This window comes from Prodigiosinella aquatilis (genome assembly GCA_030388725.1).
In the GTDB taxonomy this organism is placed as follows: Bacteria; Pseudomonadota; Gammaproteobacteria; order Enterobacterales; family Enterobacteriaceae; genus Prodigiosinella; species Prodigiosinella aquatilis.
Genome location: CP128857.1, coordinates 2,650,151 through 2,707,821, shown reverse-complemented (window position 1 = coordinate 2,707,821; position 57,671 = coordinate 2,650,151). Strand labels below are relative to the sequence as shown.

The 57,671-nt window shown below is 47.8% G+C and carries 45 protein-coding genes, 1 other RNA gene and 1 pseudogene (2 of these 47 running past the window's edge); 34 read left to right on the top strand and 13 right to left on the bottom strand.

Annotated elements, in window-relative coordinates:
• The 13 genes from lolE to PCO85_12510 all read left to right on the top strand — a co-directional run.
• Positions 1–1,086, top strand: partial view of a lipoprotein-releasing ABC transporter permease subunit LolE gene (gene lolE / locus PCO85_12570; GenBank protein WJV52090.1) — the 3' portion only. It extends 162 nt beyond the left edge of the window; only the last 1,086 of its 1,248 coding nucleotides appear in the window; the start codon falls outside the window, past its left edge; the stop codon is at positions 1,084–1,086.
• A gap of 39 nt (positions 1,087–1,125) precedes the next feature.
• On the top strand, positions 1,126–2,040 hold the full coding sequence (gene nagK / locus PCO85_12565; GenBank protein ID WJV52089.1) for an N-acetylglucosamine kinase: 915 nt from the start codon (positions 1,126–1,128) through the stop codon (positions 2,038–2,040).
• A 13-nt stretch (positions 2,041–2,053) separates the two neighbouring features.
• A complete protein-coding gene (cobB, locus tag PCO85_12560) occupies positions 2,054–2,884 on the top strand; it encodes an NAD-dependent protein deacylase (protein WJV52088.1) in 831 nt (276 codons plus the stop codon).
• A 590-nt stretch (positions 2,885–3,474) separates the two neighbouring features.
• Positions 3,475–4,476, top strand: coding sequence for a vitamin B12 ABC transporter permease BtuC (gene btuC, locus PCO85_12555; protein ID WJV52087.1), 1,002 nt, complete (start codon positions 3,475–3,477; stop codon positions 4,474–4,476).
• Between the two features lie 88 nt (positions 4,477–4,564).
• Entirely contained in the window at positions 4,565–5,116 is a 552-nt protein-coding gene (locus tag PCO85_12550) for a glutathione peroxidase (GenBank protein ID WJV52086.1), read from the top strand.
• 2 nt (positions 5,117–5,118) lie between these two features.
• Entirely contained in the window at positions 5,119–5,889 is a 771-nt protein-coding gene (gene btuD, locus PCO85_12545) for a vitamin B12 ABC transporter ATP-binding protein BtuD (GenBank protein ID WJV52085.1), read from the top strand.
• Positions 5,890–6,054: 165 nt separating this feature from the next.
• Positions 6,055–6,528 carry an NlpC/P60 family protein gene (locus PCO85_12540; GenBank protein WJV52084.1) on the top strand — a complete coding sequence of 158 codons (474 nt, stop codon included), beginning with the start codon at positions 6,055–6,057 and terminating at the stop codon, positions 6,526–6,528.
• A 39-nt stretch (positions 6,529–6,567) separates the two neighbouring features.
• The gene (locus PCO85_12535) at positions 6,568–7,584 is read left to right on the top strand and encodes a lipoate--protein ligase (protein ID WJV52083.1); all 1,017 of its coding nucleotides are present in this window, start codon (positions 6,568–6,570) and stop codon (positions 7,582–7,584) included.
• Positions 7,585–7,843: 259 nt separating this feature from the next.
• On the top strand, positions 7,844–8,635 hold the full coding sequence (locus tag PCO85_12530; protein ID WJV52082.1) for an EAL domain-containing protein: 792 nt from the start codon (positions 7,844–7,846) through the stop codon (positions 8,633–8,635).
• A gap of 236 nt (positions 8,636–8,871) precedes the next feature.
• A complete protein-coding gene (locus tag PCO85_12525; GenBank protein WJV52081.1) occupies positions 8,872–10,323 on the top strand; it encodes a YdiU family protein in 1,452 nt (483 codons plus the stop codon).
• 436 nt (positions 10,324–10,759) lie between these two features.
• Entirely contained in the window at positions 10,760–12,460 is a 1,701-nt protein-coding gene (ldtD, locus tag PCO85_12520; protein ID WJV52080.1) for a L,D-transpeptidase, read from the top strand.
• A gap of 194 nt (positions 12,461–12,654) precedes the next feature.
• Positions 12,655–13,203, top strand: coding sequence for a YcbK family protein (locus PCO85_12515; GenBank protein ID WJV52079.1), 549 nt, complete (start codon positions 12,655–12,657; stop codon positions 13,201–13,203).
• 68 nt (positions 13,204–13,271) lie between these two features.
• Positions 13,272–13,919 (top strand): MBL fold metallo-hydrolase, encoded by a 648-nt coding sequence (locus PCO85_12510; GenBank protein WJV52078.1) that lies wholly within the window; start codon positions 13,272–13,274, stop codon positions 13,917–13,919.
• 202 nt (positions 13,920–14,121) lie between these two features.
• Here the strand turns inward: PCO85_12510 and PCO85_12505 are convergent, their stop codons facing one another.
• A complete protein-coding gene (locus tag PCO85_12505) occupies positions 14,122–15,312 on the bottom strand; it encodes an amino acid aminotransferase (protein WJV52077.1) in 1,191 nt (396 codons plus the stop codon).
• A 221-nt stretch (positions 15,313–15,533) separates the two neighbouring features.
• A complete protein-coding gene (locus PCO85_12500; protein WJV52076.1) occupies positions 15,534–16,613 on the bottom strand; it encodes a porin in 1,080 nt (359 codons plus the stop codon).
• Positions 16,614–17,031: 418 nt separating this feature from the next.
• On the opposite strand from PCO85_12500, the gene PCO85_12495 reads away from it, so the two are divergent.
• On the top strand, positions 17,032–17,472 hold the full coding sequence (locus PCO85_12495; protein WJV52075.1) for a hypothetical protein: 441 nt from the start codon (positions 17,032–17,034) through the stop codon (positions 17,470–17,472).
• A gap of 345 nt (positions 17,473–17,817) precedes the next feature.
• On the opposite strand, the gene PCO85_12490 is transcribed toward PCO85_12495, so the two are convergent.
• The 3 genes from PCO85_12490 to pncB all read right to left on the bottom strand — a co-directional run bounded on the left by PCO85_12490 (position 17,818) and on the right by pncB (position 21,983).
• A complete protein-coding gene (locus PCO85_12490; protein WJV52074.1) occupies positions 17,818–18,897 on the bottom strand; it encodes a porin in 1,080 nt (359 codons plus the stop codon).
• A gap of 296 nt (positions 18,898–19,193) precedes the next feature.
• Positions 19,194–20,594, bottom strand: a complete 1,401-nt coding sequence (asnS, locus tag PCO85_12485) for an asparagine--tRNA ligase (protein ID WJV52073.1) — start codon at positions 20,592–20,594, stop codon at positions 19,194–19,196.
• Positions 20,595–20,777: 183 nt separating this feature from the next.
• Positions 20,778–21,983 carry a nicotinate phosphoribosyltransferase gene (pncB, locus tag PCO85_12480; GenBank protein ID WJV52072.1) on the bottom strand — a complete coding sequence of 402 codons (1,206 nt, stop codon included), beginning with the start codon at positions 21,981–21,983 and terminating at the stop codon, positions 20,778–20,780.
• 588 nt (positions 21,984–22,571) lie between these two features.
• Here pncB and pepN point away from each other — a divergent pair.
• The 3 genes and pseudogenes from pepN to PCO85_12465 all read left to right on the top strand — a co-directional run bounded on the left by pepN (position 22,572) and on the right by PCO85_12465 (position 27,231).
• Positions 22,572–25,186: pseudogene (gene pepN, locus PCO85_12475) on the top strand (aminopeptidase N).
• A gap of 313 nt (positions 25,187–25,499) precedes the next feature.
• Positions 25,500–26,507: a quinone-dependent dihydroorotate dehydrogenase gene (gene pyrD, locus PCO85_12470; protein ID WJV52071.1), complete on the top strand. Its 1,008-nt coding sequence runs from the start codon at positions 25,500–25,502 to the stop codon at positions 26,505–26,507.
• A 160-nt stretch (positions 26,508–26,667) separates the two neighbouring features.
• Positions 26,668–27,231 (top strand): cell division protein ZapC, encoded by a 564-nt coding sequence (locus tag PCO85_12465; protein WJV52070.1) that lies wholly within the window; start codon positions 26,668–26,670, stop codon positions 27,229–27,231.
• On the opposite strand, the gene PCO85_12460 is transcribed toward PCO85_12465, so the two are convergent.
• Positions 27,228–28,337 carry a YcbX family protein gene (locus PCO85_12460; protein ID WJV52069.1) on the bottom strand — a complete coding sequence of 370 codons (1,110 nt, stop codon included), beginning with the start codon at positions 28,335–28,337 and terminating at the stop codon, positions 27,228–27,230. The genes PCO85_12465 and PCO85_12460 overlap by 4 nt on opposite strands.
• A gap of 96 nt (positions 28,338–28,433) precedes the next feature.
• On the opposite strand from PCO85_12460, the gene rlmKL reads away from it, so the two are divergent.
• The 6 genes from rlmKL to rmf all read left to right on the top strand — a co-directional run bounded on the left by rlmKL (position 28,434) and on the right by rmf (position 36,422).
• The gene (gene rlmKL, locus PCO85_12455) at positions 28,434–30,551 is read left to right on the top strand and encodes a bifunctional 23S rRNA (guanine(2069)-N(7))-methyltransferase RlmK/23S rRNA (guanine(2445)-N(2))-methyltransferase RlmL (GenBank protein WJV52068.1); all 2,118 of its coding nucleotides are present in this window, start codon (positions 28,434–28,436) and stop codon (positions 30,549–30,551) included.
• Between the two features lie 5 nt (positions 30,552–30,556).
• Positions 30,557–32,476, top strand: coding sequence for an ABC transporter ATP-binding protein (locus PCO85_12450; GenBank protein ID WJV52067.1), 1,920 nt, complete (start codon positions 30,557–30,559; stop codon positions 32,474–32,476).
• Between the two features lie 61 nt (positions 32,477–32,537).
• Positions 32,538–33,806, top strand: a complete 1,269-nt coding sequence (gene pqiA / locus PCO85_12445) for a membrane integrity-associated transporter subunit PqiA (GenBank protein ID WJV52066.1) — start codon at positions 32,538–32,540, stop codon at positions 33,804–33,806.
• Positions 33,793–35,439, top strand: coding sequence for an intermembrane transport protein PqiB (gene pqiB / locus PCO85_12440; GenBank protein ID WJV52065.1), 1,647 nt, complete (start codon positions 33,793–33,795; stop codon positions 35,437–35,439). The genes pqiA and pqiB overlap by 14 nt, the downstream gene beginning before the upstream one ends.
• Positions 35,436–35,999 (top strand): membrane integrity-associated transporter subunit PqiC, encoded by a 564-nt coding sequence (gene pqiC, locus PCO85_12435; GenBank protein WJV52064.1) that lies wholly within the window; start codon positions 35,436–35,438, stop codon positions 35,997–35,999. Before pqiB ends, pqiC begins: the two co-directional genes overlap by 4 nt.
• A gap of 255 nt (positions 36,000–36,254) precedes the next feature.
• A complete protein-coding gene (gene rmf / locus PCO85_12430; GenBank protein WJV52063.1) occupies positions 36,255–36,422 on the top strand; it encodes a ribosome modulation factor in 168 nt (55 codons plus the stop codon).
• A 95-nt stretch (positions 36,423–36,517) separates the two neighbouring features.
• On the opposite strand, the gene PCO85_12425 is transcribed toward rmf, so the two are convergent.
• Together PCO85_12425 and PCO85_12420 are read right to left on the bottom strand one after the other, a co-directional pair.
• Entirely contained in the window at positions 36,518–37,564 is a 1,047-nt protein-coding gene (locus PCO85_12425) for a 3-deoxy-7-phosphoheptulonate synthase (GenBank protein WJV52062.1), read from the bottom strand.
• 100 nt (positions 37,565–37,664) lie between these two features.
• Positions 37,665–38,486 carry a pyruvate, water dikinase regulatory protein gene (locus tag PCO85_12420; GenBank protein WJV52061.1) on the bottom strand — a complete coding sequence of 274 codons (822 nt, stop codon included), beginning with the start codon at positions 38,484–38,486 and terminating at the stop codon, positions 37,665–37,667.
• A gap of 300 nt (positions 38,487–38,786) precedes the next feature.
• Between PCO85_12420 and ppsA the strand changes: the two genes are divergently transcribed.
• Positions 38,787–41,165: a phosphoenolpyruvate synthase gene (gene ppsA, locus PCO85_12415; GenBank protein ID WJV52060.1), complete on the top strand. Its 2,379-nt coding sequence runs from the start codon at positions 38,787–38,789 to the stop codon at positions 41,163–41,165.
• A 127-nt stretch (positions 41,166–41,292) separates the two neighbouring features.
• Here the strand turns inward: ppsA and rprA are convergent.
• An RNA gene (rprA, locus tag PCO85_12410) (antisense sRNA RprA) lies at positions 41,293–41,401 on the bottom strand.
• 261 nt (positions 41,402–41,662) lie between these two features.
• Entirely contained in the window at positions 41,663–42,766 is a 1,104-nt protein-coding gene (ydiK, locus tag PCO85_12405) for an AI-2E family transporter YdiK (protein WJV52059.1), read from the bottom strand.
• Between the two features lie 289 nt (positions 42,767–43,055).
• Between ydiK and PCO85_12400 the strand changes: the two genes are divergently transcribed.
• Together PCO85_12400 and PCO85_12395 are read left to right on the top strand one after the other, a co-directional pair.
• On the top strand, positions 43,056–46,109 hold the full coding sequence (locus tag PCO85_12400) for an FAD-binding and (Fe-S)-binding domain-containing protein (GenBank protein WJV52058.1): 3,054 nt from the start codon (positions 43,056–43,058) through the stop codon (positions 46,107–46,109).
• The gene (locus PCO85_12395; GenBank protein ID WJV52057.1) at positions 46,109–46,531 is read left to right on the top strand and encodes a hotdog fold thioesterase; all 423 of its coding nucleotides are present in this window, start codon (positions 46,109–46,111) and stop codon (positions 46,529–46,531) included. Before PCO85_12400 ends, PCO85_12395 begins: the two co-directional genes overlap by 1 nt.
• Positions 46,532–46,618: 87 nt before the next feature.
• Here PCO85_12395 and PCO85_12390 read toward each other — a convergent pair whose 3' ends face one another.
• Positions 46,619–46,801 carry a hypothetical protein gene (locus PCO85_12390; protein WJV52056.1) on the bottom strand — a complete coding sequence of 61 codons (183 nt, stop codon included), beginning with the start codon at positions 46,799–46,801 and terminating at the stop codon, positions 46,619–46,621.
• A 469-nt stretch (positions 46,802–47,270) separates the two neighbouring features.
• On the opposite strand from PCO85_12390, the gene sufA reads away from it, so the two are divergent.
• The 7 genes from sufA to PCO85_12355 all read left to right on the top strand — a co-directional run bounded on the left by sufA (position 47,271) and on the right by PCO85_12355 (position 54,326).
• Positions 47,271–47,645, top strand: coding sequence for a Fe-S cluster assembly scaffold SufA (gene sufA, locus PCO85_12385; protein WJV56075.1), 375 nt, complete (start codon positions 47,271–47,273; stop codon positions 47,643–47,645).
• Between the two features lie 14 nt (positions 47,646–47,659).
• Entirely contained in the window at positions 47,660–49,174 is a 1,515-nt protein-coding gene (gene sufB / locus PCO85_12380; protein ID WJV52055.1) for a Fe-S cluster assembly protein SufB, read from the top strand.
• 92 nt (positions 49,175–49,266) lie between these two features.
• Complete coding sequence (gene sufC, locus PCO85_12375; protein WJV52054.1) at positions 49,267–50,013, top strand: Fe-S cluster assembly ATPase SufC; 747 nt, start codon at positions 49,267–49,269, stop codon at positions 50,011–50,013.
• Positions 49,988–51,286, top strand: a complete 1,299-nt coding sequence (gene sufD / locus PCO85_12370) for a Fe-S cluster assembly protein SufD (GenBank protein ID WJV52053.1) — start codon at positions 49,988–49,990, stop codon at positions 51,284–51,286. The genes sufC and sufD overlap by 26 nt, the downstream gene beginning before the upstream one ends.
• Complete coding sequence (gene sufS, locus PCO85_12365) at positions 51,283–52,506, top strand: cysteine desulfurase SufS (protein ID WJV52052.1); 1,224 nt, start codon at positions 51,283–51,285, stop codon at positions 52,504–52,506. The genes sufD and sufS overlap by 4 nt, the downstream gene beginning before the upstream one ends.
• 25 nt (positions 52,507–52,531) lie before the next feature.
• Positions 52,532–52,948: a cysteine desulfuration protein SufE gene (gene sufE, locus PCO85_12360; GenBank protein WJV52051.1), complete on the top strand. Its 417-nt coding sequence runs from the start codon at positions 52,532–52,534 to the stop codon at positions 52,946–52,948.
• A 379-nt stretch (positions 52,949–53,327) separates the two neighbouring features.
• Complete coding sequence (locus PCO85_12355) at positions 53,328–54,326, top strand: L,D-transpeptidase family protein (protein ID WJV52050.1); 999 nt, start codon at positions 53,328–53,330, stop codon at positions 54,324–54,326.
• 56 nt (positions 54,327–54,382) lie between these two features.
• On the opposite strand, the gene PCO85_12350 is transcribed toward PCO85_12355, so the two are convergent.
• Positions 54,383–54,619, bottom strand: coding sequence for a major outer membrane lipoprotein (locus PCO85_12350; GenBank protein ID WJV52049.1), 237 nt, complete (start codon positions 54,617–54,619; stop codon positions 54,383–54,385).
• Between the two features lie 318 nt (positions 54,620–54,937).
• Positions 54,938–56,350 (bottom strand): pyruvate kinase PykF, encoded by a 1,413-nt coding sequence (gene pykF / locus PCO85_12345; GenBank protein ID WJV52048.1) that lies wholly within the window; start codon positions 56,348–56,350, stop codon positions 54,938–54,940.
• 624 nt (positions 56,351–56,974) lie between these two features.
• On the opposite strand from pykF, the gene bglG reads away from it, so the two are divergent.
• Positions 56,975–57,671: the 5' portion of a transcriptional antiterminator BglG gene (gene bglG, locus PCO85_12340; protein ID WJV52047.1), read on the top strand. It continues 149 nt past the right edge of the window; only the first 697 of its 846 coding nucleotides appear in the window; its start codon is at positions 56,975–56,977; its stop codon lies off the right edge, out of view.

Below are 57,671 nucleotides of genomic sequence, written 5' to 3'. Positions count from 1 at the left end.
GAATTGAACAATCGTATTCTGGCAGTGGTGCCTCATGGGGAGATTGAACCAGTTAACCCACCTTTTATCGGGTGGCAGGCACTGTTGCCGAAAATTGAGCAAGTGCCGGGGATTGTAGCTGCGGCACCTTACATCAATTTTACCGGCTTGCTGGAAAATGGCGCTAATTTGCGGGCCATTCAGATGAAAGGTGTTGATCCCCAGCAGGAAAAACGTCTCAGTGCGTTGCCGAATTTTGTCTTGAATAATGCCTGGTCACGGTTTCATTCCGGTGAACAGCAGGTCATCCTGGGTAAAGGTGTAGCTGATTCGCTACATGTTAAAGCGGGCGATTGGGTGACGGTCATGATTCCTAATAGCGATCCACAGATGAAGCTGCTGCAACCTAAACGTATTCGTTTACACGTCAGTGGTATCCTGCAATTGAGTGGCCAGTTGGATCACAGTCTGGCGCTGGTGCCACTGGCAGATGCGCAACAGTATCTGGAGATGGGGGATAATGTTACTGGTATTGCGATTAAGGTCAAAGATGTGTTTGCCGCTGATAAGCTGGTGCGGGATGCTGGTAAAGCCACCAATGACTACGTCTATATTCGCAGTTGGATCGGTACCTATGGCTATATGTACCGTGATATTCAGATGATCCGCACTATTATGTATCTGGCGATGGTGCTGGTGATCGGTGTGGCCTGCTTTAACATCGTTTCAACGTTGATTATGGCCGTGAAGGATAAAAGTAGTGATATCGCGGTGTTGCGCACGTTGGGTGCCGGAGATGGACTGATTCGTGCCATTTTCGTCTGGTATGGTTTGCTGGCGGGATTGCTGGGCAGTGTTGTCGGTGCGGTTATCGGCGTTATCGTCACGTTGCGGCTAACCGCGATTGTCCGCGGTATTGAAGCATTGACCGGGCATCGTTTTTTATCTGGTGATATCTATTTTATTGACTTCTTGCCGTCTGAACTGCACATGACTGATGTGGTGAGTGTGCTGGTAACCGCGCTGCTTTTGAGTCTGATTGCCAGTTGGTATCCGGCTCGTCGGGCCAGCCGCATTGATCCTGCCCGGGTATTAAGCGGACAATAATCATCGCAGCAGCAGGCAACCGTGTTGGAGGAGGCAGTAATGTATTACGGTTTCGACATGGGTGGCACTAAAATAGAGATGGGCGTGTTTGATGCCAATTTACGACGTCTATGGCAACGACGGGTGCCAACCCCACGAGACAGTTATGAAGAGCTGTTGCAGACGGTTATCACGCTGACGAAAGAAGCTGATGCTGAGATAGGCAGCCCCGGCAAGGTCGGCATTGGTGTGCCCGGTATTCAGGCTGGCGGGAACGGCGCGTTATTTATTGCCAATCTACCTGCCGCCATGGGGCGCTCGTTACAGGCTGACTTGAGCCAACGACTGCAGCGTGATGTTAGAATCAGTAATGATGCCAACTGTTTTGTCCTCTCTGAAGCCTGGGATGAAGCGTTCCGGCGTTATCCGGTGGTGCTGGGTATTATTCTTGGCACGGGGATGGGGGGCGGACTGGTAATTAATGGCAGATTAGTTAATGGTTATAACGGTATCACGGGTGAGTTTGGTCATTTCCGCCTGCCGTGTGATGCGCTGGATGTTCTTGGCGTTGACATCCCGCGTCAGCCCTGCGGTTGCGGGCAGACCGGATGCATAGAGAATTATATCTCTGGCCGTGGTTTTGAGTGGCTATACGCGCATTTTTACCGGCAACCGCTGTCAGCTCCGGTGATTATCCAGAATTATCGCAACGGTGAGACCCAGGCGATATCGCATGTGGCGCGCTTCATGAGTCTACTGGCTGTTTGTCTGGGTAACTTATTGACTATCTTCGATCCACATTTGCTGGTGTTGGGTGGTGGATTATCCAATTTTGACGAGATTTACCGGCAATTGCCGGAGCAGCTTCCTTCCCACCTGATGCCGATAGCACGTTTGCCACGGATTGAAAAGGCGCGCTACGGCGATGCCGGTGGGGTTCGCGGAGCAGCCTTGCTACACATAGTGGGGGAATAATGAAGGAGCTTTTATGCATGCGCGTAAGCGATTAAACCGTTTTCATCAAGGGAAACGTATGCGCCAACAGCGTTTGCGTGCCCGTATTTTCCATATTGATTATCTGGCGAGTAATGATGTGAAAAAACCACGTGTTGTCGTGCTCACCGGCGCTGGGATCTCTGCTGAGTCAGGTATCCGCACTTTTCGCGCAGTGGATGGCCTATGGGAGAACCACCGGGTTGAGGATGTGGCGACACCGGAAGGTTTTCAGCGTGATCCGCAACAGGTTCAGGAGTTTTATAATGAACGCCGGCGTCAGTTACAACAGCCGGAGGTGATGCCTAATGCGGCTCATCTGGCGTTGGCTAATCTGGAAGCCATGCTGGGTGATAACTTCCTGTTGGTGACGCAGAATATTGATAACCTGCATGAACGCGCTGGTAGTAAGCGGGTGATCCATATGCATGGTGAACTGCTTAAGGTGCGTTGCAGTCAAAGTGGTCAGGTTTTCGACTGGCCGGGTGATTTATCCGTCGAGGAGCGTTGCCACTGTTGCCAATTTCCAGCACCACTACGCCCGCATGTGGTCTGGTTTGGCGAGATGCCGCTGGAAATGGACCATATCTATCACGCGTTGGCGAAGGCTGACTATTTCGTTGCTATTGGCACGTCCGGACATGTTTATCCGGCAGCTGGCTTTGTGCATGAAGCCCACTCTCACGGTGCTTATACCATTGAAATAAATCTGGAACCCAGTCAGGTAGAAAGTCAGTTTGATGAGAAGATTTATGGTCCGGCCAGTCAGATAGTGCCGGAATTTGTCGGTGCCTGGCTCAGCCGGCGTAAGCGTATTGTATTCTGAGCCATCTCTATCTGCTCAAAATGGAACCCGAGGTTTTATGCTGGTCAGTGATGGCCTGTCGATAACCCGGGTTCCTTGTTTATATCCCGGTCCAGTAACAGAAAACAACATCGCGAGCCTTAACATCTCAGTGTTCGCTTTTGTCCGGTTGCTCAGGTAACTGCCGACATTCACAGGTCTGGTCAAAAGGAAGGTTACCCGCGTGATTGTAGAAGCAGAATTCACATTCTCCACAGTCTGGCGTTTTCTTTACTATTGATGGCTTCGGCCGCATTTTTCCCCGCAGGCGGCGGAAAGTTTGAATCAGAAATGTCAGCATAATGCGGCCTCACTGACTTTAGTCATCATGCCCGAATAAGAGATCCACTGATGGAGTCTCTCCCATACCAATAAGGGTAGCCGATATTTCAGGATGTCTACTGCATCCGCTATCAAATCAGGACAACAAGCGCCATTTTGAGGGCTGAAAGGAAAAAACTCCGCCTAATTGATGATGCAATATAGATGAGTTGCATGCCATTATCTTGATTCATATGTAGATATACGCATGATTACGGTAATACTCCTAATTTTTAGGGCCATAATAAATTATGCACTCCGCTGGCAGGTGTTATACCCAACTGAAACAGCAGCAACAGATTCGTGCTCGCTGGCAGATAGCCGGGCTGTTGTTGTTCATGTTGGTTGTGTTGATGGTGAGTTTGTGTGCGGGTGACCGGTGGATCTGGCCATTGCACTGGCTTGATGATGGGCAATCATTGTTTGTCTGGCAACTGCGGTTACCCCGCACGCTGGCCGTGATGCTCGTGGGCGCTAGTCTGGCGATGAGCGGTACGGTGATGCAGGCCATTTTTGACAATCCACTGGCGGAGCCCGGATTGCTGGGTGTTTCTAACGGTGCTGGCGTGGCGTTAGTGCTAGCTGTGTTACTGGGGCAAGGTCAGTTACCCGTCTGGATGCTTAGTCTGTGTGCGATAGCCGGCGCACTGCTGGTGACGTTTTTGTTGCTGAATTTTGCCAGAAAGCGGGTATCCAACGCTCGTTTGCTGTTGATCGGGGTGGCGCTGGGGATCATTTGCAGCGCCATCATGACCTGGGCGGTTTATTTCAGTACCAGCCTGGATTTGCGCCAGCTCATGTATTGGATGATGGGCGGGTTCAGCGGCATTGACTGGCGTTATGGCTGGTTGATGCTGGTGCTGGTACCGCCGATCATCTGGCTGGCGAGACGTGGTATGGTGTTGAATCAATTGGCATTGGGAGAGATTCAGGCCAGGCAGCTGGGTGTGTCTGTATATCGCTGGCGTAATGTTATGGTTCTGGTGATCGGTGCCCTGGTAGGACTCAGTGTCGCGTTGGCGGGGGTGATTGGGTTTATTGGTCTGGTGATTCCGCATATTTTGCGCTTGTGTGGTCTGACGGATCAGCGTTATTTATTGACCGGATGTGCATTGGCTGGCGGGAGTGTTCTGATGTTGTCGGACACGCTATCCCGGGTTGTGCTCATCTCCGCTGAACTGCCAGTTGGGGTTGTGACGGCAACGCTCGGCGCACCGTGGTTTATCTGGTTGTTATTACGCAACAAGGCGTGATGGTTTTCAGCCCGTCAGTTAGAAACATTGGTTTAATAATACACCGGTATTAGCAATACACCGGTTCAACAATAAACAGGAATAGACAATGAGCAACGATTTATATTCGATCCCCCTGCGAACTATTGATGGTCGTGAGACGACGCTGGCAGATTGGCAAAACAGCGTGATTCTGGTGGTGAATGTGGCTTCCCAGTGTGGGTTGACGAAACAGTATGAAGGACTGGAAGCGTTGTATGAAACCTATAAAGCCCGCGGATTTGCGGTGCTAGGTTTCCCTTCCAATGAATTCGCCGGGCAGGAGCCAGGCAACGACGAAGAGATTCAGACGTTCTGTCGTGGCACTTTCGGTGTGCAATTTCCGATGTTCAGCAAGATTGAAGTCAATGGTATGGGACGTCATCCGTTATACCGTTTACTGATTCAGGCTCAGCTACAGGCTCTCCGGCCAGATGGCAGTGAATTTTACGAACGACGTATAAGTCAGGGACAGGGGCCAGCGCATGCCGAGGATATTTTATGGAATTTCGAAAAATTTCTGATTAATCGACAAGGACAGGTCATTCAGCGTTTTTCTCCGGATATGACCCCGGACGATACCATGATCGTCGATGCCATCACTCGGGCACTGGCAGAGTAACCATGTCAGTCACACCGTTGTTGCGGCTGGAACAAGCCGGTGTCAGGCAACGTTTGTTGCCGGTGGATGCGGAATGCCACACAAGTGAATTGCTGCACATCATCGGTCCGAATGGCGCAGGGAAGAGTACCTTACTGGCGTTGATGGCCGGATTAATTGAAGGATGCGGCGAAGTGGTACTGGCAGACAAACCGCTGTCACACTGGTCTGGTCGCGATTTGGCACTGCTGCGTGCCTATTTGCCGCAACAGCATCCGCCAGTTGCGCTGATGCCGGTTTTTCAGTATCTCTGGCTGCATCAGCCGCCATTGAACAACATTGCCGAGATCGATGATGTGGTACAGATGCTGGCCGAACGATTGATGTTGGCAGATAAGCTACAGCGTTCACTAACACAGCTTTCCGGTGGTGAATGGCAGCGGGTGCGGCTGGCTGCGGTACTGTTGCAGGTTTGGCCGTCGGTTAATACCTCGGCGCGATTATTGCTGCTGGATGAACCAGACACCAGTCTGGATATCGCCCAGCGGGTGGTGTTGGATGAGCTTTTGTCTGAACTGTGTTGCGCCGGTATTGGTGTGGTGGTGTCTACCCATGATTTGAATCATAGCCTCCATCACGCTGATCGTATCTGGTTGATGGCTGATGGAAAGCTGGTCGCACAAGGGAAAACCGAAAAGGTCATGCAGCCGGAGACATTGTCACCGGTTTTTGGTGTCATCTTCCAGCAACATAGTGTTGACGGACATCACTGGATGATTACCCGCAGTGCCTGACTCAGGAAGTCTTATGCGTATAAAGGCGATAAAAAAACATCTGTTTCTTTGCCATTACGAACGCTAATAAATTGATATAGTTAACTATGGTTATAGCAGGCGATTTGTTCTGGCACCTAGTGCAGGCAAACCTTACGACTATTTGACAGACATGAGAGTAGACGCATGATCCTGATCCGCTGGAGATATTGTCTATTAGTGGCAAGTTTAGCGCTGGTGGGCTGTAGCAGCCATGTGTCGCAACAGAGCGCGCGTTTGAGTAATTCAGCGGAAGTCGTGATTCAACTGGATGATCAGTTGTCGCAATGGCAGGGAACGCCTTACCAGTATGGCGGTCTGGATCACCGAGGTATTGATTGCTCTGGTTTTGTTTATCTGACATTTCGTGATCGTTTTGGCCTGATATTACCGCGTTCCACCGAGGGGCAAACCGAGATCGGTACGCCAGTTGATCGTGATGATCTGCTTCCTGGCGATCTGATTTTTTTCAAAACCGGTAGTAGCGGTAGCGGGCTGCATGTAGGCATTTATGACACTGATGCTCAATTTATTCACGCTTCTACCAGCAGAGGCGTAATACGTTCTTCTCTCGATAATGTGTACTGGCAACGGGCTTACTGGCAGGCACGTCGTATTTGATTGTGGTTATGGTCGGTTATTTTTCTGCATGGAGTGGTTATGTCGTCGTTGCGTTTATTGCTTTCTACGTCGTTTGATCCCTGGTTTAACCTGGCGGTGGAAGAGTGTATTTTCAGGCAAATGCCATCAACGCAACGGGTCCTGTTTCTATGGCGTAATGCGGAAACGGTAGTGATTGGTCGGGCACAGAATCCGTGGAAAGAGTGCAATACCCGACGTATGGCAGAAGATGGGGTCAAACTGGCGCGGCGCAGCAGTGGTGGTGGGGCGGTTTTTCATGATTTAGGGAATACCTGTTTTACCTTTATGGCGGGCAAACCTGAATATGACAAGCGTGTGTCTACCCACATTATTTTGGATGCGCTGGTCATGCTGGGAATCGAAGCTACGGCATCCGGGCGCAATGACCTGGTGGTGCCAACGGCTGAGGGGATTCGGAAAATTTCTGGTTCGGCTTATCGTGAAACTCGTGATCGAGGTTTTCATCATGGGACGCTATTGTTAAATGCCAATCTTTCCCGTCTGGCCGATTATCTCAATCCCGACGTAAAGAAACTGCAAGCAAAAGGTATTGCTTCTGTTCGTTCTCGCATTGTTAATTTGGTGGAATTGTTACCAGATATCACTCACGAAAATGTTTGTCAGGCAATTACGGAAGCTTTTTTTCGTTACCATCAAGTTCGTTGTGAGCCGGAGTTGATCTCCCCGGCGGCATTACCCGATCTCCCAGGGTTGGAAGCGCAATTCATAAAGCAAAGTCGTTGGGAATGGAATTTCGGTCAAGCCCCGGATTTTACCCATTCGCTGGATACCCGTTTCCCGTGGGGCGGGGTGGAGCTGCATTTTGACATCGAGCGGGGTGTCATTAGCCGCTGTCAACTTTTTACCGACAGCCTTAATCCTGAACCACTGGAAACACTGGCCGATAGATTAAAGGGGAAGGCATATCGTCCTGATGAACTAACAAAAATCGGTAGACAAATGGAATTACAATACCCGCAGCATCAGAGTGAAGTTGTTCAGTTAATTGACTGGCTAAGTGAAAGTATTCGTTAAGAAATAGAAATGGTTATAGGCATTTTGTCAGATAATCGAAAAAAAAAATTGTGTTATTTTAAAATTGAACTATAAATTATTAGTGATTTTTTTTTTTTCGTAAAATGGGTATTCGCCGAAGAAGGAGCAAGGTTATTAATAATGTCTTTTCGCCTTTAATACGGCAGGCGATGGAACGATATCTTTTTCTAAAAGAATGATATGGTTAATAATCTTTAAATTTATATAGGAGTGGTTTTAGCGAATCGGACTAGGCTTAATGTTAATTAAGTCTGCCTGTGTTGACAGGTTTCACTTAACTTTTGGCTATGACACTATGCGTATCCGGCTTGAGATTGATTATATCAGCAAGTATCTTTTTTCTCCTATTTATAGCTTAGCGTCAAAATTATACGCAGTAGAAATGATAGGTCGTTTTCATAGCGTATCGGGTAACCTGGCTATACCACAGGAGATCCTGATGGGAATGCTGAACTGGAAGCAGAAAGAAGCACTGTTAACAGAACAGTTGTCGATTATTAAAAGTAAATCAGATTGGTTTAAGGATAATCAAATTCTTTTACTATTAAAAATAGACTATGGTCTGTCGGAATTTCTGTCCGGAAATGAGCAGATCAGGAATGAATTACAAGCGCTTTCATTTGTACAACTTGAAATTAATGAGACTTTCCCTAACTTATCTCAGGGTAAAGAGAGTCGGAGTATCTCTGAATTAAGCGCATCCTTTGATTTGTGGTTGGATAATTTTGGTTCAGGTCAAAGCAATTTGAAACCACTTTATGATGGGCTGATGCATAATGTGAAATTGAATCCTAATTTCGTCTGGAAATTATTATCCCGTCCGGTTTCTGTTTCTATGATGAATCCTTTATTGCATGTTATGAAAAAACATTGCCACTCATTAACTGTGGTTGCCAAAGGCATTGATAATACAGATTATCTGGAAAAGGCTTACAGCCTGGATATTAATGCGGTACAGGGTAACTTGTGGCCCGCCGTACCATTGGAGCAACTGGAGAATCAGCTACTGCCTTCCGTTTGCTATGGGTAGTTGCGGGTTGCCTTATTTCATTTGCACCATAGTATTTATGGCAATATCCCTATTGTTAATCAGTGTTAATTTCCCCCGCGTAGTTTTACACTCTCGGTAATAACCATATGACTCAGTTGATGAACTGAGATACCTGGAGTGATCATGGTGTGAAGTATCTATGATGTAAGGAACACCTCACACTATGTTTCCCCTATCATCAACGTGTGTAAACCGTTTTACGGTCAGGGGAAATTATGCCGAATCACCCTCAGTTCAATAACCATTATCATCGCCAATTACCCGGGTTTTATACTGAATTGACACCAACGCCTCTGCGGGGCGCCCGCTTGATTTATCACAGTGAAGCACTGGCTAATGAGCTTGGTTTGTCTCCCGAATGGTTCTGTGGAGAAAACAGTAAGGTCTGGTGCGGAGAACATCAGCTACCGGGAATGATGCCGTTGGCCCAGGTCTACAGTGGTCACCAATTCGGTGCCTGGGCAGGGCAACTGGGTGATGGTCGTGGTATTTTACTGGGTGAACAGCAGCTCGACGATGGCCGTTGCCTTGACTGGCATTTGAAAGGTGCTGGCCTGACGCCTTATTCTCGTATGGGCGATGGCCGAGCAGTGTTGCGCTCGGTGGTACGGGAGTTTCTCGCTTCAGAGTCCTTGCATTATTTGGGGATACCCACAACGCGTGCATTGACGATTGTTACCAGTGATCAGCTTGTCCAGCGCGAGCAGGAAGAACAAGGTGGAATGTTATTGCGGGTGGCAGAAAGTCACGTGCGTTTCGGTCATTTTGAACATTTCTATTATCAACGTGAGCCGGAAAAAGTACGGCAGTTGGTTGATTATGTGATAAGCCGCCACTGGCCACTGTGGCAACAGGAAAATGATCGTTACCAACTGTGGTTTACTGATGTGGTAGAACGTACGGCGCGGCTTATTGCTCAGTGGCAGACGGTGGGATTCGCGCATGGTGTTATGAATACCGATAATATGTCGATCCTCGGTATTACTATTGACTATGGGCCCTATGGGTTCATGGATGAATATAACCCTGGTTATGTCTGTAATCATTCAGATTACCAAGGACGTTATGCATTTGATAACCAACCGGCTGTTGCATTGTGGAATCTGCATCGTTTGGCTCAGTCACTATCAGAACTGATACCGGTTGAAACGCTACAGCGAGCTCTCGAACGTTATGAGCCCGTTTTAATGCAGGCTTTTGGGGAACGGATGCGGGCAAAGCTTGGCTTGTTCACCGCGCAGGCGGAAGATAATGACATTCTGGTAGGGTTACTGCGGTTAATGCAGCGGGAAAAGGCAGACTACACCCGAACATTCCGACTGTTATCGGCAACGGAACAGCAAAGTGTTCAATCTCCATTACGGGATGAATTTATCGACCGGCCTGTTTTTGATCAATGGTTTAATACATACCGGAGACGTCTGATGATAGAAGATTATGACGATAGCCACCGACAACAGGTAATGATGTCTGTTAATCCTAAGTATGTTCTGCGAAATTATCTGGCGCAGCAGGCTATTGAACGTGCGCAACAGGATGATGTCAGCGTTTTGGCACGATTACACCAGGCATTGAGTCACCCTTATCAGGAACAGCCGGAAATGAACGATCTGGCGGCGTTACCCCCAGAGTGGGGTAAACATCTTGCCATATCCTGTTCCAGCTAAAAGGTAGCTGGCTGTTACTCTTTTTCCTGGATGATAGAGAAGTTCCTGCATATCGCTAATGTTAAAAACACGCTATTGTGTGATGGTTATTTATGACACAAATGAATAGCCATCTATCAGGCTCGACATTTATTTGTCTCCCGTTTCTTATGATGGCATCGTGAAACGCTATCGGATAATCAGTGAATAGGGACTCAGTATTAAATAAGTCTGTCAACTATAAAGCAAAATACATTTTCTGTTTATATACTAGCGAGTAAGGCAGGGGGCGTTTCTTCAAATGCGTGGGTGACCAGCCATATCCGCTTTATGCGATGAAAATATTGTCACCATCAACGTGGACACTTTTTGCGATATTGGAAGTTGGTTATTTTATTTCTATGGGTAGCAAGGTTTGTCCTGGAAAGTATGGTGGGTAATGAACAGGGGATATGGGATGTTGTTGACGAGGCAGAAAACGCAGAGGCTGTTTTGTAGTGCTATTGGCGCGTTATTGTTGGGAAGTGTGTTTTATCCATTTATAGTTCAAGCGGTATCACCGACTACGACCATCGGGAGAACCGCGATATCAGTCGATATTTCTTCGCAGGCAAGGCGGATGGCGTTAATGTCAGCACTTCCGGCGAATATTTCACCTCACTATTTGTCTGAATTGACAACGCTTTATACCCGTCACGCTATGCAACCTATGTGGTCTGATCATCGAGCGGTTCGAGAGTTTCAGCAGCAATTGGCCGAAGTCGCTCTTTCCGGTGTACAACCGCAATTTACTACTTGGGTTAGATGGCTGACCGATGCCAGGCTCACCGGGTTTGCACGTGATGTTGTCCTTTCCGATGCCATGTTGGGATACATGCAGTTTGTGTCTGGCGTTGAAAAAAAAGGTAATGACTGGCTTTACAGTAAGGTTTCTTATCCGTTGGCAATGCCGCCGGCAGTAATGATAAATCAGTGGCAGCAGGCTATCTCGGCAGGCAGCGAGGCCGTTTATATTGCCACATTAATACCGCATCACTCGCAATACGCTAAAATGCATCAGGCATTGAAAAATATGTTATTGGATAATCGCCCGTGGCCGAAACTGGTCCTGTCGGGTACATTGCGACCTGGCGATTACAGTACTGATTTGCCCGCGCTGCGAGAAATATTACAGCGTACCGGGATGTTGACCTCTGTAACATCCTCAATATCGCACGACGAGTCCTCTTCCAACGTTCAGCCGTCCGTTAATGTTTATGATGGAGAATTGGTTGAGGCAGTGAAGCGTTTTCAGCAGTGGCAAGGGTTGCAAGAGGATGGTGTGATTGGTAGACGTACACGTGACTGGCTTAACGTTTCATCCCAGATGCGAGCAAGGCTGTTGGCACTAAATATTCAACGTTTGCGTCTGGTCCCGGATAATGTCAACACGGGTATCATGGTGAATATCCCCAATTATTCTCTCATCTATTATCATAATGGAGCTGAAGTTCTGTCGTCACGGGTGATTGTCGGGCAGCCGAAGCGGAAAACGCCGCAGATGAGCAGTTTGCTAAATGATGTGGTGATGAATCCACCGTGGAATGTTCCGACAAAGCTAGTGCGCCAAGATATTATTCCCAAAGTGATTCAGGACCCGGGCTATCTGCAACGCCATGATTATGTCGTACTTTCTGACTGGGGACGAGACGCCCAGATCATCGATCCAAGCATGATCGACTGGCCGTTGGTGTCGGCAATGAATTTTCCCTATCGGCTGCGCCAATCCCCAGGGGCGAAGAATTCCCTGGGACGCTATAAGTTTAATATGCCGAATTCAGATGCGATTTATCTGCATGATACACCGAATCATAACCTGTTCCAGAAGGATATTCGGGCGCTGAGTTCAGGCTGTGTCCGGATCAATAAAGCCTCTGAACTGGCTGTCCTGCTGTTACAGGATGCCGGTTGGAATAATGCCAGAATCTCTTCAACACTTGATCGGGGGAACACCATCTACGTCCCGATCCGTCAACGCATACCGGTTAATCTCTATTATTTGACCGCCTGGGTAGCCGATAATGGTAAGCCTCAATTTCGTACAGATATTTACAATTATGATGGCATGGTGAGAAGCAATGCTCAGGCCTTGCCAAACGTCGGGTCATTCTTGCAATAACTAGCGGTAATATCAGATATTGCCCGTTTTTTACGGCTATGGCGGTGAGCGATAAATCATTAGGATCCTCGGCAACCTCTCATGTAAAGCAGGTTGACTCACTTTTCATCGGCAGTTAAGGTTCGGATGGCGCATTTTTTGTACCATTACACCGATTTTTTTTTAGCCATTTTTAGCCAGGGTAATACTGCTTTATGGAACATATTGACAATCATCGTCGTAAATGGCTGGCACTTGGGAGTGCGGCGTTGGGATTAGCCCTGCTTCCAGGTCGGTCTTTTGCCTCCTTTTCTACGTCCAGACCCCGCATTCTGATGTTGAATAACCTTCATACGGGTGAACATCTTAAAGTCGAGTTTTTTGACGGACACCGGTACAATAAAGAAGAGTTGTCACGCTTAAACCATTTCTTTCGCGATTATCGGGCGAATAAGGTGAAAACCATCGATCCCAACCTGTTCGATCAACTATATCGGTTACAGGTTATGTTGGGTACCAATAAACCAGTACAGCTTATCTCCGGTTATCGTACTTATCGTACTAATGAGAATTTACGATCTCACAGTCGAGGGGTTGCTAAGCACAGTTATCACACACAAGGTAAAGCGATGGATTTCCATATTGAAGGTGTGCAATTGGCTACTATTCACAAAGCTGCTCTGAAAATGCGTGCTGGCGGTGTAGGGTATTACCCGAAAAGTAATTTTGTGCACATTGATACCGGAGCGGTTCGTACCTGGTAAAGCATAATAACTACATGACATGGGTGGATATAGCATGTCATGGGATAGTGGGGTAAAAACGGAACTGTATGAAATACCAGATTATTCCTGTTACGGCGTTTAGCCAGAATTGCACTTTATTGTGGTGTGAAGAAACCAAAGAAGCCGCTATTGTTGATCCCGGTGGTGAGAAGGAAAAAATAGCGCAAGCCGTAACACGGGCTGGCGTTACCGTTAAGCAGATTCTCTTGACGCATGGGCATCTCGATCATGTTGGCGCGGCTGCATCATTGGCTGAGCATTATCAGGTACCTATTTTAGGCCCACAACGTGAAGATGCGTTCTGGCTGAATGGGTTGCCAGCGCAAAGCCGCATGTTTGGGCTGGAAGACTGTCCGGCATTAACACCTTCCCGTTGGCTTGACGAAGGTGATTCGGTGACAGTAGGGACGATTTTGTTATCGGTATTGCATTGTCCCGGCCATACACCAGGGCATATCGTCTTTTTCGACGCAGCATCGCGATTGGCATTGGTTGGTGATGTGATTTTCAGCGGTGGTGTCGGACGTAGCGATTTTCCTCAGGGTGACCATGAGGTATTGATTGCCTCTATCCGTAATAAACTTTTCCCATTGGGTGATGATGTCGCTTTTATCCCGGGACATGGCCCAATGTCGACGTTTGGTGAAGAGCGGAAAACTAACCCGTTTGTCCGTAATGATACTACGTTCGGTTAATCTGCAATTAGTCGTTACCAAGATAGATCAGATAAGATCATTATTGCCAGAGTGAAGGCTAATCATCAAAACGATATGGTCGTAGCAGGATTTGCCTCCAAACGCTGAACACATTAACTACCTGTCTTATCAGCATTAATATCATTTTAGCTGTCACAACAAACCCGCTAGTTGTCACGATAGCGGGTTTGTTGCGCTGATATCAGAGTACAGCAACAATGGCTTCACACAACGGAGACATATTCTCCGGTGTCATCCCAGCAACGTTGATACGGCCAGAATTCACGGCATATACGCCAAATTCACTGCGCAGACGTAGTACCTGGTCTTTATTAAGCCCGCTGAAAGAGAACATCCCATTTTGCTTGATAATAAAGGAAAAGTCTTGTTGCGCGCCTTTTTCCTGCAGGGTGCTAACAAACAGTTGGCGCATCCGCTGAATGCGTTCTCGCATGGCGGTCAGCTCCTGCTCCCAGATGGCGCGCAGCACGTCATTTGACAGAATGGTTGCTACGATTGCGGCACCGTGAGCTGGTGGGTTGGAATAGTTGGCGCGAATAGTGGCTTTTACTTGACTGAACGCAGTGTCGGCTGTGGCAGAATCAGCAGCAACAAACGTACAGGCACCGACACGTTCATTATACAGGCCAAAATTCTTGGAGTATGAACTGGCAATAATCAGTTCTTGATGTTTGGCCGCAAAAGCACGCAAACCTTGTGCATCCTCATTCAGACCTTTTGCAAAACCCTGATAGGCAAAATCAAACAGCGGTAACCAGCCTTTCTCTAATGCTAAATTGGCTAATGTAGCCCACTGTTCCGGGGTAGGGTCGATGCCGGTGGGATTATGGCAGCAGCCATGGAACAACACCACATCGCCAGCCTGAGCTGCATTCAGGCTGCTGAGCATGCCTTCAAAGTCAAGTGTGTGATGGGCTGCATCATAGTAGGTGTAATCACAGACCTCCAGACCTGCGGCTGAAAAGACATTTTTATGGTTAGGCCAGCTAGGATTACTTACCCAGATACGCTTGGCACTGGTTTTGTTGGCGATGAAGTCAGCGGCTACTCGTAAACCACCCGTGCCGCCTGGAGTTTGCGCGGTGCGTGCGCGTTTATTGGCTATAATGTCGCTCTGTTCACCGAATAACAATGCCTGCGTGCAACGGGCAAACTCAGGCAGGCCATCAATACCCAGATAGTTTTTGGTGGTTTCGTTTTCCAGTAAAAACTGTTCTGCTTTTTTAACACTGGTCAGAACCGGCGTTTTACCGGTTTCGTCTTTATAAACACCAATACCCAGATTGATTTTATGTGGACGCTCATCAGCGCGGAAAAGATCGGTCAAGCCAAGAATTGGGTCGGCGGGTGCAGCAGAGATATTCTCAAACATTGCGAGATAGTTCCATAACAGAATAAGGAAGAAATAGCAGGTTACCGCTAGCTTATGGCTTTGCCAACCGTTTGCATCAAAAGAAATGGAAATAATCACCATGGCAGGGAAGGCAAAATAAAAGCCTGAGTGAGAGGAAAAGATCAGCAGCTAAAAAACAAAAAGACAAGGCAGTTAGGCCTTGTCTTTGTTTGAGATGATTTTACGGAAGTGAAATCAACTTAGAACTGATAAACCATACCAACAGCTACAGTGTCATCGGTACCTTTACCATACTTATCGTCAGCAGTTTTAATCAAGTTGATGTCATATTCAGTATAAACAGACATGTTCTTGTTAAAGGCGTAAGTAGCACCCAGGCTGACATATTTGGTGATATAAGCGCTGGTTTTGGTTGCGCTGGTGTCATTATCAGCTTTGGCAGAAACATAACCCAGAGACGGTGTTAAACCGAAGTCAAAGTTATACTGAGCAACCGCTTCAAATACTTTGGTTTTGTCAGCATAAGCAGTGCCTGTTGACGTTGAACCAATATAAGTCAGGTTATGGTATTCACCGTAAGTAGCCGCTAAATAAATACTATTTGCATCATATTTCAGACCAGTCGCCCATGCCTCGGCCTTGGCACCTTCGCCGCCAGCTTTCTGAGCACTAGTACGATTATAAGTGGCATAAGAACCGATTACCGCAATTCCGATTGGCGAAGTGTAAGAAGTTGAAAAACCATAACCATCGCCATTTTGTTTTTTGAGCTTACGAGAGCCTTCGTTTTTACCCAGGTACTGCATACCGAAGTCCCAGCCATCAACCAGGCCGAAGAAGTTCTTGTTACGGTAGGTTGCAACACCGCTGGTACGATTGGTCAGATTATCGGTGTAGCCGGAGTCGCCACCGAATTCAGGCAGAACGTCAGTATAAGAGATACCGTCGTGAGCGATGCCCCGGTTACGACCGTAGTCGAAAGAGCCAAAATCAGCAAATTTCAAACCGGCATAAGCATAACGGGTTTTACCAGCACTACCGTTGGTCGTTTCTGGATTGCTGGCATCGAATTGATATTCGAAGCGGCCATAACCAGTCAGTTGATCATTAATCTGCGTTTCGCCTTTAAAACCCAGACGAGCGTAGCTGTGGTCACCGTCAGAGTTCTGGCTATTATTTTTTGCAAAATAATGCAAGCCATCGAGTTTGCCATACAGGTCCAACTTGTTGCCGTCTTTATTATAGATCTCAGCAGCGTGTGCTGTGCTTGCCATCAGTAATGCCGGGATGATTACGGCCAGAATATTACGCTTCATCATTATCAATACCCTCATTGTGTTATATGGCACCTGTTCGTTTACAGATAATGCTTAAGGAACTTCTGCAAGACGCCGGTGTCGTTCTGTGTTCGCAGGCAGTGTTCCATCCACAATGCGGGGGGATCTACAATTAAAATGATACTAAATGATTGTTATTGAAACAGATTGTATTTGTATATTTCTAAATATTTTACATTTCTTTATTTTTACCGATTTATGAATTTTTTAATAAACTATTTGTTATTTTTTACATACTTCTCATGAAGTAAAGCGGCATTTTATATACTTAAGATAGTTTAATGATTTATAAAAAACCATTATATTCATGATGTTGAAATATTTTTCCACTATTTTTGTCACAATTAGTATGTAAGATTGTCGAAAGTAATAAAAGTGTGACTTTCCTTGTTCTTTTACATTGTGCGTAAACTTTAAGACCGAGACCGAGACCGAGACCGAGACCGAGACCGAGACCGAGACCGAGACCGAGACCGAGACCGAGACCGAGACCGAGACCGAGACCGAGACCGAGACCGAGACCGAGACCGAGACCGAGACCGAGACCGAGACCGAGACCGAGACCGAGACCGAGACCGAGACCGAGACCGAGACCGAGACCGAGACCGAGACCGAGACCGAGACCGAGACCGAGACCGAGACCGAGACCGAGACCGAGACCGAGACCGAGACCGAGACCGAGACCGAGACCGAGACCGAGACCGAGACCGAGACCGAGACCGAGACCGAGACCGAGACCGAGACCGAGACCGAGACCGAGACCGAGACCGAGACCGAGACCGAGACCGAGACCGAGACCGAGACCGAGAGTACAAGCTGTGCTTTGTTAACGCGGCTATGACAAGGTTTTCAGTCAGGTAAGTATTTTGTGTACTGAAGAACTAAAGATGTGTGTTTGAAGACGTGCGGAGCAAGAAGCAAGAAGCAAGAAGCAAGAAGCAAGGAGCAAGGAGCAAGGAGCAAGGAGCAAGGAGCAAGGAGCAAGGAGCAAGGAGCAAGGAGCAAGGAGCAAGGAGCAAGGAGCAAGGAGCAAGGAGCAAGGAGCAAGGAGCAAGGAGTAGAACAGGCATTGGATGCAAGATGGGGGGCAAGGGAAATGGGCAAAAAATAGAGAACGCCAGTCAGCAGGGCCAACTGGCGTTAAAATTACCCAATCAGACTGATATCACCATCAGCTGATAGATAATTAGAACTGATAAACCACACCAACAGCTACAGTATCATCGGTACCTTTACCATACTTATCGTCAGCCGTTTTAATCAAGTTGATGTCATATTCAGTATAGACAGACATGTTCTTGTTAAAGGCATAAGTAGCGCCAAGGCTGACATATTTGGTGATATAAGCGCTGGTTTTGGTTGCGCTGGTGTCATCATCAGCTTTGGCGGAAACATAACCCAGAGACGGTGTTAAACCGAAGTCAAAGTTATACTGAGCAACCGCTTCAAATACTTTGGTTTTGTCAGCATAAGCAGTGCCCGTTGCCGTTGAACCAATATAAGTCAGGTTATGGTATTCACCGTAAGTAGCCGCTACATAAATACTATTTGCATCATATTTCAGACCAGTCGCCCATGCATCGGCCTTGGCACCTTCGCCGCCAGCTTTCTGAGCACTAGTACGATCATAAGCGGCATAAGAACCGATTACAGCAATGCCGATTGGCGAAGTGTAAGAAGTTGAAAAACCGTAACCATCGCCATTTTGTTTTTTGAGTTCACGAGAGCCTTCGTTTTTGCCCAGGTACTGCATACCGAAGTCCCAGCCATCAACCAGGCCGAAGAAGTTTTTGTTACGGTAAGTTGCAACACCGCTAGAACGACCGGTCAGGTTATCGGTGTAGGAGGAGTCGCCACCGAATTCAGGCAGAACGTCAGTATAAGAGATACCATCGTGAGCGATGCCTTGGTTACGACCGTAGTCGAAAGAACCAAAATCAGCGAATTTCAAACCGGCATAACCATAACGGGTGTGACCAGCACTACCGTTGGTAGTTTCTGGCTCACTGGCGCTGAACTCATATTCGAAATGACCATAACCGGTCAGTTGATCAGTGATCTGCGTTTCGCCGTTAAAACCCAGACGAGCGTAGCTGTGGTCACCGTCAGAATTCTGGCTATTATCTTTTGCAAAATAATGCAAGCCATCGAGTTTGCCGTACAGGTCCAACTTGTTACCGTCTTTGTTATACACTTCAGCTGCATTTGCTGCGCCAGCAGCTAACAGAGCCGGGATTACCACTGCAAGAATATTGCGCTTCATCATTATTACCCTCATTGGTGTTATACAGACACCTATTGCAACCATTGAAAATTCCGTGTGGAACTTTTTCCAGAAGCTTGGTGTCTTCCTGTGTCTGCACGCAGTTTTCCATTCACCAGTCCGTTAATCTACCGCGAAAATGATACTAACTGCCTAACTGAGTAACAAATGGAAACTATGTGTTTCAAAATGTAAAAACCACGGAACTTTTGTCGACTGCGTCACAAATAAAAACGGAGGTTCGGATTTACCGACCCTCCATTTTCTAGTTATTTGTTTTACTTATAGTAATTTTTTACTTAGAAGCTGGCATTGCGTGGTGAGCGTGGGAAAGGGATAACATCACGTATATTTTGCACGCCGGTAACATAAGCGATCAGTCGTTCAAAACCGAGACCAAACCCTGAGTGAGGAACGGTACCGTAACGACGCAGATCGCGATACCACCAATAGTCTTCTTTTTTGAGTCCCATTGCTTCCAACCGGATATCCAGCTGTTCCAGTCGTTCTTCACGTTGGGAACCACCGATAATTTCGCCAATACCGGGGGCCAGGACGTCCATGGCGGCAACAGTTTTACCGTCGGTGTTCATCCGCATATAGAAAGCTTTGATGTCTTTGGGATAATTTTTCACGACGACGGGCGCTTTGAAATGTTTTTCCGCCAGAAAACGTTCATGCTCAGATGAAAGGTCAACGCCCCAGTAAACTGGGTTTTCAAACGTCTGACCACAGTTTTGCAGAATAGTGACGGCATCAGTGTAATCCACCTGAGCAAAGTCCGAATGGACAAAGCCTTCAAGCCGACTGATGGCTTCTTTGTCGACACGTTCGGCAAAGAACTTCATATCATCAGCACGTTCTTCCAGCACGGCGTTGAAGACGTACTTAAGCAGATCCTCCGCCAGTTTGGCGATATCGTCCAGTGTCGCAAAGGCCACTTCTGGTTCAATCATCCAGAATTCAGCCAGATGACGGCTGGTATTGGAGTTTTCCGCCCGGAAAGTGGGGCCGAAAGTGTAGACTTTGGATAGGGCACACGCGTACGTTTCGCCGTTGAGTTGACCGGATACCGTGAGGAATGCTTCCTTGCCGAAGAAGTCTTCGCTGAAATCCACTTTACCTTGTTCAGTCCGCGGTAGATTTTCCAGATCAAGTGTGGATACCCGGAACATCTCACCGGCACCCTCGGTATCAGAAGCGGTAATCAACGGTGTTGATACCCAGTAATAACCGTTTTCGTGAAAGAACCGGTGAATAGCCTGAGCCAGTGTGTGCCGTACACGAGCGACAGCGCCAATCAGGTTGGTACGTGGGCGTAAATGCGCGACCTCACGCAAGTATTCAATGCTGTGGCGCTTGGCCGCCATCGGATAGGTGTCCGGGTCATCAACCCACCCAATAACATTGATATTTGTGGCCTGCAATTCAAAGCTCTGCCCTTCACCCGGTGAAGCAACTACGCGACCAGTCACTTCCACGGAGCAACCGGTGGTCAGGCGTAGGACGTCGCTCTGGTAATTAGGGAGATTATTATTGACAACAGCCTGTAGTGAATCAAAGCAGGAACCGTCATAGACGGCAACAAAGGAAATACCGGCTTTAGAGTCTCTCCGGGTACGTACCCAGCCGCGCACGGTGACTTCGCTGTCAACGGCGACACGGCCTTGCAGTACGTCGACTACAGGCACTACGCTCATAACATTCTCTCTTTAATTAAAATTTGTTTGGAAACAGTGAGTGACCCAGATAAAAGGGCGCTTCGCTATGTTACTTGTCGCCTGTCAGGACACAAGCAGAAATCACCGGAATGCAATAAGTTTTGTGCAATTCCGGCGCTGCTGGATTAAACATTAGCCAATACGATGACAGATCAACAGATTTCAGGAAGCTTTTTTGACCAATGGCAAGTCAAATGCTTTACGTAGGGCGCTGACAAACGCTGGATCCCGACAGATGGTTTTACCAGGGCTGTCAGACAGTTTAGCGACGGGTTTACCGTTACACTCCACCAGTTTAATCACAATATTCAACGGAGTTACGCCGGGAATATCACAGGTGAGGTGGGTTCCGATACCAAAAATCAAATTGATGCGCTGCCAGAAGTGGCAGTAAATTTTTAGCGCTTTATCAAGATTCAGACTGTCAGAAAACACCAGTGTTTTAGTCAGTGGGTCGATACCCAATCGTTGATAATGGGCAATCGCTTTTTCTCCCCAGTCGATTGGATCACCAGAATCATGACGCAATCCCTGATAACGTTGGGCAAAAGTGCCATCAAAATCTCGCAGGAATGCATCCATGGTAATGCAATCGGTCAGCGCAATGCCTAGCTGGTTGGGGTATTCCTGAAGCCAGGCTTGCAGTGCTGCACGCTGGCTATTTTCCAGCGTTGGGCTAATTTGCTGATGTGCCTGGAACCATTCATGGGCCTGTGTGCCGACGGGGTTCAGTGCTAGCCGACGTGCCAAATCATAATTGCTGGTACCAATCAGATAAGGAAATTCTGCCTGCAGAGTAGTTACTATCTGTTGCTGTATCTTGCGGGAGAAGCGACGGCGGGTACCGAAGTCCATCAGCTTGAAATGGCTAAGATCGATATCTGCACTGCGGGCACGAAAATGCGCCAGGGTATGATGTAACTGCTTGAGTGCGGCATCAACAGTAACAGCCGGTGAACGGAGACGATGAACCACTTCACTGATCACTGCTAATAGCGGCACTTCCCAGAGAATCACTTCACGCCAGGGGCCGGTAATACGGATATCTAATTTGCCGTGATGGTTTTTTACACGGATCTGTTGTGGATTAAAACGAAAGGTTTTCAGCCAATTTAGGTAGTCGGATTTGAAAAATGGCAGAGAGGAAAGATAGTTGAATTCTTCCTCGCTTAGCGCCAGTTGGCTCATCAACTCAACTTGAGCGATGATTTCATCTGCATAGACCCCCAGTAACTCATCGCCACGGCAGCGAAACTCAGCCGTCACATCCACATCAAAATAGTGGTGATATACCGCCTGCTGCATATGTAGTTTATAAGCATCGGTATCAAGCAATGAGGTCAATATCGGGGAAGTGTGTAAAGTCATAATGCGTTACAGCATCCTCGTTAGACGCGTATTTACCGTCATGATAATCATCAGTTCCAGAAAGACCTTGATCATCCATTTACTATTTAATGGCGCTATCACATCATAATGGGGGCTTTAACGCGAGATTCAAATGTGCGATTGTGACAAAAAAGTGTCTGATTTTATGTTATATTTAACATTAGTGATTGAAATTAAATGTTTTTTATACTAAACAAAAATTAAGAAAAGTTCACCGAATACGATGAATACACTCGGGCATCGTGTTGGATCATATTCTGGCAGAGACTTTCCGTTAACAAGACGAAGCCTTGTTTGAGTATCGGAATTGCACATAAAACAGATGGATAGTGAAAGTATACGGTGCAGGTAAAGCATCGCACTATACAACAATCTATTGCGCCTGCTGCTCCGGTACTTGTTTACTGTTGTTTACCCCGGTTGACTGAGTCGGTCTGGCACAGGCACTGATGCCTTGCCAGCGGATATCAGCACATGGCGGTTGATGATGAACGCATCTGATGCCTCAAGCAGGTCGGAAACCGGACATACCCGTCATTATTACTGCATGTCATAAGGTAAAGATTTATGAGCCAACAACCACAAGTAAAACACCGGCATGATTATCGTGCGCCGGACTATACCATCACTGATATCGCACTGGATTTCGATCTACATCCGGAAAAGACACGGGTGATTGCCGTCAGTCAGGTGGTGTCACAGGGTAAAAAAGGGGTGCCATTAACACTGAATGGTGAAGGGTTGCAACTGGTTAGTGTCCATGTCAATGATCAGCAGTGGTCTGATTACCGTTTGCTGGATAACGGCCTGGAACTGAGCCAGCTACCAGAAAATTTCACCCTGCGGATTGAAACTGAAATTGCTCCTGCAGCCAACAGTGCGCTGGAAGGGCTGTATCAGTCCGGGGAGGCATTGTGTACACAGTGCGAAGCGGAAGGTTTCCGTCATATCACTTACTACCTCGATCGCCCGGATGTGCTGGCTCGCTTTACTACTCGCATCAGTGCTGATAAGACACGCTATCCTTATTTGCTTTCTAATGGTAACCGTATCGCACAGGGTGATCTGGATAATGGTCGTCACTGGATCGAGTGGCAGGATCCGTTCCCGAAACCGTGCTACCTGTTTGCCTTGGTCGCGGGTGACTTCGATGTCCTACGGGATCGATTCATTACCCGTTCAGGAAAATCAGTGGCGCTGGAACTGTATGTTGATCGCGGCAACCTTGATCGTGCTGGTTGGGCCATGACCTCACTGCAAAATGCCATGAAATGGGATGAAACCCGGTTCGGCCTGGAGTATGACCTCGATATTTATATGATTGTGGCGGTAGATTTCTTCAATATGGGCGCGATGGAGAATAAAGGACTTAACATCTTCAACTCCAAATATGTATTGGCAAAGGCGGAAACGGCTACCGACAAGGATTATCTCAATATTGAAGCGGTGATTGGTCACGAATATTTCCATAACTGGACGGGTAACCGCGTTACCTGTAGGGACTGGTTCCAGCTCAGTCTGAAAGAAGGGCTGACGGTGTTTCGCGATCAGGAGTTCAGTTCCGATCGGGGTTCACGCGCGACCAACCGTATTGATAATGTACGGGTGATGCGAGGCGCTCAGTTTGCCGAAGACGCCAGCCCAATGTCCCATCCAATTCGTCCGGACCAGGTGATTGAAATGAATAATTTCTATACCCTGACGGTGTATGAAAAAGGGGCTGAAGTGATCCGAATGATGCATACATTGCTCGGTGAGGCGAATTTTCAGGCTGGTATGCAACTTTACTTCGAGCGGCACGATGGTAGCGCAGCGACCTGTGATGATTTTGTACAGGCGATGGAAGATGCTTCGAATGTTGATCTTTCCCAGTTCCGTCGTTGGTACAGTCAGTCGGGAACGCCGATTCTGACTATTCGGGATGAATATGATGCTGGCAGTGAAAAATATCAGTTGCATGTCAGCCAGATGACGCCAGTCGGTGTGGATAAACAACCCAAGCTGCCGTTGCATATTCCGCTGGATATTGAGCTGTACAGCCCGGCAGGGCAGGTTATTCCCCTATTGCAAAACGGACAGCCAGTGGCTTCGGTGCTGAATGTAACACAGTCGGAGCAGACATTTGTCTTTGATGGTGTGTCCAGTCAGCCGTTCCCTTCTTTATTAAGAGAGTTTTCTGCACCGGTAAAACTGAACTATGCCTGGCGCGATGAGCAACTGACATTCTTGATGCGTCACGCCAACAATGCATTTTCCCGCTGGGATGCGGCACAAAGTCTGCTGACCAACTACATTCGCCTGAATGTGGCTCGCTATCAGCAACATCAGGCGCTTTCCCTGCCGATGCATGTGGTTGACGCTTTCCGGGGGTTTTGCTGGATGACAAACTGGATCCGATGCTGGCATCGCAGATCCTGACACTGCCCAGTGAAAACGAAATGGCTGAGTTGTTTGACATTATTGATCCAGAAGCGATTGCCGCCGTTCGTCATGCCATGATTCAGGCGTTGGCGCAGGAAATGGCAGATGAGTGCCTGGCCGTGTACCGGGCTAACAATATGCCAGAATACCGTGTAGAACAGGCGGATATGGGCAAACGGGCATTGCGTAATGTGTGTCTGCACTATCTGGCGTTTACGGATCGAGCACAAGCAGATCACCTGGTTACGGCTCAATTTGAGCAGGCGGACAATATGACAGACTCGCTGGCGTCGTTGTCTGCAGCGGTAACCGCTCAATTGCCAGGGCAAGGGGCGTTGCTGGCGGCGTTTGATGAACGTTGGCACCAGGATGGCCTGGTGATGGATAAGTGGTTCACACTGCAAGCAACCAGTCCGGATGCAGATGTCTTGAGTCGAGTGCGTGAATTACTCAATCATCGTTCATTCAGCTTGAATAACCCGAATCGGTTACGTTCGCTGGTCGGCTCCTTCTGTTCCGGCAATCCATCGGCTTTTCATGCGGCTGATGGTAGTGGTTATCGTTTCCTGACGGAGATGGTGTCTGATCTCAACACCCGTAACCCACAAGTGGCGTCGCGCCTAATCGAGCCATTAATCCGGTTGAAACGTTATGACGTTTCTCGTCAGGCATTGATGCGTCAGGCACTGGAAGAGTTAAAAGCGCTGAAGAATCTGTCTGGGGATCTGTTCGAGAAAATTAACAAGGCACTGGAAGCGTAAGCATTATCTTACATGACCGAAATAGTGTGTAGAACCACCGCCGATGGCGGTGGTTCTTTGCTTTGGGTTGCACGAGTAATGTTTGCGACATTGGTATTGTGGTAACACTGTATTCATTGCTAGAGATTGGCTTATTTCTGAAACGATCTATTATGGAATTTAAAGTCAAAAATAGCATAAGGAAGGGGATGTCCTCCTGGAAAAGGAAAACGGTTGCGTTGTTTCGATCCTTTTTGCCTCAGGTCAATTCCCTTTCCGAATTGGATAGCTGATAATCTGCCCCCGGTTTGCTACTGGGAATTCAGGAGAGTTCATGTACCCCCTCATTCGTAATGTGTTATTTCAGTTCGATCCAGAACGAGTTCATGAGTTTACCATCCAACTATTACATCGTATTGCCCACACGCCACTGGAGCTTTTAGTTCGTCAGTCTGTTCCCACCAAACCCGTTACCTGTATGGGATTGTCTTTTAAGAATCCGCTGGGACTGGCTGCCGGTCTGGATAAGGATGGTGAGTGTATTGATGCACTCGGTGCTATGGGGTTTGGTCATATCGAAGTGGGTACCGTGACACCACGCCCGCAGCCGGGCAATGATAAGCCTCGTCTGTTTCGGGTAGTGGAAGCGGAAGGCTTAATCAACCGTATGGGGTTTAATAACCGTGGCGTTGATTACCTGGTCGAGAACGTAAAAAAATCTCGCTTTGGTGGCGTATTAGGCATCAATATCGGAAAGAATAAAGATACGCCGGTAGAGCAAGGGAAAGAAGATTATTTGATCTGCATGGATAAGGTTTATTCTCATGCCGGTTATATTGCCATCAATATTTCTTCTCCCAATACACCGGGATTACGAACGCTGCAATACGGTGATGCATTGGATGATCTGTTACAGTCTGTAAAAAACAAGCAGTCGGAATTAGAACAACGTCATCAAAAATATGTTCCTGTGGCGGTAAAAATTGCGCCGGATCTTTCTGATGATGAATTGATCCAGATTGCAGACAGTTTGGTTAGGCATAATATAGATGGCGTAATTGCGACGAATACGACATTGGATCGTCAATTGATCCAGGGGTTAAATCATTGTGGTCAGACGGGCGGATTAAGCGGTCTCCCTCTCCAGTCCCGCAGTACGGAAGTTATTCGACGTTTGTCGCTGGAATTAAATGGACGATTGCCAATAATCGGTGTGGGAGGAATCGATTCATTGATTTCAGCCCGTGAAAAAATGGTGGCGGGTGCGACACTGATTCAGATCTATAGTGGTTTTATTTTTCACGGACCACGTTTGATTAAAGATATCGTTACTTATATCTGATTTTTATCCTTTCATTATTGCCGGGGGGTTTATTTATTCTCCCGGCTAGTCTATATTTTATTTGCTTGTATAAAAATACGTCAGAACCTTGCCTGATTGATTATTCTGGAAGCAGTAATTATTCAGCAGATAGTGGTGAGGATAAATTAAAGGTAATCCGATGAAATTAACACCTGACGATAATTGGCGTTGGTATTTTGATACTGAACATGAGCGGTTAATGCTTGATCTTGCCAATGGCATAATATTCCGCTCGCGTTTTCCAGCCAGCATGCTGACACCCGATGCGTTTAATGAAAGCGCTTTTTGTGTGGATGATGCGGCATTATTTTTTATTTATCACGAAAAGTGCCAGTGTATGAATATTAGCCACGAAGCAAAAGCCGAACTGGTATTGAACGCGCTGGTGGCAAACCGTTTCCTGAAACCACTGATGCCCAAAAGCTGGTACTTTGCCCAACAGGAGATGAAGAGCTATTGTCCACAAACGGGCGATCTGGTTCAGGTTGTGCTTAATGACAATCACGAACAGGCCAGTTTTATGATTGTTGAGGCGGGAGATAAAGCCAGCTTGTGCCTGCTGGTACAAGCACAGATCGCGTTAAGTGGCAAAACCATGATGATGGGAGATGCAATAAAAATTATGCATGACCGGTTGTCACCAGTAGATGAGGAAACAGTAGCTATGTCATCCCCATCAACGGGTTATGCTCGTGCTGTTTAGAATTCTCCCAACTGGATATTACTTTGCGGAATACAACTGCAGGACAGGATGGTTCCATCAGGTCCGATAGCGCTATCTTTCAGCGCTGAAACTTCACCATTCTGTAAGGTGAGACGACAACACCCACACAACCCGGCACGGCAAGAGTAAGGAACACGAATTCCATGTTGTTCCAACTGATCCAGTAGAATTTGCTGGTTGTTCCCTTGAATTTTTTGTCCTTGATAATCAATGGTTATTGTCTGTGTATTTTGTTGAGGTATCGACAAATGCGCTGCGATGTCCCCGGCACCATAGGGTTTTGGTGTTCTGGTTGCCAGTACCTCTATTTCATCACCCGCACGAATAATGCCATGGGAGCGGGCAATCAGATTCTGACCGAAGTCGACATCGCCATTTTCGGCGGTACGATATTTTTGCAGTGTGGCGAGCGGTTCACCCGCCGGGTGTTTACGTCCGCGCTCTATACTAACGGTAGTGAGTACGCAGCGGCTACAGGGCTTTACGACATCGAAAATAACGTCGCCAATGCGGATGGTTTGCCAACTGTCTTCAGCAAAAGGTGCCGCGCCGGTAACAACTAAGTTGGGACGAAACTGCTCAATTTTAATACCTGCCGGACAACGCTGGCGCAAATCCTCAAAAGAGGCTTCATTGATTAAAAGAAACGGGTAACCGTCGGCAAATGTCAGTGGAATTTCCGGATGACGTTTCACTCGTCGGGAGAGATCGCGCCCCAACCAGCGCAGTTGCACTGGGCGTTGCAGATACGCGCTGAGCCATTGATTAATGTGTTCGGGCGCGATGAGCGCCTGAAAATGGTTACCCCATACTTCGGTGGGGTGCGGGGCATGGGTGAAATCATCAAACCGGATATCGATACTTTGTCCATCTGTTGCGGCAATGACAATGCCATCTTGCATCAGTGCCGGAGTAAACAATACCAGTTGAGGAAACTGGCGGGCGGTAATAAATGTTCCATCGGTTTCTGTGATCATGAAAATGCGGTCGTACGCCAGGCCGCTGTCAGAAACCATACTATGCGAAAGCTGGATGCCCCGCATGGACTTTACCGGGTGAATAAAGAGCCGAGTTAAATTGATCACGGAATATTCCTTGCCGAGATAAAGCGGCAACTTTATGACAACCCGCGGGGATTAGCTATAATGCGCCTCAATTTTCTTTAAAGTGATAGCGTCGATATGAACTCTCTGTTTGCCAGCACTGCGCGTGGGCTGGAAGAATTGTTAAAAAGCGAACTTGAGGCGCTGGGCGCCCAAGCCTGTAGTGTGGTGCAAGGAGGAGTGCATTTTCAAGGTGACGATCACCTGCTTTACCAAAGCTTGATGTGGAGCCGTCTGGCATCGCGCATTCTGCTGCCGCTGAATGAATTTAAGGTTTACAGCGATCTTGATCTTTATTTGGGCGTTCAGGCGGTGGACTGGTCGTCCATTTTCAGTGTCGATAAAACCTTTGCAGTGCATTTTACCGGCACTAATGATGAGATTCGTAATAGCCAATACGGTGCGTTAAAAGTCAAAGACGCCATCGTTGACAGTTTTACTCGTAAGAGTGGGCTACGTCCGGATGTGGCCAGGCAGCAACCGGATATTCGTATTAACGTCTTTCTGCAGCGTGAAACAGCTAACGTGGCTTTGGATTTGAGCGGTGATGGTCTGCATATGCGCGGCTATCGTGAAATGGCCGGGCAGGCTCCGCTGAAAGAAAATCTGGCGGCGGCAATTGTTCTGCGTTCCGGTTGGGAACAGGGTATGCCGATGGTGGATCCTTTGTGCGGATCCGGCACTTTGTTGATTGAGGCCGCCATGATGGCGGCAGATCGTGCGCCGGGTTTGCACCGTCAACACTGGGGCTTTTTAGCCTGGCAGAAACACGATGCGTTATTGTGGAAGGATGTGACGACGGTCGCACAAAATCGTGCCCGGCAAGGGCTACAGGCCACTACTTCCCGGTTTTTTGGCTCGGATAGTGATCGCCGGGTGATTGAGATAGCACGAGCGAATGCTCGGCGGGCTGGCATCAGCGAATTGATCAATTTTGAGGTGAAAGACGCGGCACAGTTACAAAATCCGTTGCCGCAGGGACCGAAAGGTGTTGTGCTCAGTAACCCGCCATACGGTGAACGCTTAGATAGTGAACCGGCACTGATTGCCCTACATAATATGCTGGGCCGTAAGATGAAAAGTGAATTTGGTGGCTGGCAGCTTTCTTTATTTAGTGCATCGCCGGAGTTATTGAGCTGTCTGCAACTGCGCGCCGACCGCCAGTTTAAGGCTAAAAACGGTCCGCTGGATTGTGTGCAGAAAAACTATCAGTTGGCCGAAAGTTCAGGCGTTTCTGTTGCGACGATGGCGGAGGATTTTGCCAACCGGCTGAAAAAAAATCTGCGCAAACTGGATAAGTGGGTGAAACAGCAAGGTATCGAATGTTATCGCATTTATGATGCGGATCTGCCGGAGTACAATGTAGCGGTGGATCGCTATGGCAGTTGGGTAGTCGTACAGGAATATGCACCACCCAAAAGCATTGATGTACAAAAAGCCCGTCAACGTCTTTTTGATGTGATAAATGCGACCCTGAGTGTGTTGGATGTGCCTGCCAATCAGTTGGTGCTGAAAACCCGTGAGCGCCAGAAAGGTAAGAACCAGTATGGAAAACTGGCGCAGAAAGGGGAATTTTTGCTGGTACAGGAGTACAACGCCAAGCTGTGGGTGAACCTGACGGATTATCTGGATACCGGCCTGTTTCTCGATCATCGTATCGCCCGCAAGATGCTGGGTGAGATGAGCAAAGACAAAGATTTTTTAAATCTGTTTGCCTATACCGGCAGTGCCAGCGTGCATGCCGGGCTGGGTGGCGCACGCACCACCACTACGGTGGATATGTCTCGAACCTATCTGGAATGGGCAGAGAAGAATCTGCGTGCCAATGGTTTGACCGGACGTCAGCACCGTTTGGTACACGCAGATTGTTTGACATGGCTGCACCAAAGCCACGAACAGTTTGACGTGATATTTATTGATCCACCTACATTCTCTAATTCTAAACGTATGGAAGATACATTTGACGTACAGCGCGACCACCTGGTGCTGATGCGGGATTTGAAACGTCTGCTGCGCCGTGGTGGCACGATCATGTTTTCCAACAATAAGCGTGGTTTTCAGATGGATGTGGCGGGGCTGGCCGCCGCGGGATTGGTCGCAAAAGAGATTACTGATCGCACGTTATCACAGGATTTTGCTCGTAATCGTCAGATTCACAACTGCTGGCTGCTACAACATGCCGGAGAGGAAAAGTAACCACAATGTCATTAATCAGTTTATCGGGCGCATGGCTGTCGTTCAGTGATGCCCCGTTGTTGGATAACACCGAACTTCATATTGAAGAAAATGAGCGCGTTTGCCTGGTCGGGCGTAATGGTGCCGGCAAATCGACACTGTTGAAGATTTTAGCCCAGGAAGTTCCGCTGGATGATGGCCGTCTGGTGTATGAGCAGGATGTGATTGTGGCGCGTCTACAACAAGACCCACCGCGCGATGTGGCGGGTACTGTGTTTGATTTCGTGGCGGAAGGCGTCGCAGAGCAGGCCGGATACCTGAAAGAGTATCACACCGTTTTACGGTTGATCAGTACCGATCCCAGCGAAAAGAATCTCAACCAGTTGGCGAAAATTCAGGATGTACTGGAACATCAAGGGTTGTGGCAGCTGGAAGATCGCATCAACGAAATTTTGGAACAACTGGGGCTGTCGGCGGATATGCCGTTGTCGGCACTGTCCGGCGGCTGGCTGCGTAAAGCCGCATTAGGACGGGCATTGGTTAGCTCGCCGAAAGTGCTGTTATTGGATGAACCCACGAACCATTTGGATATTGAAACCATTGACTGGTTGGAAAGTTTCCTCAAGACATTTCAGGGCAGCATAGTGTTCATTTCACATGACCGATCTTTTATTCGCAACATGGCGACCCGGATTGTTGACCTGGATCGCGGCAAGCTGGTGTCCTGGCCAGGAGATTATGATAAGTATCTGCTGGGCAAAGAAGAAGCGCTGCGGGTTGAAGATCTGCAGAATGCGGAGTTTGATCGTAAGTTAGCTCAGGAAGAAGTCTGGATTCGTCAGGGCATCAAAGCGCGGCGTACTCGTAATGAAGGCCGGGTTCGAGCATTGAAAACGATGCGTCAAGAGCGGGCCGGGCGTCGTGAAGTGATGGGCTCTGCTAAAATGCAGGTTGAAGAAGCTGCCCGTTCCGGCAAAATTGTGCTTGAGCTGGAAAATGTGCACTATCAGGTAGACGGGAAGGTACTGGTAACCGATTTTTCGGCGCAGGTACAGCGTGGCGATAAGATCGCGTTGGTGGGGCCAAATGGCTGTGGCAAAACAACGCTGTTGAAACTGATGCTGGGCCAGTTACAGGCCACTCGTGGACGAATTCATTGCGGTACCAAGCTGGAAGTCGCCTATTTCGACCAGCACCGTGCGGAATTAGACCCGGAACGTACGGTAATGGACAATCTGGCGGAAGGTAAGCAGGAAGTGATGGTTAATGGCCGCTCACGTCACGTATTAGGCTATTTGCAGGACTTCCTGTTCCATCCCAAACGTGCTATGACGCCAGTGAAAGCGTTATCTGGCGGAGAACGCAACCGACTGCTGTTAGCCCGCCTGTTTTTAAAACCCAGCAACCTGTTGATTCTAGATGAACCTACCAACGATCTGGATGTGGAAACGCTGGAATTGTTGGAAGAGCTGATTGAAGGTTATCAGGGTACGGTCTTGCTGGTCAGTCATGATCGACAGTTTGTGGATAATTCGGTGACCGAGTGCTGGATCTTTGAAGGTAACGGCGTTATAGGTCGTTATGTTGGTGGTTATTATGATGCCCAACAGCAACGTGCTGAAACTATACCGCTACGTAACCCGGCTATTGTGCCTGCTGCCGCTGCCTCGGTAAGCGACGCGCCAACCACCGCCGCACAACCCGCCAAACGGTATTCTGGTAAATTGAGTTATAACCAACAGCGCGAGTTAGCGCTATTGCCGCAGCAGATTGAGGAACTTGAGCAGGAAATCAGTTCATTGCAGCGACAAATGAGTGATTCTGGCTTCTTCAGTCGTTCGTATGACGAAACCCAGCAGGTTCTGCAATCGCTGGCGAAGGCGGAGCAGAGCCTTGAAACCTGTTTTGAACGCTGGGAATCACTTGAAGCGCAAAAGAACGGCTAATCTTTAGCAGCAGATGGCCTGGCGTCGCCTCTGTGTCAGGTCTATCCGAAGGAGGCTGTTAATGTGTACCCAGGTTCACGATAGTGATCGCCACATGCTATGCCCACATTGTGATCTGTTAGTTGATCTCCCGCTGGTACACGACGGTCAGCGTGCGGTGTGTCCCCGCTGCAAAACGGTATTAATCAGTCGTTGTTCCGAGCCGCGCCGGCGTCCTGCCAGCTATGCTTTCAGTGCGGTAATGATGTTGGTGTTGTCTACATTGTTTCCATTTGTCTCAATGCAGATAGCTGGTATTACCAACGAAATTACTTTGTTGGAAATTCCCCAAGTGATGGTGGACGACGATTATGCCAGTGTCGCAACCTTGTTTATGTGCTTTGTGCAACTGGTTCCGGCATTTTGCATGGTGGCCATTGTACTACTGTGCTTACGTGCGTCTTTGCCTTATGACCTGAAGCGAAACATAACCAAAATTCTATTTCGATTGAAAAGCTGGGGAATGGCAGAAATTTTTCTGGCCGGCGTCCTGGTCAGTTTTGTCAAGCTGATGGCGTATGGCGATATCGGTATTGGTGCCAGTTTTATTCCTTACGTCTTATTTTGTCTGCTGCAATTACTGGCGTTTCAGAATCTGGATCGCCGCTGGTTGTGGGATGATGTAGCGGCCCCACCGAGTCTGCCTGTCGACTTGCAGGTTGGTCGTAGTGGATTGCTGCAAGGGGTCCGCTCGTGTTCTTGCTGCATGGCGATTCTGCCAGCCGATCAACAAATTTGCCCACGTTGTCACACTCATGGACATGCTCGGCGTAGACATAGCCTGCAATGGACGCTAGCGTTGCTGATCACGTCGGCGCTGCTTTATGTTCCGGCTAATATCATGCCGATTATGGTGACGGAATCGTTGGGTAATCGCACAACATCCACCATTATGTCGGGAGTTTCCCTGCTGTGGGATATGGGATCGTATCCCGTGGCATTGGTGATTTTTGTCGCCAGTATCATGGTGCCAACGCTGAAAATGCTGGCGATGTGCTGGCTGTGTTGGAATGCTCAAAAGAACGGCCACCATGATAGTGAGCGGGTGCATCTGGTGTATGAAATTGTTGAATTTGTTGGCCGTTGGTCAATGATTGATATTTTTGTTATTGCAGTATTATCGACAATGGTCCGTATCGGCAGATTGATGAATGTTTACCCGGAGATCGGGGCCGTACTTTTCGCCTTGGTGGTGATCCTGACAATGATTGCCGCAATGACGTTTGATCCCCGTCTATTATGGGACCGACATAATTATGAGTTAGAGGAGCTTCCCGTTGACGAAAAGTAATCGCAGCGTAGCGGAGATTGAAACGATTAAACGCTGGTCACCAGTATGGATTGTCCCAATCGTCACGGTGTTAATTGGTGCCTGGATTCTGTTTTATCATTTTAGCCATCAGGGGCCGGAAATTACGCTTATCACCAGTAATGCAGAAGGCATTGAAGCGGGTAAAACAACGATTAAAAGCCTCAATGTCAATGTGGGGATAGTGGAAAGTGTCGTATTGAGTAAAGACTTGCACCAGGTGGAAATAAAGGCGCGTTTGAACCATGGAATGGGCAAGTTACTGAGCCGTGATTCTGTTTTTTGGGTAGTCAAACCCCAGATAGGCCGGGAAGGTGTTTCGGGATTAGGGACGCTGTTGTCTGGGGCATTCATACAGCTACAACCAGGATCCAGTGAAGATGAAAGCAAGTCATTCGAGTTGTTGGATACGCCGCCATTGGCACCACCGAATTCAAAAGGGATTCGTATCATCCTCAACAGCGAACAGTCTGGGCAACTGAATCCCGGTGATCCGGTGTTATTCCGTGGTTATCGTGTGGGATCGGTAGAAGCCAGTCAGTTCGATCCTAAGGCTAGAATGATGCACTACCAGCTGTTTATCTCCGCCCCATACAATAGCCTGGTGACAAGCAATGTTCGTTTTTGGAAAGACAGTGGTGTGTCATTGAATCTTTCCGCGCAAGGGATGCGCGTGGAGATGGGTTCCCTGAGCACACTGATCAGCGGCGGTGTCAGTTTTGATGTGCCTGCTGGCTGGGCACCGGGGAAGGTCGCTCATGACCGTGCTGAATATAAATTATTTGATAATCAGAACAGCATTCAGGATTCGCTTTATACCGAATACAAAGAATATCTGATGTTTTTTGATGAATCGATTCGCGGGCTACAACCGGGGGCACCGGTGGAATTCCGGGGCATACGATTGGGCACAGTGACACGGGTACCGTACTTTCCGAAAGAGATACTGCAACGTATTGATAGTGACTACCGTATTCCGGTGTTGATTCGTATTGAGCAGGATCGCCTGGATAAAAATATCCGGGATAAATTGAACCTGAATCAGGAACTGCACAACGCCTGGTCAAAGGGATTGAGGGCCTCGTTAAAAACGGCGAATATCCTGACCGGTGCATTGTATATCGATATGGATTTCTATCCAAAACAGAAAGGTCAGCTTAGTAAGCCATCGACAGTGGATGGCTACCCGGTTTTCCCTACGGTTAATAGCGGCTTATCGGAGATACAGCAGAAACTGGTATCAATATTAGATAAGGTTAATAATCTGCCATTGACCCCGATGGTAGAACAGGCAACCAAAACATTAGCTGAGGGTCAGTCAACCCTGCGAGAAATGCAAAAAACACTGGTAACTCTGAATCGGATTACTGGTAGTGAAGCCATGCAGGGTTTACCGCAGGATATGCAACACACGCTCCGTGAGTTGAATCGAAGTCTGCAGGGCTTTCAGCAGGGCTCTCCGGCTTACAATAAAATGGTGGCAAATATGCAGCATTTTGATCAGGTGATACGGGAATTGCAGCCACTATTACGTACTTTGAATGAAAAGAGTAATGCTCTGGTATTTGACGCCCCGGGTGCCAAGGATCCTCAACCGAAGAAGGCTAAACCATGATGAAAGGATGGTCACTGGCGCTGATACTATTGCTGAGTGCTTGTAGCAGCGCCCCACAGAAAGTGTATTACCAGATTCCGGTTGACGTGAAGGATTCGGCGGTCTCTATTACTCCGGCATCTGGTCATTATTTAGAAATCAGGACTGTCAATCTGGCTGATTACTTGTCCAATTCGGGGATTGTGTTTCAGACATCAGATGTGCGTTATACCATTGCCAGCAATAACCTGTGGGCCAGTCCACTCGATCAGCAATTACGGCAGGCGCTGATGGTTACTTTACATGACGGGTTGCCGGGATGGCGAATCACCTCCCAGGACATGGGAGGCAACCCGGCAATGCTTGATGTAAATGTCACTGCGTTTCAAGGGCGTTACGATGGTAAGGCGGTGATTAGCGGAGAATGGATTCTCCGCTATCAAGATAAAGTGGTCACTCATCCGTTTCATATAGAGATATCACAAACGGCAGATGGATACGACGCTCTGGTCAAGGCCTTGTCCCAGGGCTGGCGTCAGGTTGGTCACTCTATTGTTCAGCAGACGGCTTCATTCCCCTAAAGCATATCAAATACCTTTGAACGTTATTTTTAATCTAAAAAAATACGTTCAGAGGTTTTGTTTTGACCTCAATTCGTTAGCAATGATTTATGGCTGCCGCCAGTCGAAAACTTTCAATATAGTTCACAAATATGACATTGGCGTGAATTTTGCGCCTTGATCTTCCATGAAATACTCGCTATTCATAACGTGTGATTGACTGAAAAGTAATCACTGTTTTCTTTCCACCAGATATGAAAGTGAGGGAGATAAGGCATGAAGAGACAGAAACGAGATCGCCTGGAAAGGGCTCATTCACGAGGGTATCAAGCAGGTATTTCTGGTCGACCAAGGGAGTTATGCCCTTATCAATCGATCAATGCCCGGTCTCACTGGTTGGGAGGTTGGCGACAGGCCATGGAGGATAAGGTAGTGACTGCCTAGCACACCTTATCAATTGAAAAAGGAACAACCTCCGCCTGGGCGGAGGTTTTCGTTAGTGAACCAGCGTAAACGGTTCAGACTGCAAAGCAGACAATTCAAAAGCGGACGTCCACCGCCTCGGCTAATTGCGATAATATCAGTTCACTGTCTTTCCAGCCGAGACAAGGATCGGTAATCGATTGACCGTAAGTCAGTGTCTTCGGATTACGTGAGGGCTGATTACCTTCAACCAAAAAGCTTTCTATCATTACGCCGACAATGGCCTGTGAGCCTTGGCGGATTTGTTGGCAGATATCCTGGGCAACATCCAACTGGCGGTGATATTGTTTCTGACAATTTCCATGACTGAAATCGACAACCAGATACTCGGGCAGGGAATATTCACATAAATCAGCACAGGTGATGGCAATGTCTTTGGCATGGTAGTTGGGGGTTTTGCCTCCACGCATGATGATGTGCCCAAAAGGGTTGCCAGTAGTTTGATAGACGGTCATCTTTCCCTGTTTGTCTGGAGATAAAAACATATGTGATGCGCGGGCTGCACGGATAGCATCAATCGCGATGCGCGTGTTACCGTCAGTGCCGTTTTTGAACCCTACGGGACAGGACAGCGCCGACGCCATTTCACGATGGATCTGACTCTCGGTGGTACGGGCACCGATGGCACCCCAACTGATCAGGTCGGCAATGTACTGGCCGGTGACAATGTCCAGAAATTCGGTAGCGGTAGGTAGGCCTAGCGCATTGATGTTCAGTAAAAGTTGACGGGCCAGCGCCAACCCTTCATTGACTCTAAAGGTGCCATTGAGATCCGGATCGGAAATTAACCCTTTCCAGCCCACCACGGTGCGCGGTTTTTCAAAGTAAGTGCGCATGACGATTTCCAGTCGGTCTTGATAACGACCGCGTAGTTCAGCCAATCGTTGGGCGTAATCGAGGGCACTTTCAGGATGATGGATAGAACAGGGACCGATGACGACCAGTAATCGGCGATCCTGACCAGTAAGAATATTTTCTATTTTTAAGCGTGACGTAGTCACTATTTCTGTCACCGCAGGCGTTACCGGTAGCTTGGTTATCAATGTATCGGGTGTAACCAGGCTAGTGATGCGCGCACTACGCAGCTCATCTGTTTGTTGCATGTAGAATCTCTGCAATTTTTTAAAGGTCAGTCCATCCGGTTTGTTTCACTTATTGCTTTCAAATCAATTAAACCGCGATTCTCGCACACTATACCATGTACTAGTACATGCGGCGACTCATACCTAAAATATCAATGATCTTGGCGGAAATTTCCTCCACCGAATAATTAGTGGTATTGATGTATTTGATCTGATGCTGGCGGAACAATGCTTCTACTTCACTCAGCTCTATCCGGCATTGCCGCAACGAAGCATAACGGCTGTTACCTCGCCGCTCTTCGCGAATAGCGGACAGTCTCTCGGCATCAATAGTCAGGCCAAACAGTTTTTGCTGATAGGGTTTTAGAGCTTCCGGCAGGCGCAGGTTGTCCATATCGTCATCAATGAATGGATAATTAGCGGCACGGATTCCAAACTGCATAGCCAAATAAAGGCTGGTAGGCGTTTTGCCGCAGCGCGAAACACCCAACAAAATGACTTGGGCTTGATCAAGATTACGTAAAGAGATGCCATCGTCATGGGCCAACGTATAGTCAATTGCCGCGATGCGGGCGTCATATTTATTTAGATTACTGGCTGTCAGGCCGTGAGTCCGATTGGCGATCGGCATTGGAGCGATATTCAGCTCCTGTTGCAGTGGCGCCACCAGAGCCTGCACAATGTCCTGACAAAACCCTTCACTGTTGACAATAATATCCCGTACTGTGGGTGTCACTATGGAGTAGAATACCAATGGACGGATACCGCTTTGATGATAGATGGCATTAATCTGTTCACAGACTGCGCTGGCACGTGTTTCGCTTTCAACAAAAGGCAAGGTATAACTAACCGCGTTGATCGGAAATTGTGAGAGTACGGCATGACCAATCGCTTCGGCAGTGATTGCCGTGCCATCTGATATATAAAACACACTTCTTTCCACAATTGCTCCTTACGCTTTTGTCTGGATACTAAAAAATCTTCTGTGCTATAAATCGAGTTTTTCGTCATGATTTTATTGAAACGGCATTTCATTATGTTCATGATTAGAATGCTATTCTTTTACAATATTGAGGTTTTCTCCTAATTAAGCAAAGAAAACCTGTCAGTGCAGTTTTTTTTCATAGGTTGATCGATTCACCTTTCCTGCATTTTTAAAACGCTATGCTACCCTCAAAGCGCTGATATCGATTCTCAGCGAACTCTTCCATACCCCAATTGTATGCAGAAAGGATTATTTTCGATGTCCAATAACGGCCCTGATATGCGTAATGTCCTCTGGTATAACCAACTTGGTATGCACGATGTTGAGCAGGTGGGAGGCAAAAATGCTTCTCTGGGTGAAATGATTACCAACCTGTCTGAACTGGGCGTTGCTGTCCCCAATGGTTTCGCGACTACCGCCCAGGCGTTTAATGATTTTCTTAATCAAAGTGGGATTAACCAGCGTATTTATGAATTGCTGGATGGCACAGATGTGGATGACATTAGCCAACTGGCGAAAGCTGGGGCACAAATTCGTCAGTGGATTATTGATACGCCATTTCAGTCCGAGTTGGAACGGGCGATCTGTGAGGCTTATCAGCAACTGTCTGAGGGAGAAGACGAAGCGTCCTTCGCCGTGCGTTCTTCAGCAACCGCAGAAGATATGCCGGATGCCTCTTTTGCCGGTCAGCAGGAAACTTTCCTTAATGTGCAAGGAATTGATGCGGTCATGACGGCGGTGAAACATGTATTCGCTTCCTTGTTCAACGATCGTGCCATTTCTTACCGTGTACACCAGGGATATGACCATCGTGGTGTGGCATTATCTGCGGGCGTTCAACGCATGGTCCGCTCTGATCTGGCGGCATCCGGCGTGATGTTCACCATTGATACGGAATCCGGTTTTGACCAGGTCGTATTCATTACCGCTGCCTGGGGTCTGGGGGAGATGGTGGTGCAGGGGGCGGTTAATCCTGATGAATTTTACGTTCATAAACCCACTTTGCTGAAGGGTAAACCAGCTATTGTACGTCGCACGATGGGCTCGAAAAAAATCCGCATGGTTTACGCTTCCAGCCAGGAACATGGTAAACAAGTCCGTATTGAAGATGTGCCAGAACAGCTCTCAGGGCGTTTCTGCCTGAGTGATGAAGAGGTTCAGGCACTGGCACACCAGGCATTGCTGATTGAGAAACATTATGGCCGCCCGATGGATATCGAATGGGCGAAAGATGGTCATAACGGTAAGCTGTATATCGTTCAGGCCCGTCCGGAGACCGTGCGTTCAAACGGGCAGGTGATGGAGCGTTACAATATGCCAGAAGGTGGTGACATTCTGGTAGAAGGCCGAGCGATTGGTCACCGTATTGGCGCCGGTGAGGTCAAGATTGTCCACGATATCAGTGAAATGCACCGTATCAATGCCGGTGATGTCCTGGTGACGGATATGACCGACCCGGATTGGGAGCCGATCATGAAGAAAGCGGCTGCCATTGTCACCAATCGTGGTGGACGTACCTGCCATGCGGCGATTATTGCTCGCGAGTTGGGTATTCCGGCCGTGGTGGGATGTGGCGACGCCACTGAACGTTTGCATAATGGACAAAAAGTCACGGTGTCTTGTGCGGAAGGTGATACTGGCTATGTTTACAAGGACGTGCTGGATTTCACGGTGAAAAGTTCTCAAGTGGATGAAATGCCCACGTTGCCTTTGAAAATCATGATGAACGTGGGTAACCCGGATCGGGCTTTTGACTTTGCCTGCTTGCCGAATGAAGGTGTTGGTCTGGCTCGTCTGGAATTTATCATCAATCGCATGATCGGTGTTCATCCTCGCGCGTTACTGGAATTTGACCAACAGACTCCTGAATTACAACGTGAAATCAAAGCGTTGATGCAGGGTTATAATGATCCTGTTGAGTTCTATATCGAACGTTTGAAAGAGGGCATTGCTACGTTGGCAGCGGCTTTCTGGCCAAAACGTGTCATCGTGCGTCTATCCGACTTTAAATCTAATGAATATGCCAATCTGCTTGGTGGTGAGCGTTATGAGCCGGAAGAAGAAAACCCAATGCTGGGTTTCCGTGGTGCCGGGCGTTATGTATCCCCTGATTTCAAAGCGTGCTTTGCGCTGGAATGCGAAGCCGTCAAGCGAGTACGCAATCTGATGGGGTTAACCAACGTTGAAGTGATGATCCCGTTTGTTCGGACTGTCGCTCAAGCTAAGGCTGTGGTTGAGGGCTTGGCGCATCAGGGTCTGCGCCGTGGTGAGGATGGGTTAAAGATTATCATGATGTGCGAGATCCCCTCCAATGCACTGCTGGCAGAGGATTTCTTGCAGTATTTTGATGGGTTCTCTATTGGTTCCAATGATATGACCCAGCTCGCTCTTGGCTTGGATCGTGATTCTGGCGTGGTGTCCGAGCTATTTGATGAACGTAATGACGCAGTAAAAGCCTTGTTGTCGATGGCTATTAAAGCGGCAAAAAAACAGGGTAAATACGTAGGGATCTGTGGTCAGGGACCCTCTGATCATGAAGATTTTGCTGCCTGGTTAATGGAACAAGGTATCGACAGTTTGTCTCTGAACCCGGATACGGTGGTGCAAACCTGGTTAAATCTGGCTGAAAATCTCTAGTCCAGTTCACGTAGTAAAAACTAAAACCGCCCGTCAGCTATATGGCTACGGGCGGTTTTCTTTTTATAGGTTAGCTGAAGTTTTGATTTTTAACGGCTGACATGGCTCACAGACCATCGTCTTATGGATAAAAAAAAGCCCATCTCAGGGGATGGGCAAAGACTACACACAGCAATTCGTTACTGACTTTGACTAGGAGAAACCTTATTTGCAAACATTACGTTAACAATAGCGCTGATATCCATAGTATGAATTTCAATCTGTAGAGTCATTAAGAATCATCCCAATGGTTAATATTTTTTTAAGAATTATTTTAGTACCTGCAAGGTATGTTCAAGATATTTAGCATAAAAGAAAATAAATGGATCTAAAAAACGAACAATCATTGGGAATAATCTTATATTGATTAGATTAATTTATCATTTGTGGGGTTATCGGGGGAGTAACCCCCGAAAGGTAAAATGAGGCGTATTTAATTCATTGTGAGCAAAATGTTGCTATTTTTTACCTATATTTTTAACGCTAGTTAAACTTGGTGGTTCGGGAACTTCCTGCATCCATGCGGACAGGAGGCGATAAGAAACTGCCAATACTACCGGGCCGATGAATATGCCTATCATGCCAAAAGCCAGCAAACCACCGATAACGCCCGATAAGATCAGTAACATTGGTAAATCAGCCCCCATGCGAATCAATAGAGGACGGATGACATTATCCAGCGTACCGACGATACAGCTCCAGACCAACAGCACCGTGCCCCAGGTGGTATCACCACTCCAATACAACCAGATAATCGCCGGGATTAGTACCAACAGCGGTCCAAGTTGCGCAACACAGCACAGGAACATCAGAACAGTTAACAGTGTGGTATAGGGAATGCCCGATAGTGAGAGGCCTATACCGCCAAGCAGAGACTGTACGATTGCGGTCACTACTACGCCGAGAGCAACGGCTCGAATGGCTTGCGCGGCAAGGATCACCGCAGTGTCGCCGCGCTGTTTACCCAGACGGATCGCAAAGCGTCGCACGCCTAACGCTACCTGATCGCCCTTGATATAGAGCAAGACGCTGAATATGACCATTAAGGCGCAGTGCATCAGAAAACGGCCAATGTGCGCGGCTTGCTCTACTATCCAGGTGGCTGTTCTGCCGATGTAAGGCTGAACCTTTGCCATTAACGCGCTGCCACCACTGTGTACCAGCGTCTGCCAACTGCTGTAAAGTTTATCGCCAATCAGTGGGATGGATTCCAGCCATTGCAGTGATGGCGGTGTCATCTTCTGTTGACTGGATGCCCATTTGATCAATGCCGCGCTATTATCAATTATGCTACTCACCAGAATGGAGGTCGGGATGACAAACAGCAGAATCAACAACAGCGCCATCACGATAACGGCCAGGGGACGGTATCCCCACAATATATGTTGAAGGCGAATTAACAGTGGCCAGGTCGCAATTACCACCATGCTGGCCCAGGCAAACCCTAGAATGAACGGTTGCACCACCCAGAAACAGGCAATAATCATAATAGCGATGAACAGCAGGCTGAATAATATTCGGGTGATATCAAAGTGCTGAGGTTGAGGCTGAGACTGTTTCATCAATGAATGTTACCTCTGTAGGCCGGTACGATGCCTGATATTATCTCGTGCCAGCAAAACGATGAAAAATGAGAATAATTTATCATGCGTGATTTCCCGCAGTTTGGACAGGACGTTCACGTATTTACAAGTAGCGATGACTAAACACTAGTATAAGTTTTTGCGCATACATTGGCGCATATCGCAGTGAAATATGATAAAACAAATTGAGTTCGGTCATGATGTAAACGCATCAGCCCGACAATGATTTTATTGGCAAACACCTCTCGCACGGACAGAGTCAAAAATAATGATCCCACAGATCACCCAGGCACCCGGACTTGTTCAACCGGTGCTTAACTTTTTGGAAGCATTGAAGCAAAACGGGTTTACGGGCGATATCGCCACTGACTATGCTGATCGCCTGACGATGGCGACAGATAACAGTATTTACCAGTTATTGCCGGACGCGGTGGTTTTTCCCCGTTCGACGGCAGATGTGGCGTTGTTAGCCAGGCTGGCTGGCGACCCTGCATTCCTTGAATTAACCTTCACACCTCGTGGCGGTGGTACTGGCACCAATGGTCAGGCGCTGAATCAGGGGATTGTGGTGGACACGTCCCGCTATATGAACCGAATTCTGGAAATCAATCCTGAGCAAGGTTGGGTACGCGTAGAAGCTGGGGTTATCAAAGATCAGCTAAATCAGTATCTCAAACCATTCGGTTATTTCTTTGCACCGGAACTCTCCACCAGCAATCGCGCTACGCTGGGCGGCATGATTAATACCGATGCCTCTGGACAGGGGTCGTTGGCCTACGGCAAAACGTCTGATCATGTTCTTGGGTTGCGGGCCATATTGCTTGGCGGCGACATGCTCGATACGCAGGCCATGCCAGTAGCGTTGGCTGAACAACTGGCGAGAGAAAATTCTCCGCTCGGTCAGATTTATCATACCGTATTGCATCGTTGTCGCGAGCAACGGCAATTTATCGTAGAAAAATTTCCCAAGCTCAATAGATTCCTGACGGGTTACGATTTGCGTCATGTTTTCAGTGATGACATGCAAACGTTTGACCTCACCCGCATTCTGACTGGGGCAGAAGGTACACTGGCGTTTATCACTGAGGCAAAACTGGATATCACCCGTCTGCCCAAAATACGGCGGCTGGTGAATGTAAAATATGACTCTTTCGATTCCGCCTTGCGTAGTGCGCCCTTTATGGTAGAAGCGCAGGCGTTATCGGTGGAAACGGTTGATTCCAAAGTGTTGAATCTGGCCCGGGAAGACATTGTGTGGCATTCAGTCAGTGAATTGATTGCCGATATCCCCGGTCAGGAGATGCTTGGCCTGAATATTGTGGAATTCGCTGGTGATGACGAAGCATTGATTGATACTCAGGTCAGTGGGCTGTGCCAGCGGTTGGATACATTATTGCATCATCGTGAGGCGGGCATTATTGGTTATCAGGTCTGCCACGATCTCGTGGGTATTGAACGTATTTACGCGATGCGTAAAAAAGCCGTTGGTCTGCTGGGGAATAGCAAAGGGTTGGCGAAGCCAATTCCGTTTGCGGAAGATACCTGTGTTCCACCGCAGCATCTGGCGGATTACATTGCGGAATTTCGTGCTTTGCTGGACAGCCATAACCTGACTTATGGCATGTTTGGCCATGTTGATGCTGGCGTGTTACATGTCCGTCCTGCATTGGATATGTGCGATCCACAGCAGGAGATCCTGATGAAGCAGCTTTCTGACCAGATTGTCGAACTGACGGCAAAATATGGCGGTTTGTTGTGGGGGGAACATGGCAAAGGATTCCGTGCCGAATACAGCCCGGCGTTCTTTGGCCCAGAATTGTATGATGAGTTACGCCGAATAAAAGCCGCGTTTGATCCGGATAACCGTTTGAATCCCGGGAAAATCTGTGCGCCCCTGGGTGTTGACGCGCCGATGATGACAGTGGACGCAGTTAAACGCGGGACTTATGACCGGCGTATTCCACTGACGGTACGTAGTGCGTTTCGTGGGGCCATGGAATGTAATGGCAATGGGCTTTGTTTCAATTTCGACGCCCGTAGTCCAATGTGCCCATCAATGAAAATTACCGGTAACCGTATTCACTCACCGAAAGGCCGGGCCTCGTTGGTACGGGAATGGTTGCGCCTGCTGACTGAGCAAGGTGTTGACCCGTTGGCCCTGGAACAGCAGTTATCGCAGCAGCGGATGAGCCTGCGGAGCTTGATTGATAAAACCCGTAACACCTGGTATGCCCGTCAGGGAAATTATGATTTCTCCCATGAGGTAAAAGAAGCGATGTCGGGATGCCTGGCCTGTAAGGCCTGCTCGACCCAATGCCCGATCAAGATTGACGTTCCCAGTTTTCGGGCACGTTTTCTACAGCTTTACCATACTCGCTATCTGCGTCCGGCTAGAGATTATCTGGTCGCGGGGGTGGAAAGTTATGCGCCATTAATGGCCCGTAGTCCCAAGACATTTAATTTTTTCCTGAAACAGCCGTGGCTTAGTGCCTTAAGCCGTAAATATATCGGAATGGTCGATTTACCACTGCTTTCATCGCCCTCATTGCATCAGGTATTTGCCGGGCATCAGGCAATGGCAACTACGCTGGAACAACTAGAACAGATGTCGCCGCAGATGCGGGCCGATTATGTACTGATTGTACAGGATCCCTTTACCAGTTATTACGATGCGCAGGTAGTGGCAGATTTTGTCCGTCTGGTGGAAAAACTGAATCTGAAGCCGGTTTTACTGCCGTTTTCCCCGAACGGTAAAGCTCAGCATATCAAAGGGTTCTTGCAGCGTTTTGCTAAAACAGTCACGAAAACCGCAGAGTTTCTTAATCGGGTTGCTCGCCTGGATTTGCCTATGGTTGGTGTCGATCCGGCGCTGGTTTTATGTTACCGGGATGAATATCGGGAAGTGTTAGGAGATAAACGCGGTGATTTTCAGGTGTTGCTGGTTCATGAATGGTTAACGGACGTTCTGGCTGATAAAGCGCCTCAGCCCTTGAACGGTGATCCTTGGTATCTGTTTGGCCACTGTACGGAAACAACGGCGTTGCCGGTTAGTACACAGCAATGGTCGGCTATTTTCGCCCGCTTTGGCGCGACGTTGGAGAATGTAAGTGTCGGGTGTTGCGGCATGGCGGGAACCTATGGCCATGAGAGCAAGAATCTGGTCAATTCACAGGGAATTTATGGCTTGTCATGGCAACCGGCTTTGCAACGATTACCTCAGCAGCGTTGCCTTACCACAGGATACTCCTGTCGCAGTCAAGTGAAACGGATGGAGGGCAGCGGTTTGCGGCATCCTTTACAAGCATTGTTGGAGTTAGTGTGATGTTGTGGAAAAGAGATATCGATCTGGTGCAGTTTAACCAGCAAAGTATGGGTTGCATGTTGGGACACTTGGGGATCCGCCTGACACATATTACGGATGATACGCTGGAGGGCATTATGCCGGTGGATAACCGAACCCAACAGCCATTCGGTCTGTTGCATGGTGGGGCGTCAGTAACACTGGCAGAATCACTAGGATCGATAGCGGGTTATCTATGCACGGAAGGTGTTCAACAGGTGGTGGGCGTTGAAATTAATGCCAATCATCTGCGTGCGGTTAGTGAGGGAGAAGTGCGCGGCGTTTGCCGTGCGTTGCACGTGGGCAGAAGACATCAGGTCTGGCAGATAGATATCTTCGACCCAGTAGGTCGACTGTGTTGTTCGTCACGCCTCACCACGGCGGTGCTTACACCGGATGAATAAGCCTTCCACCTGGCCTATTACAGTTTAGGTAAACGCACGAAAATATTCGGGATGCCTACGGAATGGGCGCTCTCTGGGTAATCATGGTCATGTTTCTAGCATCATTGATCTCTTTAACCAACCCCGATGATGTATTTTTATCAATCCCCGCAAGTGATGGCCGTTATCGCCATATTTCTGACTTAATTTCACCATTCTCATACCAGTCAGGTGATAATGTTTGAGCTGATCAATACTGTCGTTAGATCGATTTAACAGTAATTCAGCCATATAGAATTCCAACGTGGCATGACGGCGTTTTCGTCCATGTTCATTAATATGCTCGCTGCCAGGGGCTAAAACTGAACATTCGAGTGATCCCCTTCTGAGTCTGTTTTCTATATTCCTCCTCTTATCATGTTTCACAGACCTAATAATTATCGGTAGTCGGTATTATTTTTCCCTGTTTATAAAATAGGTATTGTCTATGAATACTGTGATTTTTACATGAAAATTCGAACTATTAAAGTGAGTCATATGCGCGATTATTCTAATTTTTTATTATTAATCAATGAATTATTTTCTATGGTGTTAGAAGTCAATGGCTTGTCATGCTGGCAGAAGACTTTCCCATCACCGGGATAAAACTGTGGCTGGATCAAAGCCCCAAAGATCACGTGGTTGAAGCAATAATCATTATCACTAATGATTAGGGTAGTGCAGCGTGAAATGGGAAACAGAGATGAATGAGGTAATCCCAATGCAAGCGGACGATAAAGTAGAAATGTTTTCACTGGCGGAGAATGCCTGGCAAGGATTGACTCTAACGGAAAGTGCGGCATCCCATATTCTGAAGCTGATGCGGCAGGGACGTGAGGTACAGGGTATACGACTTGGCGTTAAGCCATCGGGATGTGCCGGTTTTGGTTATGTTCTGGATCTGATTCATCAACCCAACGCAGGCGATCTGGTGTATGAGCGTGATGGTGCGCGGTTGTATGTACCGTTGGAAGCGATGCCTTTTATCGATGGTACTGAAGTGGATTTTGTCCACGAAGGTTTGAATCAGGTATTTAAATTCACCAATCCAAAAGCTCAGCATGCCTGCGGGTGTGGAGAAAGTTTTGGCCTCTAAACGGTGATGCGATCATGGCACGTAGTAACGTAGAAGTATCCGATGATGTCCAGACAAGGATCGAGGATGGACGCTACAAAGAAGGTTTTTTCACCGAACTGGCCACGGATGAACTGGCTCGCGGTATTAACGAACATGTGGTACGGGCTATTTCCGCCAAGCGTAATGAACCTGAATGGATGTTGGCGTTTCGGCTTAATGCTTACCACGCCTGGCTGGAGATGGAAGAGCCCCACTGGTTGAAAGCGCACTACGATAAGCTTGATTATCAGGATTACAGCTATTACTCGGCACCATCCTGTGGCGATTGTGACGACAATTGCAGTGCTCAACCGGGTGCCATTCAGCACTCCGGGACTGACGAGACCAACATATCGTCGGACCCAAAAAATTACCTCACTACCGAGGTGGAAAATGCGTTCGAGCAACTGGGTATTCCGGTGCGGGAAGGCAAGGATGTCGCGGTAGACGCGATATTTGACTCGGTATCTGTTGCCACCACTTATCGGCATGAACTGGCGAAACAAGGCATTATTTTCTGCTCATTCAGTGAAGCAATTCAAGAGCATCCGGATTTGGTACGTCAGTATCTGGGGAGCGTAGTACCGTCCAACGACAACTTTTTTGCCGCCCTGAATGCGGCGGTGGCTTCCGATGGAACCTTTGTTTATGTGCCGAAAGGTGTCCGTTGTCCAATGGAGCTTTCTACCTATTTCCGCATTAATGCCGCAAAAACCGGCCAGTTTGAGCGGACGATTTTGATCGCCGATGATGATAGTTATGTCAGTTATATTGAAGGATGCTCCGCACCAGTTCGTGATAGTTATCAACTGCATGCGGCGGTAGTGGAAGTGATTGTCAATAAAAATGCCGAAGTGAAATACTCCACGGTACAGAACTGGTTCGCTGGTAAGGACAGTAAAGGAGGGATCCTTAACTTCGTGACCAAGCGAGCACTGTGTGGTGGAGAAAATTCAAAGATGTCCTGGACGCAGTCAGAAACCGGGTCGGCGATCACCTGGAAATATCCAAGTGTGATTCTACGCGGTGATAACTCGGTTGGTGAGTTTTTCTCCGTGGCATTAACCAGTGGTCATCAACAGGCGGACACCGGGACCAAAATGATCCATATCGGTAAAAACACCCGTTCAACCATTATCTCAAAAGGAATTTCGGCCGGGCATAGCCAGAATACCTATCGTGGCTTGGTGAAAATCATGCCAAGTGCGACCAATGCCCGCAATTTTACCCAGTGTGACTCGATGCTGATAGGTAGTGATTGTGGTGCACACACTTTTCCGTATGTGGAAGTGAGAAACAATACAGCCCAACTGGAACACGAAGCAACGACATCCAGAATTGGTGAGGATCAGCTGTTCTATTGCCTGCAACGTGGCATCAATGAAGATGATGCTATCTCCATGATTGTAAATGGCTTCTGTAAAGATGTGTTTTCTGCGTTGCCGCTGGAGTTTGCAGTGGAAGCACAGAAACTCCTGGCGATCAGCCTTGAACATAGCGTGGGCTAATGCATTAGTGGCTCCGTCACGGCAACGGAAATGGCACTCCGGTGCACATAATGATGAGCGTCAGCAATCAAAAGACGCCAGAAGGATACAATATGTTAAGTATCAAAAGCTTGAGAGTCAGTGTCGAAGAGAAAGAAATCATCAGAGGGCTGAGTCTGCATGTTAAACCAGGAGAAGTCCATGCCATCATGGGACCAAATGGTTCCGGGAAAAGCACCTTGTCTGCAACGTTGGCTGGACGAGAAGATTATAAAGTGACTGCCGGTTCACTGTATTTCAAAGGCAAGGATCTGTTGACGTTGGCACCGGAAGATCGCGCCGGAGAAGGCATCTTCATGGCTTTCCAATATCCGGTGGAAATTCCTGGCGTCAGCAATCAGTTTTTCCTGCAAACCGCGGTCAACGCTGTGCGTAAATATCGTCAGCAGGAACCGCTGGACCGTTTTGATTTTGCTGATTTCATTGAAGATAAAATCCAGCTGTTGAAGATGCCAGCAGACCTGCTGACACGTTCAGTAAACGTGGGGTTTTCCGGCGGTGAGAAGAAACGGAATGATATTTTGCAAATGGCGGCACTGGAGCCGGATTTATGTATTCTGGATGAAACAGATTCCGGCCTGGATATTGATGCGTTGAAGATTGTCGCTAATGGTGTGAATACACTACGTAATACTCAGCGTTCATTCATTATTGTTACCCACTATCAACGCATTCTGGATTACGTCAAACCTGATTATGTGCATGTGTTGTCTCAGGGACATATTATTAAATCCGGCGATTTCTCATTGGTTAAACAGTTGGAGGAACAAGGCTATGGCTGGCTTACCGACCAACAATAGTAGCAAACCGCAGCACGTTATGCAGCAGTGGCAGCAGTTGTTCGACACGGCTGCGCCGCGATCTCCCGAGGCCGAGCAACACTGGCAGCAGGTACTGCGGTTAGGGCTGCCACATCGTAAGCTCGAACAGTGGAAATACACGCCGTTGGATAGCTTATTGTCTCATGTATTTACTGTGCCGACGGTTCGTTTCATCAATCCAGGGTGGCGAAACATGCTGGCTCTGCCTGTCGACAGCTGGTGTCTGGTATTTGTTGACGGGGTGTTTAATGCGATGTTGAGTGATGTGGCGTGGGGGCCTTACCAGATAGATATAAAGCCGGCTGGATCGTCCTTGTCATTGTCTGTCGCTATTCAGCCCGAGGTTTTCCTGCATCTGACAGAAAGCCTGGCGATGTCAACTACGCTTATCCATCTGCCTGCTGGCGTGCAAGCAGATAAACCGCTCTATTTGTTACACATCAACAGTAGCGGTGATACCTCGGCTTTGAATACGGTTCATTATCGACATCACCTGAGTGTCGGTCAGGGGGCCAGTGCACAGATTATCGAACATTATGCCAGTCTGGATGAAGGGGCACATTTCTGTGGTGCACGCTTAACTATTGACGCAGGGGAAAACAGTCAAGTAACGCATTACAAGCTGGGATTTGAGTCGCCAGCCAGTTATCACTTTTCCCATAATGATCTGTTACTGGCACGTGCGGCGCAGGTGAGCAGCCATGGTTTTCTATTAGGTGCCGGACTGACGCGTCATCACACCAGCGCCCAGATTAACGGTGAAGGCGTTAATCTGGTGATGAATAGTCTGGTCTTGCCGGGTGGTAATGAAGTTTGTGACACTCGCACCTATCTTGAACATAACAAAGGCCATGGCGAAAGTCGCCAGTTACACAAAACCATCGTGCGTGATCGTGCCCGTGCCGTATTCAATGGCACGATTAAAGTGGCGCCTCAGGCGCTGAAAACCGATGGAAAAATGACTAACAATAACTTGTTGCTGGGTCGTCTGGCCGAAGTCGATACCAAACCACAATTGGAAATTTATGCTGATGATGTGAAATGCAGTCATGGGGCTACGGTGGGGAGAATCGACGAGGAGCAGCTATTTTATCTGCGTTCACGTGGTATTAGCGGGCGAGACGCACAGCAGATGATTATCTTCGCGTTTGCTGCGGAATTGACGGAAGCGATTACGGATGAAGTATTGCGTGATGTGGTAGTAAATCGCATTGCGCTTCGGTTGGAAAATACAATGGGAGGCGCTGCATGAGTTACCCCATTGAGCGAGTGAAAGCTGATTTCCCTGTGCTACAGCAGGACATCAATGGTCAGCTTCTGGCCTATCTGGATAGTGCCGCCAGTGCTCAGAAACCATTGACCGTTATCGAGCGGGAACGGGATTTTTATCTGCATGAGTATGCGGCAGTACATCGCGGCATACATACGTTAAGCGCGCATGCCACCAGCGCGATGGAAGGCGTCAGAGCACAGGTGGCTGCGTTTATTAACGCGGAGTCCGCCGAGGAGATTGTGTTCGTCCGTGGCACGACTGAAGCGATTAATCTGGTGGCAAATAGTTATGGCCGTACCTTTTTTCAACCCGGTGATAACCTGATCGTGACCGAGATGGAGCACCATGCCAACATTGTACCTTGGCAAATGCTGGCAGCGTCTCACCAACTGGAAATTCGCGTCCTGCCGCTAACCGTCGAGGGTACGCTCGATATGGCGAAATTGCCTCTGTTATTGGATGAACGCACACGCCTGGTAGCGGTGACACAGGTTTCCAATGTGCTGGGGACGGTAAATCCGGTCAGTGAGATTATCCGGCAGGCCAAAGCAGCGGGTGCGAAAGTGCTCGTCGATGGGGCTCAGGCGGTGATGCATCAAGTGGTGGATGTTCAGACGATGGATTGTGATTTTTACGCTTTCTCTGGTCATAAAATTTATGGACCAACGGGGATCGGCGTGTTGTATGCCAAAAAACAACTGTTGCAAGACATGCCGCCATGGGAAGGGGGCGGGGCGATGATCAGGCAGGTCAGCCTATATTATGGTACCACCTATGTTGATGCGCCCTGGCGGTTTGAAGCTGGATCACCGAATACGGCGGGTATTATGGGGCTGGGTGCAGCGTTGAATTATGTTACGACCCTGGGACTTGAAGCTGTCCACGTCTATGAAACCGAATTGATGCAGTATGCTTTGGAGGCGTTAGAGCAAGTAGCGGATTTTACGCTCTACGGCCCGCGCCAGCGCCAGGGTGTGATAGCCTTTAATCTCGGTAAACACCATGCCTATGATGTAGGTAGCTTTCTGGATCAGTATGGAATAGCAATCCGTACCGGGCATCACTGTGCCATGCCATTAATGGAGCATTATGGTGTCCCCAGTATGTGCCGAGCCTCGCTGGCGCTCTATACTCAACGGGAAGACATCGACCGGCTGGTGGCTGGATTACAGCGTATTCACCGATTATTGAGCCGCTGAGCCGGTATAACGTCTGGAGATATTTATGACAATGCTGCCCGAGCCGCAAAAACTGATGCGTAACTTCCTGCGCTGTCATAACTGGGAAGAAAGGTATCTTTATATTATTGAGTTGGGGGTAGGTTTGAAACCGTTACCTGAGGCGTGGCGTCAGGATGAAAATGTTGTATCCGGTTGCCAAAGCCACGTATGGATTGTAGTGCGGCAGGACGAACAGGGACGCATTATTCTTCATGGTGATAGTGATGCGGCTATTGTCAAAGGGCTTATCGCCGTGGTGTTCAGTCTCTATCAAGGGTTGAGCGCGCAGGAGATCATTGCGTTGGACGTCCGTCCATTTTTTCAGGAACTGGCGTTGAGTGAGCATCTTACGCCTTCTCGCTCTCAGGGGCTGGAAGCAATATTACGCGCTATACGAAGCCGGATTTTACCATTGATCTGAACACTTACTCTGGCCGAATGATATTAATCACGTCAATGTAAAATATGAACATACGTGGGGATGAGGTTTCTGATGGTGCCATTCCTCGCGCCAAACTTTCGTATCTTGATCCTTTGGCGGATGGGGGTATCTAATATCAAGTTAACCTTAATTGCGTGAATTCATATTTCAGATTTCATCCCGTAGATCTTCTTCGGGGCAGCTTTTATCCTTGAGTATGAGATTTTTTACAGTATTGAATTATAATATATTGATTCAAATAAACAAAACCTACCCTTGTTATATTAATTCCGAAAAAGTGAGCCATGAAAATAATCGCTTAGTGGGTTAACTACCATTTTTTATATCTATCTTTGAGCAGTGGAACAGGAAATTAACAATGAAACACGCTTTTAAATTATTAACTCTATTCTTTGTGTCGTCCCTGGTGGGTATCTCAGTGGCGTGGGCGACAGAATATCCACTTCCACCACCAGGAAGCCGTTTGATTGGCGAAAATATTATTTATACCGTACCCAACGATGGCCGCCCTCTGGAAGCAATTGCTGCTGATTATAAGATTGGGTTGCTTGGGATGTTGGAGGCGAATCCGGGAACGGACCCTTATTTGCCGAAGGCGGGAACCACATTGATAATTCCGACACAGATGCTGCTGCCGGACGCGCCGCGTGAAGGTATCATTATCAATCTGGCTGAGCTGCGCTTGTACTATTATCCCAAGGGCAAGGATACGGTAATTGTTTATCCTATCGGCATTGGTCAGTTAGGGCGAAGTACCCCAGTTATGGTCACCCGGATCAGAGAAAAACATGAGAATCCTACTTGGACACCAACGCCGAACATTCGTAAGCGCTATAAAGAAGATGGCATCATTTTACCGGCAGTAGTCCCAGCTGGTCCGGACAATCCGATGGGATTATTTGCCTTACGGTTGGCTAAAAGTGGCGGGGTTTATCTTATCCATGGAACCAATGCCAATTTTGGCATTGGTATGCGTGTCAGTTCTGGTTGTATCCGTTTACGTCCTGATGATATCAAGGCATTGTTTAATGCTGTACCAGTAGGAACTCAGGTGCGGGTTATCAACGAACCTATCAAGGTGGCGGTAGAACCGGATGGTAAGCGCTATATGGAGGTACATCAGCCACTGTCCAGATCGGATAAAGATGACCCACAAACCATGCCGATTGCTCTTAGCAAGGACGTGAAGACGTTTATTCGCAACAAGGATACCGATGCAGGCAGTGTCTCTGCCACGATTGCTCGTCGTTCTGGTATGCCCGTATTGGTTAATGTTGGACAGCAGATTCACGACTTTCAGTTACCGCAGACGACAGGCGCTGCTGCACCTATTTCTGCCATCAGTCCATCACGGTAAAATTAAGGTAAAAAAATGGCGCACAATGTGCGCCATTTTTTACTCAACCAATTCGATTACTTTTTGTAAGTACGAACTTGGTTGTCCAGACGCTGGTTAGCACGAGCTGCGTCATCTTTAGCAGCCTGTACGTCAGAGCGGATTGCATTCACATCAGTAGCCAGTTGATCAACTTTGCTGTTCAGAGTCTGAACATCAGTAGACAGTTGATCGATTTTAGCATTGGTAGAGCAACCAGCCAGCAGAGTAGAACCCAGAATTACCGCGCCCAGTACCAGTTTAGTACGATTCATTATTAATACCCTCTAAATTGAGTTAATCTCCATGTAGCGTTATAAGTATTACACAAACTTTTTTCTAATGAGAATAAATTTTTGATGGGAAGATGCTTAATTTTGACTGTTCGCTCAAAGAACCAGCGAGTTTCACTGGCAGATTAAAAAAAGTAAATAAAACAGCAAGGTTATATCAGATAACTCTGAAGTAGAGCCACTCCAATATATCAATTAAGTATAACTAAAATGGCAATAAGTTAGCTGGCTCATGTAATTGGAAAATAAAAAAGCGTCCCGAAGGACGCTTTTTCGTATGGGTTTTCATTACCGGCTTTATTACAGGCGCTGCACAGATGCGGTATTGGTGGTGCCACTGGGAACCAATGCGCCAGAAACCATCACGACAACGTCGCCTGGTTGTGCAAAACCACTGCTCAGGGCCGCTTCTTTCCCAATGCGATAGAAATCATCAGTTGAGGCAATTTCTTTCACCAGCATAGTTTCGATGCCTTTGCTCAGCAATAATTGGCGGGCGGTGATTCCATTGGTTGTCAGCGCTAGAATGCGGGCGTTAGGAAAGTATTTACGCACGGATTTAGCTGATTTACCACCGTTAGTGGCAACGACGATTAATGGCGCTTCCAGTTTTTCAGCGGTTTCCACTGCACCACGACATACCGCTTCCGTAATGCGCAATTTGCCCTCGTTGTGCAATTTTTCCAGACGGGGCTTCATCACTCTATCGGTACGTTCACAGATGGTTGCCATGATAGTCACTGATTCCAGAGGGTATTTACCCTTGGCGCTTTCTCCAGACAACATCACGGCATCTGTACCATCAATAATCGCATTGGCAACATCGCCAGCTTCAGCACGGGTTGGGCGTGGATTCTTGATCATGGAATCCAACATTTGTGTTGCTGTGATAACCACTTTACGAGTTTCGTTACATTTTTCGATCATCATTTTTTGCGCGAAAATCACTTCTTCTACTGGGATTTCCACACCGAGATCACCACGTGCAACCATGATACCGTCGGACGCTTCCAGAATTTCATCAAAGTTGTTCAGGCCTTCCTGATTTTCGATTTTAGAAATGATCTGGATATGTTCCCCTCCATGCTGTTTCAGGTGGGCTCGGATCTCTTCTACATCAGAACGTTTACGGATAAACGATGCGGCAACGAAATCAACACCTTGTTCGCAGCCAAAAATCAGGTCGCGTTTGTCCTTTTCTGCCAATGCGGGTAACTGAATAGATACACCTGGCAGGTTAACGCCTTTGTTTTCTCCCAGATCACCATTGTTCAGTACTTTACAGATAACTTCATTACCCTTGATATCGAGCACTTCCATACCGATAAGGCCGTCATCAACCAGTACGGTATTACCTGTTTTCAGGTCTTCGGTAAATCCGGCATAGGTCACGGCAACACGGTCTTTGTTGCCAATAACACTCTGCTCGGTGGTGAACGTGAAAATCTGGCCGGCAGTCAGAGAGACGTCGGCACCATTTTCCAGCTTCATGGTTCGGATTTCTGGACCTTTGGTATCCAGTAGAATGGCGGCTTTGTTACCGGTTTTTTCCGTGATGGCCCGTAGGTTCTTAATACGCTGGCCATGTTCAGCATAATCACCATGGGAAAAGTTGAGGCGCATTACATTCATGCCTGCACTGAGCAGCTTGCCCAGCATTTCCTCTGATTCGGTTTTGGGGCCAATGGTACAAACGATTTTGGTCTTTTTCATAATGGTTAGTTTCTACAAGTTGTGATGGATAAAAAATATGTGAGCCGGTGGCTGATAGTGCTAATCCCCCGGGATAGATACGGTTGGCGGTGATTCTGACAGCTAAGTATAGGTGGTGACAGCAATGAGAGAATAAACGAGTATGTGACAGGATATTGCCCGGTCATGTGAAGTGATTTTATTGATGATAGTGGCACGTTAATTAGCTGAAACCATTCAATGAAACGACGTTCCGTATTATAGTTGTTAGATGGGGAGAAACAAGCCAGATGAAGTGATGATAACGCATATTTTAGTGCGTTTACGCAAAAAAATGTGCGATTTGTCATTTTTACACAGACTTGTTGCGCAACTGCCTGAGAAAAACTTATTGTGGTGCAAACGAACCAATCGCCGGTTTGGCTAATTGTGTGAAACAGGTCAACTGGATAGATAAAAATGAGAACAGATGTGAAATGCTTGTATTTGTGTCGATCTCTATCACGTTTCTGTGTGTTGGATATTGAGACTACGATGGCAAATGGTAGTTTATATACATACAGGATTGTTACTGCACTCGGCAGGCAAGACCAGATGTTCGCTTCATAGCGGGTATCTGGTTTTTTTGTTTTCAGAGCGTGAAAAATGAAGATAGCCAAAATACTTAACAATAATGTCGTCACCGTTATAGATGAACATCATAGTGAGCAGGTGGTGATGGGGCGAGGGCTAGGTTTCAAAAAACAGATTGGGGATGATGTAGATAACACACTGGTTGAAAAGGTATTTGAACTTCGTAGTAGTGAGTTGACCTCCCGTCTCAGTGAACTGCTGGCTGGCATTCCGCTGGAAGTCATCACGACAGCTGACAAAATCATCACTCTGGCCAAGACGCGATTGTCGGGACAGTTACAAAACAGCATCTATATTTCATTGACTGATCACTGTAATTTTGCCATCGAGCGACATAAGCAGGGCGTTGATATACGTAATGTTCTGCTGTGGGAAATCAAGCGGGTTTATCAGAAAGAGTTCGCGGTAGGCTTGGAAGCATTGGATATTATTGAACAACGTCTTGGTATCCGTCTACCGGAGGATGAAGCGGGGTTTATTGCTTTGCATCTGGTCAATGCTCAGTTGGATAGCCACATGCCTGAAGTTATTCAGATTACCAAAATCATGCAGGAGATTCTTAATATTGTTAAATACCAATTGAATATTGACTATAACGAACAGGCTTTCAGTTACCATCGATTCGTTACCCATTTAAAGTTTTTTGCGCAGCGAGTAATGGGACACAATACGGTATTCAGCAATGATGAGTCTTTGCATGATGTGGTAA

Coding starts and splice junctions, on each gene's coding strand:
- nagK (WJV52089.1), top strand. CDS start 1,126: ATGTATTACGGTTTCGACATGGGTGGCACTAAAATAGAGATGGGCGTG.
- cobB (WJV52088.1), top strand. CDS start 2,054: ATGCATGCGCGTAAGCGATTAAACCGTTTTCATCAAGGGAAACGTATG.
- btuC (WJV52087.1), top strand. CDS start 3,475: ATGCACTCCGCTGGCAGGTGTTATACCCAACTGAAACAGCAGCAACAG.
- PCO85_12550 (WJV52086.1), top strand. CDS start 4,565: ATGAGCAACGATTTATATTCGATCCCCCTGCGAACTATTGATGGTCGT.
- btuD (WJV52085.1), top strand. CDS start 5,119: ATGTCAGTCACACCGTTGTTGCGGCTGGAACAAGCCGGTGTCAGGCAA.
- PCO85_12540 (WJV52084.1), top strand. CDS start 6,055: ATGATCCTGATCCGCTGGAGATATTGTCTATTAGTGGCAAGTTTAGCG.
- PCO85_12535 (WJV52083.1), top strand. CDS start 6,568: ATGTCGTCGTTGCGTTTATTGCTTTCTACGTCGTTTGATCCCTGGTTT.
- PCO85_12530 (WJV52082.1), top strand. CDS start 7,844: ATGTTAATTAAGTCTGCCTGTGTTGACAGGTTTCACTTAACTTTTGGC.
- PCO85_12525 (WJV52081.1), top strand. CDS start 8,872: ATGCCGAATCACCCTCAGTTCAATAACCATTATCATCGCCAATTACCC.
- ldtD (WJV52080.1), top strand. CDS start 10,760: ATGTTGTTGACGAGGCAGAAAACGCAGAGGCTGTTTTGTAGTGCTATT.
- PCO85_12515 (WJV52079.1), top strand. CDS start 12,655: ATGGAACATATTGACAATCATCGTCGTAAATGGCTGGCACTTGGGAGT.
- PCO85_12510 (WJV52078.1), top strand. CDS start 13,272: ATGAAATACCAGATTATTCCTGTTACGGCGTTTAGCCAGAATTGCACT.
- PCO85_12505 (WJV52077.1), bottom strand. CDS start 15,312: ATGTTTGAGAATATCTCTGCTGCACCCGCCGACCCAATTCTTGGCTTG.
- PCO85_12500 (WJV52076.1), bottom strand. CDS start 16,613: ATGATGAAGCGTAATATTCTGGCCGTAATCATCCCGGCATTACTGATG.
- PCO85_12490 (WJV52074.1), bottom strand. CDS start 18,897: ATGATGAAGCGCAATATTCTTGCAGTGGTAATCCCGGCTCTGTTAGCT.
- asnS (WJV52073.1), bottom strand. CDS start 20,594: ATGAGCGTAGTGCCTGTAGTCGACGTACTGCAAGGCCGTGTCGCCGTT.
- pncB (WJV52072.1), bottom strand. CDS start 21,983: ATGACTTTACACACTTCCCCGATATTGACCTCATTGCTTGATACCGAT.
- pyrD (WJV52071.1), top strand. CDS start 25,500: ATGTACCCCCTCATTCGTAATGTGTTATTTCAGTTCGATCCAGAACGA.
- PCO85_12465 (WJV52070.1), top strand. CDS start 26,668: ATGAAATTAACACCTGACGATAATTGGCGTTGGTATTTTGATACTGAA.
- rlmKL (WJV52068.1), top strand. CDS start 28,434: ATGAACTCTCTGTTTGCCAGCACTGCGCGTGGGCTGGAAGAATTGTTA.
- PCO85_12450 (WJV52067.1), top strand. CDS start 30,557: ATGTCATTAATCAGTTTATCGGGCGCATGGCTGTCGTTCAGTGATGCC.
- pqiA (WJV52066.1), top strand. CDS start 32,538: ATGTGTACCCAGGTTCACGATAGTGATCGCCACATGCTATGCCCACAT.
- pqiC (WJV52064.1), top strand. CDS start 35,436: ATGATGAAAGGATGGTCACTGGCGCTGATACTATTGCTGAGTGCTTGT.
- rmf (WJV52063.1), top strand. CDS start 36,255: ATGAAGAGACAGAAACGAGATCGCCTGGAAAGGGCTCATTCACGAGGG.
- PCO85_12425 (WJV52062.1), bottom strand. CDS start 37,564: ATGCAACAAACAGATGAGCTGCGTAGTGCGCGCATCACTAGCCTGGTT.
- ppsA (WJV52060.1), top strand. CDS start 38,787: ATGTCCAATAACGGCCCTGATATGCGTAATGTCCTCTGGTATAACCAA.
- ydiK (WJV52059.1), bottom strand. CDS start 42,766: ATGAAACAGTCTCAGCCTCAACCTCAGCACTTTGATATCACCCGAATA.
- PCO85_12400 (WJV52058.1), top strand. CDS start 43,056: ATGATCCCACAGATCACCCAGGCACCCGGACTTGTTCAACCGGTGCTT.
- PCO85_12395 (WJV52057.1), top strand. CDS start 46,109: ATGTTGTGGAAAAGAGATATCGATCTGGTGCAGTTTAACCAGCAAAGT.
- PCO85_12390 (WJV52056.1), bottom strand. CDS start 46,801: ATGGCTGAATTACTGTTAAATCGATCTAACGACAGTATTGATCAGCTC.
- sufA (WJV56075.1), top strand. CDS start 47,271: ATGCAAGCGGACGATAAAGTAGAAATGTTTTCACTGGCGGAGAATGCC.
- sufB (WJV52055.1), top strand. CDS start 47,660: ATGGCACGTAGTAACGTAGAAGTATCCGATGATGTCCAGACAAGGATC.
- sufC (WJV52054.1), top strand. CDS start 49,267: ATGTTAAGTATCAAAAGCTTGAGAGTCAGTGTCGAAGAGAAAGAAATC.
- sufD (WJV52053.1), top strand. CDS start 49,988: ATGGCTGGCTTACCGACCAACAATAGTAGCAAACCGCAGCACGTTATG.
- sufS (WJV52052.1), top strand. CDS start 51,283: ATGAGTTACCCCATTGAGCGAGTGAAAGCTGATTTCCCTGTGCTACAG.
- sufE (WJV52051.1), top strand. CDS start 52,532: ATGACAATGCTGCCCGAGCCGCAAAAACTGATGCGTAACTTCCTGCGC.
- PCO85_12355 (WJV52050.1), top strand. CDS start 53,328: ATGAAACACGCTTTTAAATTATTAACTCTATTCTTTGTGTCGTCCCTG.
- PCO85_12350 (WJV52049.1), bottom strand. CDS start 54,619: ATGAATCGTACTAAACTGGTACTGGGCGCGGTAATTCTGGGTTCTACT.
- pykF (WJV52048.1), bottom strand. CDS start 56,350: ATGAAAAAGACCAAAATCGTTTGTACCATTGGCCCCAAAACCGAATCA.